We start from the raw sequence: 56,225 nt of genomic DNA on the forward strand, positions 1-56,225 counted from the left end.
AGCGCGGAGCGACGCACGGCGATCTCGAAGACATGCTCGCCGAACCACGAGTCGTTCATGGTCCAGAAGCCCTTGTCGGCCTTCTGCTCACCCCAGCTGTTCTCCACCCGCCAGCGGCGCGGGCTCCCGTCCACCACGTCGACGCCGGTGAACAGCATCGCGTGGGTCATCTGCGTGTCGTGGTGCAGCAGCCGGTCGGCCTTGTCCAGGGTGAACGGGGCGTCGTAGACGGCCGCGTAGTCGAAGAGCGCGGCGTCCCAGACGCCGACGTCCGCGCGCATCATCTTGGCCACGTCACAGCCGAACCACACCGGCTCGCCCCCGACGATCGCCTCCATGGCCAGCCGCTTCAGCAGCTCGATCGGCGCGTTGAGATAGACCACCGGCGGGGCGTCCACGACATTGCCCAGGTACTCGACGGTGAACGTGCGGCCGACCGGGCTCGACTCCCGCGGATCGTGCACCAGGCAGACGTACTCGTCCAGCGGGAGCTCGACATAGGCGGCGGCGAACTCCGCCGGGGTGAGCCAGCCGTCGCGGTGGAACTCCTTGTTGCTGTCCTCCCACTGCCACAGGAACCGCCGCGGAGGCGTGCCGAGATGGATGCTGAGCACCCGGTGCACGGCGGCCAGCACCTCCCGCTTGTGCGCCCGCTGGGCCTCGGCCCCCTCGGCGGCCGACCCGCGCAGATCGCGGGCGCCCTGGCGGAGCAGGGTCTCCAGGGCCCGGTTCATCTCCCGGGTCGAGGAGGAGCTGTCGGTCTCCGGCATGGCCGACTTGGGGACCAGGCCGTGCTTGTCGACCAGGGCGACGAACATGTTCCACTGGCCGCCGTCACCGATCGGATCCGCCAGCAGGTGCGCCACCGTGCGGTCGTCCACGTCACGGCCGGACGTCTCGATGACGGCCTCCAGGAAGTGGTTCGCCCGCTCGAACTTGTCCCACCACAGCAGGTAGTTCTGGGAGAACTCGAAGTCCTTCACGCCCAGTTTCCGTGCGGCGCCGACCCGCAGCAGGTTGAGCCCGGCGAACATCCAGCAACGCCCGCTCTGCTTCTGGTCGGTGGCCTTCCAGTCGTCCAGGTGGTGGGAGACCGAATGGTCGATGCCGGTGAGGATCCGCCGGTCGAGGGCCACATCGTCCACGGGCGTCTGGGTGACCGCGTTCTGCATCAGCCGGTTCACCGGGCGCGCGGCGAACTCCTTGTCGAACAACTCCAGCTGGTCCGGTGTCAGACCGCGCTCCATGGGCCGGCGGGAGTCATCGTTTCCGAAGGTCACAGCGGTCTGCCTCCAGTTCCCAGGGATGGTGAGGGGAGCGCGCCCTCACCGTCGCACGGCGGTTCGGCCGGAGTCAACGGAGTGTCGAAGCCCGGTCACCCGCGGCGCCGGCTTGTTCGGTGGGCGGATTTCCGTGCGGGTTTCTGAACGGGCGACGGATACAGGTCGGTTAATGCTTGCTCACGAGCTGGTTGCGGGCGGGTGAGCGCGCCATGATGGGCCCATGACGTTGGCCTCGCGCGCGCTCGCGCAACTGGCGACCTGGCCGGACCTGAGACGGTCCGTCCCGAGCTGCGGTCTGGGACAGGCCGTGAGGTCGGCCCAGGGGGAGATCGCGCACTTCCACTCCGAGCGCGATGTCGACCTGCGGCTCACCGACCGGGCGGTCCGGCGGTTCGCCAAGGACCTCAGGGGCTCGGACGCCATCAGGGTCGTACCCGGCTCGCAGTGGGTGACCCTGCGCCTGGACGCCGCGAGCGACGTCGACCTGCTGTTGACGCTGGTCAGCGTGGCGCTCCAGGCCCAGCAGACGTGGCCCGATCCGGCGGACCGGGCGGTCGCGGGCTGCAACGACCAGCGCGGCGCGGGGTTCGTGAAGGCCGACCTCGGCGGTCTCTGAGGCGGCGGCCGGAGCCGGCGGCCTCCCCCCGCCGGGGGGGCGTCTCACACCGTCAGCACCCGGACGCCCGCCTCCTCGAACCGCCGCACCGTCTCCCGCTCCGCCGCCGTGTCCGTCACCAGCGTGTCCACCAGCTCCGTCCCGCAGATCCGGGCGAACGCCCGGCGGCCCAGCTTGCTGGAGTCGGCGGCGACCACCACCCGCTCGGCGCGCTCGCACAGCAGCCGGTTGATCGCCGCCTCCTCCTCGTCGTGCGCCGCCGCCCCGTGCGTCACGTCGAAGCCCACGACACCGAGCACCGCCACGTCGAGCGTGATCCGGCCCAGCACCCCGTCCGCGAGCGGACCGACGAGCTCGTACGACTGCGCACGCGCCACCCCGCCCGTCACCACGATCTTGAACTGGGGGCGTACGGCGAGCTCGTTGGCGATGTTGAGCGCGTTGGTGACCACGGTCAGCGCCGGTGAGCCGGTGGCGAGATCACCGCGCACGGCCAGCGCCCGGGCCACTTCCGTGGTGGTCGTACCGCCGGTCAGTCCCACCGCTTCACCCGGAGCGAGGAGTTCGGCCACCGCCTTGGCGATGCGCTGCTTCTCCGAGGCGCGCCGGGCCGTCTTGTAGCGCAGCGGGAGTTCGTAGGACACCCCGTGCACCACGGCTCCGCCCCGGGTGCGGACCAGCATCTGCTGTTCGGCGAGCTGGTCGAAGTCCCGGCGGATCGTCGCCGCCGACACCGCCAGCTCCGCCGCCGCCTCCTCGACCTCCAGCCGGCCGCGCTCCACGAGCAGTTCCAGCAGCGCCTGCCAGCGGGCGTCCCGGGACATCCGACGCCTCCTTCCGTTCGATCTCCCGGCGACCCTAACGCACCCGGTCCGGCGTCCGAATGCTTGATTGTGTTCGAAAGCTCGCTATATCTTGCAAGAACGATCAGCCAGGGGAGGGTCTGGGCATGACGCATGCCGAGAACGAGCTGAACAGCCAGCCCGAGTGCTGGATACGGGCGGCCGAGCAGGCGGGGCGGCACCGCGGCGCACTGCCGGAGCCGGGCGAGCGGGTCGCCGTCGTCGGGTGCGGGACCTCGTACTTCATGGCCCAGGCCGTGGCCGCCCTGCGCGAGGGCGCCGGACAGGGCGAGACCGACGCGTTCCCCGCCTCGGAGTTCCCGCACGGGCGGCCGTACGACCGGGTCCTCGCCCTCACCCGGTCCGGCACCACCACCGAAGTACTGGAACTGCTGGACGAGTCGGCGGGGCGGACCCGCACCACCGCCGTGACCGCCGACCCGGACACCCCGGTCGCATCGGCCGCCGACGACCTCGTCGTGCTCGACTTCGCCGACGAACGCTCCGTCGTCCAGACCCGGTTCGCGACCACCGCGCTCACGCTCCTGCGCGCCCACCTCGGCCTGCACACCGACGCGGTCGTCGCGGACGCGCGCACCGCCCTCGCCGCTCCCTTGCCGGAAGGGCTCGTGGAGTGCACGCAGTTCACCTTCCTCGGGCGCGGCTGGACCGTCGGACTCGCCCACGAGGCCGGGCTGAAGATGCGCGAGGCCTCCCTCTCCTGGACCGAGTCCTACCCGGCGATGGAGTACCGGCACGGCCCGATCAGCGTCACCACCGAGGGGACGGCCACCTGGATGCTCGGCCCGGCGCCCGCCGGACTCGCCGAACAGGTCCGCGCCACCGGCGGCCGGTGGATCGAGGGCGGGCTCGACCCGCTCGCCGAACTCGTCAGGGTCCAGCGGCTCGCGGTCGCCGTCGCCGCCGCCCGGGGCCTCGACCCCGACCGGCCGCGACACCTGACCCGCTCGGTGATCCTCGCCCCCTGAACCCGCCGGCCCTCCCGGAAGGACACCTCACGTGCCCCTCGCGTCCACCGGCGAGCTGATCACCCGGGCCGCCGCCGCCCGCTCCGCCGTCGCCGCGTTCAACGTCATCACCCTGGAACACGTCGAGGCCGTCATCGCCGGCGCCGAGGCCGCCGGCGCACCCGTGGTCCTCCAGGTCAGCGAGAACGCCGTCAGGTTCCGCCACGGACGGCTGCTGCCGCTGGCCCGCGCCGCCGTCACCGCCGCCGAACGGGCCGCCGTACCCGTCGCCCTGCACCTGGACCACGTGCAGAGCGACGACCTGCTGCGCCAGGCGCCCGGCGCCGGGTTCAGCTCGGTGATGTACGACGCGGCCCGCCTCCCGTACACCGGCAATCTGGCCGCGACCCGGGCCGCCGTCGACTGGGCGCACGCCCAAGGCCTCTGGATCGAGGCCGAGTTGGGGCAGATCGGGGGCAAGGACGGCCGGCCACCGCTGGACGCGCACGCGCCCGGCGCCCGCACCGATCCCGGCCGGGCGCGGGACTTCGTCGCCGACACCGGCGTCGACGCCCTGGCCGTCGCCATCGGCAGCACGCACGCCATGACCACCCGCACCGCCGTCCTCGACCTCGGCCTGCTGGGGCGGCTGTCCGCCGCGCTGACCGTGCCGCTCGTCCTGCACGGCTCCTCCGGGGTTCCGGACGACGGTCTGGTCGCGGCAGTCGGCGGCGGCATCGCCAAGGTCAACGTCGGGACCGCGCTCAACGCGGCCATGACCGGGGCGATCAGGGAATTCCTCGCCGCCCGTCCCGAGGCCGTCGACTCACGCACCTACCTCGGTGCGGGGCGCGAGGCGATGGCCTGCGAGGTACGGCGGATCATCGGGATCCTCTCCCGGGCCGGAGGCTGACCAGCCCGGCTCCCGGCAGCGCGCCTAACCCCTCTTGACCGCCCTCAGCACCACGAACTTAGGGTCGGAGGCGACCAGTTCACTGTTGCCGAACAGCCGCCTCAACTTCACGTGGTACCCCAGGTGCCGGTTCCCGATCACCCACAGCTCACCCCCCGCCCGCAGCGAGCGCAGCGCCCCCGTGAACATCCGCCACGCCACCGCGTCCGTGGTCGCCTGGTGGGAGTGGAACGGCGGGTTGTTCAGGACCAGGTCCACACTGCCGGGCGCCACCCCGGCCAGCCCGTCCCCGACCCGGAACTCGGCGTGCCCCGGCACCCCGTTCGCCTTGTACGTCGCCTCCGCCGAGGCCACCGCCTGGTACGACTCGTCCACGAACAGCACCTCGGCCGCCGGATCGGCCAGCGCCACCGCCGTACCGACCACGCCGTTGCCGCAGCCGAGGTCCACCACGCGCCCGGCGCCGGGGCCGGGCAGATGCCGGAGGAAGAAGCGGGTGCCGATGTCCAGCCGCTCGGCGCAGAACACGCCCGCGTGGTTGACCACTGTGCGCCCCGACACCGCGCCGACGCCGTCCGGCAGGGCGTAGCTGTACGGCCACGGGTTCGCGGGCCGCTCCAGCGCCGGGTCCGGGGTGCAGAAGATCAGCCGGGCCTTCTGCCGGGCCAGGGAGGTCCGGGTCGGGCCGAGGATCCGCTCGAACAACCGGAGCGTCGAGCTGTGGATCTCCTTCACCATGCCGGTGCCGACCACGACCGTGTCCGCGTGCACGGCGGGCGCCAGCCGCAGCAGCTGGTCCTCCAGCAGCGCCAGACTCTTCGGCACCCGCACCAGCAGCACGTCCACCCGCTCCGGCGGCGGGTCCTGCGTGGTGAGCAGCCGCACGGCACCCGGCTCCACGCCCGCCCGTGCCAGGTTCGCCCGGGTCGCCTCCTGACCGAGGAACGAGTCGGTGATCTGCGTCGGCCGGTGCTCCGCCAGCGCGGTCACCAGCGCGCCCCAGCGGTCCCCGACCACCACGACCGTGCCCGTGAGCGGCACCTTCTCCTCCGCCAGGTGGCGCAGCAGGTACGCGTCGGAGGCGTCCCAGGCGCGCAGCCGGTCGCGGGGGTCCTCGGGGAAGCGGGTCAGCTCGACCTCGCCCCACGGTGTCGTCATACGGTCGCTCATCGTGCGTCCAGGCTAGCGGAGCCGCAGATCAGAGGGCGTGGGGCAGGATGGGGGCATGGAGGACGAGCTGTTCCCCCGGGAGCGTGCGGAGGTCGCGCCGGGCGCCGTGCACGTCGTGGACTGGCTGGACGCCGAGCGGCAGCGCGCCCTGCTCGCCGCCTGCCGGGACTGGGCCCGGCCACCCGCCGGGCTGCGCACGGTCCGCACGCCGGGTGGCGGGACGATGACCGCGCGCCAGGTCTGCCTGGGCTGGCACTGGTACCCGTACGCCTACGCCCGCACCGTCGTCGACGGCGACGGCAGCCCCGTGAAGCTCTTCCCGGACTGGCTCGACGCGCTGGGCCGCCGCGCGGTGGCCGACGCGCTCGGCCCGGACGCCGTACCGGCCGTTCCGTACGACATCGCGCTGATCAACTTCTACGACGGGGACGCCCGCATGGGCATGCACCGCGACGGCGACGAGAAGACCGACGCGCCGGTGGTCTCGCTGAGCCTCGGGGACACCTGCGTGTTCCGCTTCGGCAACACCGTGACGCGCGCGAGGCCCTACACCGACGTGGAACTGCGCAGCGGCGACCTGTTCGTCTTCGGCGGCCCGTCGCGGTTCGCCCACCACGGAGTGCCGCGCGTCCGCCCGGGCACGGCCCCGGCCTGGCTGGGTCTCGCGGGACGCCTGAACATCACCCTGCGGGTGAGCGGCCTGTAGCCGGCGGCGCAGGCCACCCGGGGTGCGGATCATGGGAGACTCGCCCTCATGAGCGGCAAGGCGGATCCCCGGGCAGCGGGGGAGAGGACCACGTCAAGGGCGCGGCTGGACCGCGGGCGCGGGGCGCTCGGACCGGCGCTGGAGCTGGTGCACACCGGACGGGCGCCCACCCGTGCCGTGCTCACCGCCGAACTCGGCGTCACCCGGGCGACGGCCGGCGCGGTCGCCGCCGAGCTGGAGGCGCTGGGCCTGATCCGCGTGGACGCCCGGCCCGGTTCGGCGGCCGGCTCCCAGGGGCGCCCCTCGCACCGGCTGGAGGTCGCCGAGGACGGGCCGGTCGCCCTCGCGGCGCAGATCCACGCCGACGGCTTCCGGGCCGCGCTGGTCGGCCTCGGCGGACGGATCGTGGCGACCGCCCCCGGCTGCGAGACCGTCGACGCCGACCCGGCGAAGGTGCTCGGCTCCGTGGTGGAGGCGGGCGCGGAGCTGCTGCGCAGCACCGGGCGGCGCTGTGTCGGCGCAGGGCTCGCGGTGCCGTCCGCCGTCGCCGAACCCGCCGGTCTGGCCCTCAACCCGCTGCACCTGGCCTGGCCCGCGGGCGCCCCCGTCCGGGAGATCTTCGCGGAGCGCGTGCGCGCCGCGGGCATCGGCGGACCCGCGTTCGCGGGCAACGACGTCAACCTGGCCGCACTCGCCGAACACCGGCACGGCGCCGGCCGGGGCGCGCGGGACCTGCTGTGCGTGGCCACCGGACACCGGGGCGTCGGTGGCGCGCTCGTCCTGGACGGCCGTCTGCACACGGGCAGTTCGGGGCTCGCGCTGGAGGTCGGCCACCTCACCGTCAACCCCGAGGGCCGCCCCTGCCACTGCGGCAGCCGGGGCTGCCTGGACGTCGAGGCGGACCCGCTGGCCCTGCTCATGGAGGCGGGCCGGGAGCCCGGCCCCGAGGTGTCGCTGGTCCAGCAGGCAGGCGACCTGCTGCGCACCCAGTACGACGACCCGGCCGTCCGCAGGGCCGCCGAGGTCCTCATCGACCGTCTCGGCCTCGGCCTGGCCGGCCTGGTCAACATCCTCAACCCGGACCGCATCATCCTCGGCGGTCTGCACCGCACCCTGCTGGACGCGGACCCCGGCCGGCTGCGCGCGGTGGTCGCCGACCGCAGCCTGTGGGGCCAGAGCGGGGGAGTCCCCATCCTGCCGTGCACCCTGGACCACAACAGTCTGGTCGGCGCGGCGGAACTGGCCTGGCAGCCGGTCCTGGACGATCCACTGGAGGCACTGGCCGGGACCGACTAGTCCGCGGTGACACCCCAGTACGCGATCCCCACCGGGCCGTTCTCGCCGTACAGCACCGTGCAGTTGCCGCAGGCGCGGTCGGGGAAGGGCAGCCGGTCCGAGTCCAGCGCGTCGAGCCATGCGGCGTGCGTCGGCCGGCCGTCCGGTGCCCAGACTCTGACCTCGGCGTCGGTCAACGGCCGCATGAAGGGCCCGCCTTCGGTGTCCGTGGGCTCCACCATGATCGCCTGGTCGAGGACCGAGGCCGTACCACCGGTGTAGATGTACTCCATCCACTCCGTGTCCGCCCACAGCTCCTCGACGGTACGGCCCGGGAAGCCGTGGTCGTCCCGCGCCAGCTCCGCCTCCTGCTCCTGCCGGAACGCCGCCGTCAGATCGGGCTGATACCGCCCCACGTGACACCATGCGTTGCCACCCATCACACGCCTCCCGCCCCACGTTCACCGATCATGGGCAGCGTAGGACACGGCACTGACAACGGGCCCCGCCCCCGGCTGCGCCGGCGCGACGGCCACCGGGGTGGGGTGCGGTCGGCGGAGCCGTGCGGGTGCGTGCCGTCGTCCGGCGCGTGTCCGACCCCCTTGAGGAGACCGCGGAGGTCATGGGTGGTCGGCGTGTCCGTCAGCGCGCTCACCGGCACCGTCGCCCAGGCCGTGCACGAGGGCCCGGCCGGTCTCGCCCACCCCGATGACACCGGCGCGTGCCACGGTGGCCGTGTCCGCGGGCGCGCGGCGCGGCCTCGGCACGAGTTCGCCCCCGCAGTTGGGGCAGACCTGCCCCAGGGCCGCTCCGCACGCCTCGCAGAACGTGCACTCGTACGAGCAGATACGGGCCGGACCGTCCGGTGGCAGCGCGGTGGTCTCGCAGCGCTCGCAGCGGGCGCGCATCTCCAGGCCCATGCTCTCCCGTCCCTTCGGACAGCCGTCGGTGATCGGTATCGGTGATAGGGGATCGTGAACTCTCGTGCTCCGTCGGCTCCCATCCTCCCGGCCACGGCCGGCGGCGAAACCGTCCGGAGGGACAGGGATCCACCGGATCGGGCCACGGCCCGCTCAGGCCCAGTCGGCCCCGAACGCTCGCCCCGGGTGCTCCGCGAGGACGCGGTCCACCAACTCCGCCCCCACCGCCTGCACCAGCCGCTGCCGCACCCGGCGCAGCAGGTACGGCATCCCCGGCCCGCCGTCGACCGAGCGGGCCCCGGCGGTCACCGTGTCACCGCCGAGCAGCAGCCGGTCCCCGAACCCGGCCTCCGCCAGGGCCCGTACGGCCTCCGGCATCCGCCAGTCGGTGGCGTGGTGGGCGCGGGACGGGCCGTCGAAGGCCAGCCAGCAGCCCGACGCGGCGGCCTGGCGGTGCGTCACCGGGTCGGGCGAGCGGTTCAGGCGCCCCAGGATCACCCGCTCACCCGGCACATTCAACTCCCCGCAGAGCAGGTCCAGTACGTCCAGGGCGCCGGTGCCCAGCTCCAGGTGTACGGCGATGGTGGCGCCGGTGGCGTGGTGCGCCTCGGCCGCCGCCGCCATGGTCCGGCGGGCATGCGCGTCGAGCCCGTGGAAACCGCCCGCCACCTTGATGAAACCGGCCCGCACACCGGTCGTGCCGATCCCCTCGGTCAGCTCGGAGACGAACAGGTCGGCGAGCCGGCCGCCGCGCAGCCGGGCGAGCGACTCGGGGTCGTAGTGCGCCGCTTGGTGCAGGCCGGTGGCGCAGACGATCCGCACCCCGGTCGCGCGGGACAGCTCTGGCAGGTCCGCCGCCCGCCGTCCCATGCCGTACGGCGTCCACTGCGCGACGGCCGCCCCGCCCGCCGCGCGGAAGGCCGTCAGCTCCGACCGCGCGGCGCAGAGGTCGTCCAGCTCCTGACCCGGCAACCGCGGGCTGCGCAGGAAGAGATGGTCGTGCGCGTCGCACACGCCCAGCTCCTCGGGCGGGATGTCACCGAGGACCGTACGGACGTGGGTCACCACTGCCGTCCGCGGGGAAGCCGGTCCCGGCCGGGTGCGGACAGGTGCAGCACCTCGAAGACGTCCCCCTCGGCCTTGGGCGCCTCGTGCTCCCAGAGGGAGAAGTGCACCAGCTCCCAGGCACGGGTGTCCACGGCCGCCGCCGCGAGCACCGCGCCGTCCCGCGCCGCCAGTCTCCCGGTCTCGGCCGCCGCGTCCGCCATGAAGGACGCCAACCGCACGCCGTCCGGGACCGGTTGGCGCCGGCGCACGGCGAACGCCGGCGCGGCGGCTGCGGTTCCCTCCTCGAAGGCCAGACCGGTCCACTGCCGGACCGCGGGCCGCCCGAAGTCGTCGACGGGCCCCTGGAAGGCTCCGCCCCACAGGAAGCTGTTCATGCCCTCCAGGGTGTTCCAGAGGTAGAACGGGCCGTACTGGTTCACCGGCGAGCCGTTCACACCGCGTTCGCGCATCACGTACGTCTTGACGCCGAGACCGTCCCAGTCGTCCAGCAGATGGCCGACGCGGGCGACCCGGGAGCGGATGATCCCCATGTCGTAGTCGGCGGGCAGGGTGAACTCGTACTGCATGGCGTGCATCTCGGAATTCCCTTCTCAGGCGGGGTGGTCGGCCGCTGCTCAGGCGGGGTGGTCGGTCACGTGCGCGTGCCACTCGGTCGTCGTGCCGTCCCCGGCGGCCTCCACCACCGCCAGGTGGGTCATGAAGGTGCGGGGCCCGGCACCGAGCCCCGCGCCCTCCAAGTAATGCCGGTGAAGTTCTCCGCCGGGCCCCGCCGGGTGTCGGGACGCCGTCCGGTGAAGTGCACGTGACTCAGTTCCCCGGTCCGGGAGGCGGAGGTGCCAGCAGGGAGAGCAGACCGCGTACGCCCGCGTCGAAGGCGGCCGGCGAGCCGGACGCGCGGGCGAGGACATAGCCGCCCTGCACGGTCGCGAGGACGGCCGCGGCGATCTCCTCGCCGTCCAGGCCGGGCGCGAACTGCCCCTGCCGTTTGCCCTCTTCGACGATCCCGGCGATCCGCTGCCGGATGGCGGTGATCGTCGCGTCGACCGGCGCGCGCAGCTCCTCGCTCGCGATCACGTCCGGGTCCATGGTCAGCCGGCCGACCGGACAGCCCCGCAGCACATCACGCTCGCGCAGCAGATACGCCTCGATGCGCTCGTACGGCGTGCCCGGCCCGCCCAGCACGGCCTCCGCGGTGGCCCGCAGTTCGTCGGCGGTGCGGCGGATGGCCGCCAGGGCGAGGTCCGGCTTGCCCTTGAAGTGGTGGTACATGCTGCCCTGTCCGGCCCCGGCGCGCTCCAGGATCGCCTTCGGGCTGGTGCCCACGTACCCGCGCTCCCACAGCAGCTCGCGGGTGGACTCGATCAGTCGTTCCGAGGTGCTCACGCGCTCACTGTACATACTAGTAGTTACAGTCCGCCACCCGCCCCGGGAGCAGCACGGAGTCACGGCCGTACTCCCCGCGAGGTACGCGCACTGCCGCCGACCGCACGACGACCCCGACCCCCTGCCGGAGGGAGCCTTCGGACACCACCCGAAGACCCGACCGACGAGGGAGAGACCCGAGATGCAGACCCTGGCGCACTGGGACGGCGGCGGACCCGGCCCGTGGATCCTGTTCGTCCCGCTGATCTGGGCGGCCGTCGTGACCGGCGCCGTCACCGTGCTGCGCCGCACCGCCCGGCGCGGGCGCGGCGGCCCCTGGCGGCCGGTGGACGCGGGACGCCCGGCGGGCGACTCACCGCTCGCGGTCCTCGGCCGCCGCTTCGCCTCCGGCGAGATCGACGAGGACGAGTACTGGCGCCGTCTGTCCGTCCTGGAGGAGCAGTTCGGCGGCACCGGAAAGAGTGGCGCGGTCTGAGCACGGCCACCGCGGCGCGTGCCGTCGCCCGCCTCGCCGACGCGGTGAGGGCGTACGGCTCCGGCGACACCGCCGTACGAGCCCTGGACGGCGGCGACGCCACCTTCCCCGCCGAGGCCCCGGCTCCCCGTTCCTTGTCGAGACTCGCTGCCGGGGCCGAGGCGCCGCGCTGCGCTCGGGTGCCCGCCCGGTCCGTCCGGCCGTAGCGCGGGGGGAGGGCACCGCGGTCGCGGGGGCACCGAGGCGGGCCGCCCCTGGAGAGGCGGCCCGCACTGCTGCCGCGTTCCCGAGGGGTGGGGCGGCGGGCTCGTGACGGTCCGGTGCTCCCGGCCGGCCGGAGGTGTGGTGGGCCGGGAGGTACCCGTGGGCTGGGCGACGCAGTGGCCGGCCGGGAACCTCGGCGGGTCAGGAAGGCACGGCTGACCGAGCGGGCGGGGCCGTCTCGGCCGGGGTGGGGGCGGACCCCGCGGCGGGTGGGGGCGCCCCGACCGGCGCCGTGGCCGTGGCGGCGACGGGCGCCGTGCTGCCGGCGGGTGCGGTACGGCGGACGGGCGGGCGCGCGGGACTTGCGAGGGGCGCGGGACTTGTCAGGGGCGCGGCACTCGCCGGTACCGGGGCTGCCGGAGCCACGCACGGCCCCGAACCGGTCGGTCCCGCCGGGAGAACCGCCCCCGCCGGGACAGGCGCCCCAGTCGGGAGAACCGCCTCCGCCGGGAGAACCGCCTCCGCCGGGACAACCGCCTGCGTCGGTGCGGCCACCCTCGTGGGGACGGCCGGCGTCGGCGTGCCCCGTACCGCCCTCCGGGGCGACCCCGACGGATGGCTGCGGGCCGTTGCCGGGGCCGGGAGGGTGAACCAGACGACCTTGCCGTCCTCGCCGTCCGGCCGGGCGCCCCAGCTCTCGCTGACCGCGGCCACCATGGCCAGGCCCCGCCCACAGGTGGCCAGCGGAGTGGCGCCCGTCGCCTCCGTGGCGTCGGCCGGCACCGGAAGACGCGGATCGTGGTCGCGCACCGAGACCGTGAGCCGGTCCGGCAGCAGTTCCAGCTCGACGGTGCACGACTTGTCGGGCCGGGCGTGCCGGTGGACGTTGCTCAGCAACTCCGTCACACCGAGCGCGGCCCGGTCTATCAACGGGTCCATATGCCAGTAGCGCAACTGCGCAGATACGATTCTGCGGACCTGGCCGATCCGCGACGGCAGGGCTTGGAGCTCCACCGTGCAGTGCCTGCTTGGGTGACTGATCACGGCTGCGACTCCCCGATGTGAGGTCCGGAGGAACCGGAAGAACACGGAGAACAACGGATCCAGCAGGGTGCTTGCGTCCAAACGTCCGCCTGCTGTCGTGGCCGGCGGGCTGGTTCGCAGCGTTATCGCCGGTAAACCCAGAGTGACGTGAGACCAGCGTGGCGCAGCGGATGCGCTCCCGCAACTCGCCGCGACCGACCGGTGCTCGGCGTGTGTGACCGACCGCCGTTCAGCACGCGTGACCGACCGCCGGCCGGCATGTGCGGCTGACCGCCCCGGCCGTGTGCGGCCGCGCGCTCCTCAGCCGCCGCGCCCCGCCGCACGGCGGACCGCCTCGACGAACCGCCGTGCCGCGGGCGGCCCCGGCCGGCCCGGAGCGGGATCGCGCGCGCCCATCGTCAGCAGGTACCGCGTGCCGTTGACGTCGGCGAGCGCCCGGTCGTCCGGTACGAACCACGGCTTGGAGGCGCGCACCGCCTGCACCGGCGCGCTGTCTATCTCGCTGCCGTAACTGGTGAGCAACTGCAGTCTGCCGTCGCTGATCCGGACCTGTCCGGCCCGGGTGAGCGAACGCAGGCGTTTGCCGATGCGCACGCCTGTGGCCGTGAACTCCGGTTCCGCCATGTCTGGCCGCCCCCTCGCGGTGTTCCCGTGGTTCCCTGGTGCGCCCCCGTCCGGGACGGTCGTCCCGTCGCGTGCAGTCTGCCCCGGCTCGGCGTGGAGCACCAGTGCGCGCGGGGGCGTGTGCGGCAGTCGCCCGGAGCACTCGCGCCCATGCGCCCCCCATCGGCTCGCACATCCGTGCCCCAGCGTGCCTTTGGGTGGCTCAAAGATGCGTTTATGCAGGTGGGAAGCGGTGTGAAAGGTGCCTATGCTCGATCTGCCGGCCAGCGCGAGGCGCCGTCGGCGAGCAGCGTAAGGAGCCCCGCCGTGAGCACCCCTCCCCAGATCAGCACCGGCGCCACCCTCGACGTCGACCGCAGTGATCCCGCCTACCGTGGCTGGCTGAAAGAGGCCGTCCGCAAGGTTCAGGCCGACGCGAACCGATCGGCGGACACGCACCTGCTGCGCTTCCCGCTGCCCGAGCGGTGGGGTATCGACCTCTACCTCAAGGACGAATCCACCCATCCCACCGGCAGTCTCAAGCACCGGCTCGCCCGTTCCCTGTTCCTCTACGGCCTCTGCAACGGCTGGATCCGCCCGGACCGCCCGGTGATCGAGGCGTCGAGCGGCTCGACCGCGGTCTCCGAGGCCTACTTCGCGAAGCTGATCGGCGTGCCCTTCATCGCGGTCATGCCGCGCACGACGAGCGCGGAGAAGATCCGCCTGATCGAGTTCCACGGCGGACGGTGCCACTTCGTGGACGACTCCCGGAAGATGTACGAGGAGTCGGCCCGCCTCGCGGTGGAGACCGGCGGCCACTACATGGACCAGTTCACCTACGCCGAACGCGCGACGGACTGGCGCGGCAACAACAACATCGCCGAGTCGATCTTCCGGCAGTTGCAGTTGGAGCGGTTCCCGGAGCCCGCCTGGATCGTCGCCACGGCGGGCACCGGCGGCACCTCCGCGACCCTCGCGCGCTACGTCCACTACATGCAGTACGACACCCGTATCTGCGTCGCCGACCCGGACAACTCCTGCTTCTTCGAGGGCTGGACGACCGGCGACCCGGAGGTCACCTGCGACTGCGGCTCCCGGATCGAGGGCATCGGCCGGCCGCGCATGGAGCCGAGCTTCGTGCCCGGCGCGATCGACCGGATGATGAAGGTCCCGGACGCGGCCAGTGTCGCCGCCGTACGGGCCCTGGAGGCGGCCATCGGCCGGAAGGCGGGCGGCTCCACGGGCACCGGTCTGTGGAGTGCGCTGAAGATCGTCGCCGAGATGGTGTCGGAGGGGCGTACGGGCAGCGTCGTCACGCTGTTGTGCGACCCGGGCGACCGGTACCTGGACAAGTACTACTCGGACGCGTGGCTCGCGCAGCAGGGTCTGGACATCACGCCGTACACGGCCGCGGTCGACACGTTCCTGGCCACCGGCGTGTGGCCGGACTGAGCCGCCCCCCTCCCCGGGCGGCTCCCGCGCGACAGGCGGGTTGCGGGGTTGTGTGGGTTTGGTGACGTCTCAATTGAGGCCCTCGGCAAGCCGGTTGCGCCTAAGCGACTGATAAGATCATCCCACTTTTCAGTGGACTGACGGCGTGTCATGAACGCGTCTGGGGGACAGTCTCGAAGGCACCGTCGCGCTGTTCACGTTCCCGGCGCGATGCGACTTGAAGAGAGTCTCATGACGTCATTGACTCAGGATCCACTGTTGTGGATCTTGCTGGTGGTGCTCATCGCTGCGGTCGTCGCAGTGATGCGGGCCCGGAGAACCAACATGGCGCTCCGAAGAACGAAGAAGGAACTGGAAGCGGGACTCGGCGAGGCCCGCGGCGATGTCGGAGAGCTCCACGCGCACATCGCCACGCTGACCGCCCAGCACCAGCGCGACCTCGCGGACGTCCGGGCGGACGCGGAGGCGGGGACCAAGGCGGTGCTCAAGTCCGCGATGGGAACGCTCCAGTCGCTCGCCGAGGAGCAGCAGGTACTCCTCGACGGCCTGCTCAAGAAGTACGGCGACACCACCGAGGTCCTGGCCGACCTGATGACGGTCGACCACACCGGCAGCCAGTTCGGACGCCGCGCCAAGGGCATCTCCGTGCTGTGCGGCGGCTGGCTGGGCCGGCGGGAGGGCGCCGCCACGGTCTACGACGTCGCGCGCAGCGCCCAGGGCCGGATCAGGGACTTCAACCGGGTCAGCGTCCACTCGCAGGTGAACGTCTCCCTCGTCGGCAAGGCGGTCGAGCCGGTGGCCGTCGTCTTGGCCGAGCTGCTGGACAACGCGACGAACTACAGCGCGCCCGGCACTCCGGTCGAGGTCAACATCCAGACCGTGCCGACCGGTGTGTGCTTCATCGTCGACGACGCCGGACTCGGCATGGACCAGGAGACCAAGGACCGGGCGGCGGCCCTGCTGTCGGTCGACGGTCCGGTCGACATCACCGGTCTCGGCGATCCGCCGCGGTTCGGCTTCGCCGTGTGCGGCATGCTCGCCGCCCGCTACGGCTTCGCCGTCTCCGTCGGTTCCGTGTCCCCCTACGGCGGAGTGCGTGCAGTGATTCGTGTGCCCGAAAGTCTCCTCGCGGCCGACGCGCCCGCCCCCGCGGCCGACGCCCAGGACGCCACGGGCCCGGAGACGGCCCCCCAGCGACTGGCGCCGGTCCCGGTCGTGGGCCCCACCCACGTGGTGGGGACGACCTCGGGAGGTCTGCCCAAACGCCGGCGACGCAGCGGCCCCGTCACGGTGGTCCCGGCACTCGACGCCACCGACGGTCAGGAGGGCGCGCCCGAACCCGCCAGCGAGGTGACGGCGTCACGGCTCGGGGCGTTCGCGCGCGGAACACAGCTCGGGCGCACCACGAACACCACGGAAGGACCTGACAACAAGTGAACATCGACCTGTCCTGGGTGCTGAACGACGTGCTTGAGGTACGCGGAGCCCGGCACGCGATCCTCGTCTCGGGCGACGGCCTGCTGCTGCAGCGCTCGGACGACATCGGGCGGGACGACGCCGAGACGAACGCCGCCGCGATGAGCTCCATGCAGTCGCTGAGCCGGGCCGTCGCGGGGTTCGTGGGAGCGGGACACGGGATCTGGAAGCAGACGCTGCTGGAGTACGACGGCGGCTGGATCTTCCTGATCGCCGCAGGCCAGGGCTCCTACCTCGCCGTCTCCGCCGCGCTGGACGTCGACATGGAGGCCATGTCGTTCCGCATGCAGAAGACGGTCACGGGCCTGAGCAAGGCGATGAGTGTGGCGCCCCGCTCGGACAACGGTGCCGGCGCATGACGACCCCCGACGAGGAAGCCTCCGTCACCAGCGACTTCGTCCGCTCCTACGTCATCACCGGCGGCCGGACGCTGCCGGACTCGGACGACCTGGCGCTGCACACCCTGGTCACCCTGGCTCCCGACCGGACACCCCCGCTGGGAGCCGGTCCCGAGGTGATGGCGATCTGGAAGCTGTGCGCGGGCGGCTACCTGTCGGTCGCCGAGGTGGCCGGCCACCTGGGACTGCCGGTGGGGGTGGCCCGGCTGCTGCTGACCGATTTATTCGAGCAGGGACACCTCCTGCGCCGCGCCGAGCCGCCCCGGGCTCAGAACGTTGACAGAGCGACCCTGGAAAAGGTTCTGAATGGACTCCAATCCCTCATCGGCTGAGACCGCCCCCGGCTCCATCTACGTCTCCAGCGCGGTGACCAACGCTGCCAAGATCCTGGTCGTCGGGCATTTCGCCGTGGGCAAGACGACCTTCATCGGCTCCCTGTCGGAGATCACCCCGCTGCGCACCGAGGAGAAGATGACGCAGGCGTCGCTCCACGTGGACGACCTCAGGGGCGTGTCCGACAAGACCACCACCACCGTGGCCCTGGACTTCGGCCGGCTCACGCTCAGCGACGACCTCGTGCTGTACCTGTTCGGCACCCCCGGACAGCAGCGCTTCATGCAGCTGTGGGAGGACATGGCCCGCGGCGCGCTGGGGGCGCTGCTCCTGGTCGACCCCGCCCGGCTGGAGGAGACGTTCCCCGTCATCGACCTCGTCGAGCGGTACGGCCTGGAGTACGCCATCGCGGTCAACAGCTTCGAGACGGGCACGGTGTACGAGGAGGCGGAGGTGCGCGAGGCCCTGGACCTGCTCCCCGACACCCCCGTCGTCTACTGCGACGCGCGCGACCGGCAGTCCTCCGCCCACGCGCTGATCGCGCTCGTGCGTCACCTGCTCGCCCGAGCCGCCTGACCCTTCCATCCCCCCGACCCCGGCCCGGACCCCCGCCCGGGCCCCGGGCCCGGACCCTGCGCCGGACCCCGGCCCGGCACCATCCCCCGGCGCCCGGCCCGGACCCCCCCGGCCCGGAACCATCCGCCCGGACCTTCGGCCCGGAGCCAGCAGAAGGAACCTCATGGACCGCCAGTCAGCCCCCGCCCCCGTCGGCGCCAGATGCCCCATGCACGACGCCGCGTTCGCCGCCGACCCGCACCAGGTCTACGACCGGCTGCGCGCCCACGCTCCGGCCGGACCGGTCGAACTCGCCCCCGGCGTCGACGCGACCCTGGTCGTCGGCCACGAGATGGCGCTGCGCGTGCTGCAGAACTCCACGCTCTTCGCCCGGGACGCCCGCCGGTGGAAGGCCCTCAACGAAGGGCGCATCGGGCTGGACAGCCCGGTGCTGCCGATGATGGCGTACCGGCCCAACTGCCTGTTCACCGACGGTGCCGTGCACCTGCGGCTGCGCAAGGCCGTCACGGACAGCCTGGCCCGGCTCAACATCACCCGCATCCGCCGTGACGTCGAGCCCATCGCCGACTACCTCATCGACCAGTTCAGCGAGCGGGGCCGGGCCGACCTCCTCAACGACTACGCCAAACTGCTGCCGCTGCTGCTGTTCAACAAGCTCTTCGGCTGCCCGGCGGACATCGGTGACACCCTCACCAGCGCCATGTCGGCGATCTTCGACGGCAAGGACGCCCTGCGCGCCAACGAGGAACTCACCGCCTGCCTGATGGAGCTGATCGCCCTCAAGCGCCGCCGGCCCGGCGACGACGTCACCTCCTGGCTGATCCAGCACCCCGCCGGGCTCACCGACGAGGAACTCAAGGACCAGCTCGTCATGCTGATGGGCGCCGGCGTGGAACCCGAGCGCAACCTCATCGGCAACGCCCTGCTCCTGCTGCTGTCGCCCGACACGAGCGGGCGCGACTCCGGGCTGCTGGTGGAGGAGGCGATCGACGACGTGCTGTGGAACCAGACGCCCATCGCCAACTACGCCACCCACTACCCGGTGCAGGACGTGGACCTCGGGGGAGTGGTGGCCGAGGCCAACACTCCGGTCGTCATCAGCTTCGCCGCCGCCAACAGCGATCCGGCGCTCGCCGAGGCCCGCCACAAGCACAGCAAGGGCGCCCACCTGGCCTGGGGAGCCGGTCCGCACGCGTGCCCGGCCAAGGACCCGGCGCAGGTCATCGCCGTCACCGCGATCGAGAAGATCCTCAACGCCCTGCCCGACCTCACGCTGGCCGTTCCCGAGAAGGAGCTGGAATGGCGCCCGGGGCCGTTCCACCGGGCCCTGGTCGCGCTGCCCGTGGCCTTCAGCCCGACCCCGGCCACCCGCATGGTCTCCGCCCTCCAGAACCGGACCGGCCCCGCCGCGGCGGAGCAGCCGCTGCCGACGGTTCCGGCCTCCGCCGCTTCCGCCGGCCGTCAGGAGCCGGCCAGGAAGAAGGGATTCTGGAGCAGTTTCCTGGACATTTTCCGGGTCTGATGTGCGGCATGTGACAGGAGCAACACTGTCAGGCGCATGACGGAGGAGAGGGGAAGGGTAGGTTCCGGCGGTAACGGTAGCGCCCAGCCACAGAGGAGCTTTGCGTGACCGCCGTTGGCGTCATACGCGGTACCACCCCCGACCGCCGAGTCGTCATCCCTCTCCTTCGCCGCCTGAGGGCCGGCGAGGGACTGGCCGACCCCCTCCCCGTCTGGGAAGAACTGCGCGCACTGGGCGATGTGGTGCCCGCGCCCTGGGGCGGGTACTTCGTGACCGGATTCGATGCGTGCAGCCAGGTCCTGCGCGGCCGGAACTGGCTCGTCCCCGACTTCGACTGGCAGGAGCGCCAGCCCGACCCGACGCGCTGGCGCGAGCCGGCGACGCGGGAGATGACGCGGACCCTCTCCCGCCTCAACCCGCCCGTGCACACCTTCCAGCGGCGCGCCCTGGGCAACCTCTTCGACCGCGGCACCCTGGAGACCATGCGGCCCCGGATCGCGGGCCACGTCACCCGGCTCCTGGACCGCCTCGACTTACAGCTGCGCACCCACGGCGAGGCCGACTTCGTCGACACGGTCGGCGACCGGCTCCCGATCCACACCGTCGGCCAGTGGCTCGCCATCCCGGCCGAGCACTACCCGCGGATCCTGGACTTCACCCACCGCCAGGTCCACGCCCAGGAACTCCTGCCCACCAAGAGCGAACTGGCCGTCTCCGCCCAGGCCACCCTGGAGATGAGGGACTTCTTCACCCGCCTGATCGCCCACCGCCGCCGCCGCCTTGGCAACGATGTCCTCTCCGACTGGATCCGCTACTGGGACGCCCAGTACCCCGACGACCGCGCGGCGGCGGACCAGACGCTCTACGACCTGACGATGTTCATCACCATCGCCTCGCTGGAGACCACCGCCACCCTGCTGACCAACGCCGTGTGGTTCCTCACCCGGGACCCGGCCCGGGCCGACTGGCTGCGCCGGCACCCCGAGCGCCTCGACGACGCGATCGACGAGGTGCTGCGCTACGACCCGCCCATCCACCTCAACTCCCGGTACGCCGCCGACGACACCGTTCTCGCAGGCGTACCCATCGCCAAGGACACCACCGTCCACGTGCTCTACGGCGCCGCCAACCACGACCCGCGCCGCAACGAGAACCCGCACGTGTTCGACGTCCGCCGCAAGGGCGCCCACCTCACCTTCGGCGGTGGGGCCCACTACTGCCTCGGCATGGCCCTGGCCCGCCTGGAGGCCCGCCTGCTGCTCAGCGAACTGCTGGAACGATTCCCCACCCTGCGGCCGACCGCGGGCCCGACGTACGCGAGCCGGATGGTCTTCCGGCGCGTCACCTCCCTCACGGTGACGGCGTGACCCCCTGGAGGCGGCCTGTCCGCACCTGACAAGACGACCTGCCCAACAGCGACGACATGACTGCCCCCAAAGCGACGACATGACTCCCCCGAAAGCGACGACATGACCGCCCTCCCCCTCACGGCTCTCCCGGCCGGCCCCGTACGGCAGACCCTGCGGACCCACCGGGAGGGCCCGGTCCTCACCATCGAGCTGAACACCCCCGAGCACGGCAACACCGTCACCGACGCCCTGCTGGACGACCTCCTGGCCGTTCTCCAGGACCAGGACCCGGCGGTCCGCGTGCTCGTCCTCACCGGGAGCGGCGCCGACTTCAGCCTCGGCGGGGACCGGGGCGAGTTCGCCCGGCACCTCGCCGCCGACCCCACCGCCGGCGGCATCCGCGTGTCGGGAACCAAGGCGCGGCGCGTCTGCGACGCCCTGACCGGCAACCCGGCCGTCACCATCGCGCGCGTCCACGGCAAGGCCATCGGGGCGGGCATGGCCCTGGCGCTCGCCTGCGACCTGCGGGTCGGCTCCGAGGACGCGACCTTCCGGCTGCCCGAACTCGCCCTCGGACTCCCCACCGCCTGGGGCGGCCTGCTGCCCCGCCTGATCAACGAGGTCGGCGCCGCCCGCGTCCGCGAACTCGTCCTCACCGGCCGGGCTTTCACCGCGGCGGAAGCCCACTCCCTGTCCATCCTGCAGAAGGTGGTGCCGGCTCACGAACTGGACGCGGCCGTCGACGCCTGGGCCCGGCCCGTCGTGCGCCGCCCCCCGGCCGCGCTGCGCGTCACCAAGACCCTGCTCAACTCCCTTTCGGCCGCCTCCCGTCTGGCCGACGTATCGGCGCTGGACGCGGAACTGATGGCAGCGGTCGTGTCCGAGGCACACCACGCCCACGGCGGCTGATCACCGCCGGGACACGTACCCGTCCAGGGACGTCACCGCGTCACGGAAGGCGCGCCCCAGGCCCGCGCGGGCCAGCATGAGAACGAACCGGAACGGCGCCGTCCCATCGGCGGCGAAGGTCCACTGCACACGCGTCCCGCTGCCCCGGGGCGTGAGGCGCCACTCCTCGGCCAGGGCGCGGGCCCCGGGCGCGTTGGTGCTGTCCACACGGTAGACGTACACCTCGGGCGCCTTCGCGACGAGCACCGTCTCCGCGAACCTCCCCCCGCCCCTGAGCCGGATCTCGCGCCCGGAGCCGCCGTCGGTGACCCGGGCGAGCGTCACCGCGGAGAACCACTCGGCCCAGCCGGGCACGTCCTCGGCGAGCGCGCGGTAGACCCGCTCGGGCGAGGCGGAGATGTTCCGTGCGAAGACCAGGCGTACGGGCGCGGTCCCGATGAAGCCGGGATCCACCGGGCGCAGACGACGAGCCATGGACGAAACCCCCTCGTGACACTCCCGCAGCCGGTTGGACGCACGTCGTCAACCGGGCATCGTCACCTTAGCTGACGGGCTCTCAGATGTCAGTGCCGTCCTCGTCACCGGGCTCGCCCGCCACCAGCACCCGCAGATGCTCGGAGATCTCCGCGCGCGCCTCGGCGGGCAGACCTGCGTCGGTCACCAGCGTGTCCACCTGCTCCAGCGCGGCGAACGAACTCAAGCCCACCACACCCCACTTGGTGTGGTCGGCGACCACCACGACCCGGCGCGCGGAATGCACCAGCCGCCGGTTGGTCTCGGCCTCCGCGAGGTTCGGCGTGGACAGGCCGGCCTCCACCGATATGCCGTGCACCCCGAGGAAGAGCAGATCGAAGTGGAGCGCGGCGATCGCCTGGTCGGCCACCGGCCCCACCAGCGAGTCCGACGGGGTGCGCACCCCGCCGGTCAGCACCACCGTCGCCGCCCCCTGCCGCTGCCCCGAGGTGCGCTGTGCCGAGTGGAAGACGTCCGCGACCCGCACCGAGTTCGTCACCACGGTCAGGTCGGGCACCTCCAGAAGATGCTGCGCGAGCGCGTACGTCGTCGTACCACCGGACAGCGCGATCGCCGCCCCCGGGCTGACCAGGCGGGCCGCGGCGCGCGCGATGTCCTCCTTGGCGGTCAGCTCCAGCCCCGACTTCGCCTCGAACCCCGGCTCGTGCGTGCTCGCCTCGACCACCGGCACCGCGCCGCCGTGCACCTTCTCCAGCACGCCCTGGCGGGCGAGCGCGTCCAGGTCGCGACGCACGGTCATGTCCGAGACACCGAGCTTGCGGGTCAGTTCGTTGACCCGTACCCCGCCCCGGCGCCGGACCTCGTCCACGATCAGGGCGCGGCGCTGCTCCGCGAGGAGGTTCTGATTCTCGCTCACGTACGCTCCGGTCCTTTCGCCGCCATCCGTCCGACACGCCCGGTGCACCGGCTCCGACCAGGAAGTTCCCTCTGTCCGGCAGTGCGCGGGCGTCCCATCTTTTCACGGGTCGGCACCGGTTGCGCCACCGCGTCGTGACCCGTCCGCCGCCACACGGTTCGGGGAGATTCCGTGACGAGAGGTGTACGCGGCCGCCGGACCGGAGATCCTGAAGCGCGCACGACACAGGCGTCAGGCGTCACGGGGGAAGTGTCAGAACAGTGGAACGCGCGCAGGAGCGCCGGGCGGGGCAGCGGGAGCAGTGTCCCGGCGGAACGTACGTGGACCGGCCCGGGGAGCCGCCGGAGACCGAGCTGGAACTGCTGGTGCACGGGGTCGGCGGGACCACGCCGGAGAAGATGCTCGGCGACCCCCGCACGGTCCGGGTCACCGGCGACGACACGGCCGCCGTCTTCCGGCGCGCCGAGGACACCGAGGCCGCCCCGGACGGCACAGGCGCCGGGGAAGGGGCGGGGGGAGAGCGCGGGCGGGAGCCCCGGAGCGGACCGGTCCGGGAGGCGTACGTCTGGTGCAACCTCACCTCCGGCGACGGCAGCCGCGCCCTGTGGCTGTTGCTGCTGCCGTTCATGGTGGTGAACCTCGCCCACTGGATGCGCCCCGCCGCACCCGGCCGACCACGCGTCGTCCGGCTCTACGGCCTCCTGGTGCGTCTGTCGGCCCTCACCCTGACCGTGCTGCTGGTGGCCGCCGCCTGCGAAGTGGCGCTCGACCTGGTCGCCTGGCAGTGCGCGGGCGTCCAGTCCTGCGTCGGCCGCCACTCCTGGCTGGGCTTCCTGTCACCCGCCGCCGGCGGGTGGTGGAGCGCCCCCGGCCGCCGACTGGCCCTCGCCGCGACACTGCCGGTCACGCTGACCGGCCTGCTGTGGTACCTCTCCCACCGCACCTGGCGCGCCTACGAGTCCCACCGACCACTGTCCTCCACCCCGGACCCGACCGGTGACGACCAGGAGCCGTCCGGCGGCGGTCCTCGGCCGGCCGGCGAGGGACACGCCTTGGCCAGCGGTGGACCGGGACCGGGGAGCGGTGGTGCGGAGTCCGGCAGCGGTGGGTCGGGTTCGGCCAGTGGGGGGTCGGAGCCGGGTGGGGGCGGACGGGAGCCGGCCGGCAGTGGGGCGGAGTCGGGCAGCGGTGGACCCGTTCCGGGGAGGGACCGGTCGAAGTCGGACAGTGACGGCGTCGGGCCCGGCGCCCACGGCAGTGCGCTGGCCCGGCCCGGGTTCTGGTACGGGCGGCGTCTGGTCGCCCGGCTGCGCGCGGCGCACACCGCGGCCGGTCTGCTCACGGTGGCCGCCGCCGTCACCACCCCGGCGGCCCGCTTCGACCGCCGGCCCGGCGGCCCCGCGGTCCTGGACGTCCTCGGCCTGGGGCTGGCGGCCGCGCTGGTCGTCTGCGGGGCGGCGGTGGTCGTGGTGGTCTGCCGCCGGGGCCGCAGCGAGAGACGGCTCGACCAGCGGCTCGACCGGCACCTCGTACGCTGCCTGCCGCTCGCCGCGCTCGCCCTGCTGCTGCTCGGTCTGGTGTACGCCGGCTGGACCCGGCCCGACTGGCGGTCCATCGGCCGGCTGCCCGGTGACCCCTCCTTCGGCGCCCTCATGCTGGCCCAGGGCCTGCTCGTCGTCGCCCTCGCCGCCGTGGCCGGGTACCTGCACCGGCGCCGCCCCGACCCGCGCGCCGCGATGCGCGGTCTCGGCGGTCCCGCCGTCGCCCTGCTCGCCTGCGCGCTGGGCGGAGTGATCTCCGGCGGGGTCGCCCAGCGCGTCGCCGACTGGCTGGACGGCACCCGTGCCCTGCTCACCGGCCCGCCCGTCCTGCTGACCTGGCAGGCGTCCGTCATCCCGCCGCTCCTCGCGGTCCTGCTGCTCCTGGTCGCCGGGCTCGCCCTGCACACCGCCCGGCTCGCCCGAGCCGAACGGGACCGGGTCCGCCGCGAGCACCCCGGCGAGCCCGAGGACCCGGCCCGCACCCGCGCCATCGCCCACGCGCGGGCCATGGCCACCCTCACCGACCGGGCGCCGCTCGTCGTCGCCGTACTCACCGCCACCACCCTGGTCCTGGGCTCCGTGGCGCTGGCCGGGGCCCTCGCCACGAGGAAGACGCCCGACGGAGCGGCCCACCGCACGCACCACCTCGTCCAGGCCGTGGCCGAGACCTCGCAGGCGCTGGGCTCCTGGCTGGTCGGCCTCGGCTTCCTGCTGTTCGTGACCTGGGGCAGGCGGGCCTACAAGGACGCCTCGGCCCGGCGCACCATCGGCATCCTCTGGGACGTCGGCACCTTCTGGCCGCGCGCCGCCCACCCCTTCGCACCGCCCTGCTACGCCGAGCGCGCGGTGCCCGACCTGACCTGGCGCATGGCCACCTGGACCCGGCGCACCGGAGGCCGGCTGGTGCTGTCCGGCCACTCCCAGGGCAGCGTCCTCGCCGCCGCGGCGGCCTGGCAGTTACCGCCGTCCGTACGCGGGCGGGTCGCCCTGCTCACCTACGGCTCACCGCTGGAGCGCCTGTACGGCCGCTGGTTCCCGGCCCACTTCGGCCCGTCGGCCCTGGCCGCCCTGCACCACGACATCGACTGCTGGCGCAACCTCTACCGGCGCACCGACCCCATCGGCGGCCCCGTCCGCGTCCCCGACGACCCCTCCCCCGACGTGGACCACGAGCCCCTGCGGGACCCCCTCGCCTACGGCCGCACTCCGGACCACCCGCTGCCGGCCCCGATCCTCGGCCACTCCGACTACCAGACGGACCCCGCCTTCACCCGCGAACGGGCCCGCCTGCTCACCCGTCTGCACCCGGAGCTGCCGGGCCAGCGCCCGGAGCCGGGGCCTCGGGCCGGGACCACCGGACCCTCGGCGTGACGTGGTCGACGGGCCTGCCCCGGCCCGCCCACGGGACGGCTCAGGGCAGCTCCGGCAGGTCCTCCGCGTAGAGCAGGGTCAGGTCGTCGGTGGTCGGGTCGGGCAGCTGGGCGACGCGGCTCGCGTGGCGCTCCACCATCGCCTCGAAGGTCTGCCGGGCGGTGCGGCCGTTGCCGAACGCCGGGCCCTTCGGGATCGCCGTGAAGTACTTCAGCAGCGCCTCGGACGCGCCCGGCGCCAGCCGGTACTCGTGCTCGTCCGCCTGCTGTTCCACGATCCGCAGCAGTTCCTCGGGACCGTAGTCGCCGAAGGTGATGGTGCGGGAGAAGCGGGAGGCCACGCCCGGGTTGACGGACAGGAAGCGCTCCATCTCGGCGGTGTACCCGGCGACGATCACCACCACCGCGTCCCGGTGGTCCTCCATCAGCTTCACCAGCGTGTCGATGGCCTCCTTGCCGAAGTCCCGCCCGGCGTCCTCCGGGGACAGCGCGTACGCCTCGTCGATGAACAGCACACCACCGCGCGCCCGCTCGAAGGCCTCCTGGGTGCGGATCGCCGTGGAGCCGATGTGCTCACCGACCAGGTCGACCCGGGACACCTCCACCAGATGACCCTTCTCCAGCACGTCCAGCGAGGCGAGGATCTCGCCGTAGAGCCGGGCGACCGTGGTCTTGCCGGTGCCGGGGGAGCCGGTGAAGACCAGATGCCGCTTGACGGAGGCTGCCTTCAGCCCCGCCCGCTGCCGGCGCCGGCCCACCTCGATCATGTCGGTCAGCGCCCGGACCTCGCGCTTGACGCTCTCCAGGCCGACCAGCGCGTCGAGTTCCCCGAGCACGTCCTTCGACGTGCGCTGGGGCTTCTCCGGCTCCGCCAGGGAGACGGGCGAAGCCTGCTCCGCGGCCCGCTGCCCGGGGAGCGCGCCGAGCAGGCCGGCGGACTGCGTCGCCGTCTCCACGGCCGCCTCCCGGACCGCGGGCGCCCGGACACCGCCGCTCTCGTCGCTGGTGCAGTCCTCCACGACCGGTCCGGTCCCGGGCCCCGCGTCGGCGAACTCGTAGCCGCCGCGCGCGCACCGCTCCGTCCGGCACCTGCGCAGCGTCGTACGGCAGCCGTCGATCACATGGAAGCCGTAGCCGCCGCTGCCGGTGACCCGGCAGTTCAGGAAGCTGCCCCGGCCGCCCGCGGAGACGTAGAAGCCGGCCTCCGAGGGGGAGTCGACCGTGCACCGCTCGATGGTCGGGTCGGCGCCCTTGGTGACGATCACACCGGTCTGGGTGCCGTCCAGGCCGCAGTTGTTGAGCGTGCCGCCGCTGCCGTGGTCGCGGAACCAGGCACCGGTGGCCGCGTCCCTGATCCGGCAGTCGTCCAGCTGCGCGGTCGCCCCGTCGCTCACCGACACGGCCGTGTTGCGCACCTGCGACAGATCGCTGTCGACGACGTCCGCGCGGGAGCCGCGGTCCAGTACGAACAGCGCGTCCGGCACGTCGTGCACCCGGCAGGATTCCAGTACGGCCGTGGCCCCGTCGCTCACCCACACCGCCGGGTAGTCGCCGGTGCTGTCGAAGATCTCGCACTGGTTGGCGTCCACCCGGGTCCCCGGGTCCCACACCGACAGGCCGTTGCGCCCGAACCGGCGGACCGTCGTACGGGTCAGGGTGAGGACCGAGCGGGAGCGCAGGTCGACCGCGTTCTCCGGGATGTCGTGGAGGTGGCAGTCGGCGAGCGTGAGCACCGCGTCGGTGTCCAGGGTGATGCCGTCGGCGGTGGTGCGGTGCACCTCGCAGTCGGTCAGGTGCGCGGTGGCCCGCTGGGTGACCTGCACCCCGGAGCCGCGCACCTCGTAGATCTCGCAGCCCACCGCCTCCAGCGAGGTGTTCTCGCCGGTCGCGGTCAGCCCGGTGCCGGAGGCGTGGTGCACGCGGCAGCGCTCCAGCCGGGGACGGGCCCCGCCGCGCACCGCCACGCCCGCCTGCCCGGCCGCGACGACCTCGCACTCCTCGAACACCCCGCCCCCGCCGTCGAGTACGGAGATGCCGATGCCGGCCGGGTTGTCGACGGTGCACCGGCGCACGGTCGGGCGGGCGTCGCCGCGCACCTCGATGCCGGCGGCGGACCGCGTGACGATCCGCACGTCCATCAGCTCGGGTGTGCCCTCCTCGACCAGCAGCGCGGGCGCCGCCGCGTCCTGCCCCTCGATGTGCAGGTCCTGCACGACGGCCGAGGCCCGCACGGTGAGCGGAACGCCGTCCACCGGCGCGATCCGCACCGAGCCGGACGAGCCCTCGGGCCCGCGCAGTGTCACCGCCCGCTGGACGACGAGGTTCTCCCGGTAGGTGCCGGGGGCGATGGTGAGGACGTCGCCGTCGGCGGCGGCCTCCAGGGCGGCGGCGAGCGAAGCGTACTCACCCGTGCGGCGCCGCCACCGCGAAGTACCGGTGTGCGTCACCTGGACCGTGCCCTGTGCCATGGCGTTGCTGTGCCCCCACCTCGTCGTACTGATGGCTCGCGGCCCGCGGGGCGCTGCCGCCGGTGCCCGGACCGGGACCGTGCTCGGCCCTCGGGGCGTCAGTGCGTCCGCGCCCCTGGAGACCTGTGCGCCCCGGGGTTCACGCACCCGCGGGTTGTCGCCGAATGCGCTTCGGCCGGTCCACCGTAGCGCGTGCGTGGATGCCGAGTTGACCAGAGCCGGAAGGCCGTCAGCTCCCGGTGCCCGCCTTGCCCCAGTCCGGGCCCGCCCGGTCCCAGGCCTGGTCCCAGCGCGCGTACCGCCGGCGGACCAGGCGCCAGACGGTCAGCCGGTGCCCGCCCTCGACCAGGGCCGCGGCGAGCAGCGCCGCGCCGACTCCCGCGAGCACGGCGTGCGTCGTGGCCGTCGCGGAGTCCAGCGGGCGCGTCGTTATTCGGCCGTGCGGATCGGTCCACAGCCGGAAGTGGTCCCCACGGTGCGGGGACTTGAGGTCCGCCAGGACCGCGCCGTGCTGCGGGGTGCCGTCCGGCGCGGTCCAGTCGGCGAGCACCCGGCTGCCGGTCTCGCGCGCGGAAGTGGTGTCGGGGTCGGCCTCCGGCAGGGCCCCGCCCAGGTCCCGCACCACGGTGGCCTCGACCGGATGGCGCGTGTGCTGCTGCAGCCGGACGGACCGCTGGAGCGACTCCTGGGCGGCGGCGCCGACCAGGCAGCCGGTCACGGGTGCGGCCACGACGATGAGCAGCAGCGCCACCAGGGCCACCCACGCCTCGGCCAGATCGGTCGCGCGGCACAGCGGATTGCGCCGCCAGCGCCACAGCCCGCTGAGTGCTCGCATGTCCCCACCCCCTCCTGGTCCGCCGTGATCCCCGGCGTCCGCGCTCGTCCCCGGACCGGATCCGGTGCGAGCGATTCACGTCCGCCGCGGTACCTGGCGTACGCGGCCCTTCACGAATTTCTCACCCCTGCTCAACGCCCGGCACCCGCCCCCTGGTTCCCGGTCCGCCGGATCATCACCGACGGGCAGTGCGGGGGCCGGTCCCTACCCCAGCACCCGCACCGGGTCGCCGACCCTGATCGTGCCGGGGGAGAGGGGCACCAGGTTCTGGCCGAACAGCAGCCTGCCGCCGATCCTGCGGTGGCGCGCCAGGGTGCGCAGCGGTTCCCGGCCCCGTACGGCCGTGGCCTGGTCGGTGGTGGTCACCACGCACCGTCCGCTCGCCTTCGGGGCCCGGAAGACCACCTCGCCGACGGCGATCCGCGTCCAGTCGTCCTCGGCCCACGGCTCGGTGCCCGCGACGACGACGTTCGGCCGGAACCGGTTCATGGGCAGCGGGCCCTCGTGGGCGTTCGGCCCCTGCGCGATCAGGGAGTTGAGGGCGTCGAGCGAGGCCACCGTCGTGACCAGCAGGGGGTAGCCGTCGGCGAAGCTCACCGTCTCGCCGGGCAGGGCGTACTCGGGGTCGACCGGGCGGCGGGTGGCCGGGTCGTCCATGTGGACCAGGCGGACCTCGGCCCCCAGATAGGCGCTGCACCAGGCGTGTGCGGCCGGGCCGGCCGGGACCCCCTCCACCTTCGTGCCGAACACGTTCATCGGCACGGTCGCCGTCGGCTCCGGCACCTCGACCGTCAGCGGCGGCCGGCCGGGCGCGGACAGACGAAGGCCGCCGCCGGCCAGAGGCTCGGCGGCGGCCAGGGCGAGACGCGGCTGCTCGCGCTGCGTGACGACCTTCCCCCCGTGGTCGATCAGCGTCCAGCGCCGGTCGCCGGCCAGGCCCCAGGGCTCCACGACGGCCTCCCGGGGCGAGACGCCCCGGAACGCCTTGACCGGGTGGACGTGGATCGACTCCACTTCGGCGTGTCCCATGCCGTCCATCGTGCCAGGCGGCACGGACAGCCGGGGCGCGAGCGGTCAGTAACCGCGGTACTGCTGGTTGTTGTACGGGTCCTGGTAGGGAGCCGGCGCGGGCCGCGGCGCGGCCGGGCGCATGGCCTCGTACCCGTTGCCCGGTGCCATCGGCCGCTGCTGCTGCGGGGCCTGCGGACCGGGGTAGCCGCGCGGGGCGCTGGCCTGCTGCGGGATGTACGCCGTGGGCGCCTGCTGCAGCGGTGCGGGCTGCTGCGGCTGCGGGTAGCCGTAGGCGGGGGGCTGCTGCTGGGCCGGTGCCGCCGGGAGGGCGGGGAGGGCCGACGGCAGGGCGGGCAGGCTGCTGCCCGTGTCGTAGGCGGCGGGGACCCGGATCGGGGCGATCTGCGGGGTGCCCCGCTCGGCGACGAGCGAGTCGTAGATCGGGGTGTCCGGGAAGGAGGCGGAGTAGTAGCCGCCACCATAAGTGGAGCGGGGGGAGGTCATGGCACATAAGTTAAGCCCACGATGTGCTGGTTGGGGAGACCGATAAGAGGGTTGTTTTCCGTGTCGGCAGGAGCCTGGGATCCCCAATACGAGCGAACTTGGCAAAAAGGGACGCCGATCCACGTTTGGATCGTGTAAAGGCCGAGTTCGTCCCGGGTTACCGGCGGTTGACCGGCGATCTTCCTGTGCCGCTCATGGGCGGGCGACGCGCCCGGCAATAGGTTGTGCGGGTAGGGATGACACGGACGCGGGGCGAGACCCGGAAGCCGACACGTGATGGGGGCGGACATGTCAATGCCGAAAGGATCCAACACACCGGTGCCCACCACGGCACTGCGCGTCGAAGTGGGCTGGCGCTCCGGCCCCGGGATTCCGGACGCCGACGCCTCGGCGCTGCTGCTCGTCGCCGGAAAGGTGCGCTCCGACGGGGACTTCGTCTTCTACAACCAGCCCGCCCACTCCTCCGGCGCGGTGCGCCACGAGGGCAAGCGGACCACCGGCGGACGGGTCACCGACACCCTGTGGGCCGACCTCGCGCGCGTGGAGGGCGCCGTGGAACGGATCGTCCTCGCCGCCTCCGCCGACGGCGGAACCTTCGGGCAGGTCCCGGACCTCTCCATCGAGGTGACCGACGCCGCCTCGGGCCAGGTGGTCGCCCGCTTCGACAGCCCCGGCGCGACCGTCGAGACGGCCTTCGTGCTCGGCGAGTTCTACCGCCGCCAGGGCGGCTGGAAGTTCCGCGCCGTCGGCCAGGGCTACAGCAGCGGACTCGAAGGCCTGGCAACGGACTTCGGCATCACCGTCGACGAACCGCAGCGCGCCGCGCCGCCCGCCGCGCCGGCCCCGGTCACCACCCCGCCGCGCCCCGCCACGGCCCCCGCCCCGCCGCCCCCGGCCCAGCCCGTCCGCCTCTCCAAGGTCACCCTCACCAAGGCGGCCCCCTCCGTCTCGCTGGCCAAGCAGGGCGGCACCTCCGGGGCGATGCGGGTGAACCTCAACTGGCAGACACGCACACACTCCACGGGCTGGGGCCGCTGGGCGGGCGGCGGTGGCGACATCGACCTCGACCTGTGCGCGCTGTACGAACTCACCGACGGCCGCAAGGGAGTCGTACAGGCGCTCGGCAACGCCTTCGGCTCGCTCCACCGGCCGCCGTACATCCACCTCGACGGCGACGACCGCACCGGGGCCGTGGCGGCCGGCGAGAACCTCACCATCAACCTCGACCACAAGCAGGACTTCCGGCGCATCCTCGTCTTCGTCACCATCTACGAGGGCGCCCGTTCCTTCGCCGACCTGCACGCCACCGTCACCCTCCAGCCGCAGCACGGCGCACCCATCGAGTTCTCGCTGGACGAGTGCACCGTCGACTCCCCGGTGTGCGCGCTCGCTCTGATCACCAACACCGGCGGCGACCTGCTCGTCCAGCGCGAGGCGCGGTATCTGGTGCCGGAACGCGGATCGAGCCCGCAGCGGACCATGGACCGCGCCTACGGCTGGGGCATGAACTGGACGCCCGGCCGCAAGTGACCGGGCTCAGCCCTCGTCGGCCACGGCGTCCGGGCGGGCGTAGGTGCGGCCCTTCCACGCCGCCCCGCGCCCGCGGTAGTGCTGCACCGCCGAGTCGACCGTCATCAGCAGATAGAGGAACGCGGTGAACGGCAGCAGCGGGGCGAGCCACAGCGGCTGCCGGTAGTAGCGCAGCATCGGCACGTACGTCCCCGCCATCACCGCCCACGCCGCGGCCCCGGCGAGCGTGACCGCCCCGCTGCCGCCCGCCGCGCCCACGGCCACGGCGGCCGGCGGCACCAGGTACACCAGCGCGAGCCCGGCGACCGTACCGAGCAGCAGCGGGGGACTGTGCCGCAACTGCGCGTAGGCGCTGCGCGAGACCATCCGCCACAGGTCGCGCAACCGGGGATAGGGGCGCACGCTGTCCACCCGGTCGGCCAGCCCCAGCCAGACACGACCGCCCGAGCCCTTCACCGCGCGCGCGAGCGCCACGTCGTCGATGACGGCGTGCCGGATGGCCTCCGGGATGCGCGCCTTCTCGGCCATGTCCGCGCGCAGCAGGACGCAGCCGCCCGCCGCCGCGGCGGTGCGCGAGCCCGGCCGGCCGATCCACCGGAAGGGGTACAACTGCGCGAAGAAGTACACGAACGCCGGGACCACGAGCCGCTCCCACAGGCTCGCCACCCGCAGCCGCGCCATCTGTGACACGACGTCGAAACCGCCCGTCTCGGCCGCCGCCACCAGCTCGCGCAGGCTGTCCGGCGCGTGTGCGATGTCGGCGTCCGTCAGCAGCAGGTATTCGGGGTCACGCGCGCGTGCCAGCCCGATGCCGTACCGCACCGCCCACAGCTTGCCCGTCCAGCCCGCCGGCGGCTCCCCCGGCGATCCCACCGTGAGCGGCAGCCCGCCGTGCCGCCGGGACAGCTCGCGGGCCAGGTCCCCGGTGCCGTCCGTGCTGCCGTCGTCCACCAGGAAGACCTCCGCCCGCCCCGGATAGTCCTGCGTCAGCAGCGACGGCAGGCCGGCGGGCAGCACGGCGGCCTCGTCACGGGCCGGTACGACCACACAGACCGACGGCCACGCGTCCGGGTCCCGGCGCCCCGGCAGCCGGACGTCCGTGCGCCAGAAGAAGCCCTGGCCCAGCAACAGCCAGCACCAGGCGGCCAGTGATACGACGGTGATCCACAGGAAGGCGCTCACGGCCGCAGTCTGCCCCACCCGACCGGCTCATGAGCACGCATCGTCTATCGTGGCCGGGTGAAGATCGCGCTCATGGACTCCGGAATCGGCCTGCTGCCCGCCGCCGCCGCGGTACGTCGACTGCGACCCGACGCGGATCTCGTACTGTCGTGGGACCCGGACGGCATGCCCTGGGGACCGCGCACCCCGCAGGACATCACGGAACGGGCCATCGCCGTCGCCGCGGCCGCCGCCGCACACGACCCCGACGTCCTGATCGTCGCCTGCAACACGGCGTCGGTGCACTCCCTGCCGGCGATGCGGGCCCGCTTCGAGCCGGACCTGCCGATCATCGGTACCGTACCGGCGATCAAGCCGGCCGCCGCGGGCGGCGGGCCCGTCGCGATCTGGGCGACCCCGGCCACCACGGGAAGCGCCTACCAGCGCGGTCTGATCGAGGAGTTCGCCGCGGGCGTGGCCGTGACCGAGGTGGCCTGCCCCGGCCTCGCGGACGCCGTGCACCACGCGGACGACGCGGCGATCGACGCCGCCATCGCCTCGGCCGCCGCCCGCACCCCCGACGACGTCACCACGCTCGTCCTCGGCTGCACCAACTACGAGCTGGTCGCCGAGCGCATCCGGGCGGCCGTCCAGCGGCCCGGCCGTCCGCCGCTCATCCTGCACGGCACCGCCGGCGCGGTGGCCGCCCAGGCCCTGCGTCGGATCGGAGCGGAGTCGGTCCCGGCCGCCGTCGCCGACACCACGCTCACGGTGCTGCTGAGCGGCCGCGAGGCGACCCTCCCGGACACGGCGCTCTCCTACGACGAAGGCCGCTTCCTCCAGGCCGTCAGCCCCGTGCGCTGACCGGCGCGGAACCGGCCCGGCGGCGCGGTCCGCCGTGCCCCGGCCGGGCCAGTCACCCTGTGCCACTCCCTACCCGCGCTGCGAAACCTGAGTAACCTCGTAGACATGAGGGACCACCCCGACGCCGACGACACCCCGCGCCCGGACGTCTGGACGGGACGCGCCACCAACCGGGTCCAGTGGCTGCTCGCGCTGGTCGGTGCCGCCTGCATGGCGCTCGGCATCGAGCTGGCCGTCGACTCGGCCTGGAGCTCCGGCACCGCCCCGCTCGTGATGTCGGTCGTCGGCTGCATCGCGGCCGGCCTACTGGTTCTCTTCGGCACGCTCGCCTTCGTGCACGTCGACCTCAAGCTCGACAAGGAGTGCGTCGAAGTGCGCTGCGGGCACATGGGCCTGCCACGCCGCCGCATCCCGCTCTCCCACGTGGCCGGCGCCGACTTCACCGCTCTCGTCACCCCCCGGCACTGGGGCGGCTGGGGCTACCGCTGGCGCCCCGAGAAGGGGACCGCGGTCGTCGTACGCCGTGGTGAGGGCATCGTGCTGCGCCTGTGGGACGGCCACACGTTCACGATCACCGTGGACAACGCGGAAACGGCGGTACGGGTCATCCGGGACCGCCTGCGGACGATCAAACCGGGGACGGCGGCCTGACCCGTCGCGCCGGGACGCCCGCGCCGGCAGCCGGCACCCATGGCGCTCACCGGCCCCCGCTCAAAGCCCCGGCGCCGCCGTCCGGCCCGTCCACGGGCGGGCCGTGGCCCAGCCGGCCAGGAGGGCCGCGCCTGACGTCACCGTCGTGAAGCTCAGGGCGTTGCTCGCCGAGGAGAGGACGGCCAGCGCCGTCAGGGCCGCGGCGGCGGTGAGGGCGACGGGCGTGGGGCGCGGGGTGCGCCACAGCGCGTAGAGGACCCAGCAGAACACGGCGACCAGCAGGAACACCCCGACCAGGCCCTGCTCGGCCGCCAGTTGCAGGGGAGCCGAGTGCGGTCTGCCGTCGGACAGCAGGGTCCGCGGTGCCCCGGGGCTCAGGTCGCCGAACCGGCCGGGGCCGATCCCGAGACCGCTGTTGCGGCCCGCGAGCTCCAGGGCGTCCCGCCACAGCCGAACCCGGTGCGCGCTGAACCGCCCTTCGATCACCCCGGTCAGGTGGCCGGGCAGCGCTTCCCCCGCGACCGCCCAGATGGTCGCCGCCACCAGGCCCGCAGCCCCGGCCGTCCCCGCCAGCCACGCGCCCCGGCTGCGCGCCGAGCCGGCGGCGAGCGAGCACAGCAGGACCACGGCGCTGGCCACACAGCCCGCCGTCGACCCCAGTACCGCCCCGGCCGCCACGACGGCGCAGGCGAGCGCCCGCAGCGCCAGCCGGAGGACCGGTACGGCCGTCGCCCAGGCGGCACAACACGCGGCCCCGGTCGCCAGCGTCAGCAGGGCGGCCGTGGCACCGGCGTGCCCGAGCGGAGCGGCGTACCAGGGACCGGGGGAGAGCGAGGGCAGCGTCACGGCGAGGGCGAGTCCCGCGCCGGCCCCGGCGCAGGGCGCGGCGACCGGCAACAGCGCGCCGGAGACCCGGCCCGCGGCATACCCGGCGGCCACGGCGAGCACCGCGAGCAGCATGCCCTCGGGCCGCCCGTCGTGGGCCGCCGCGGTGATCAGCGACCACCCGGCGCAGGCGCCCAACAGGATCATGCCCGTCCCGTCGGAAACGTTTCTTCGCGTGCTGTGGGCATCCGCACCGTACGCACCGGTCGCGGACCCCGTCCCCGTCGACCCCACCCGCCGCCCCTCGTACCCGGTCCCCCGACCTGTGGCAGGCCACGGCCGCGCGCCGGGTCCGGCCGCGCCGCCGAAGCTGGGCACACCGTAACGGCTCATGACCGGTTTGGGGACGTGTGCGGAGCAACACGGCGATCCCGCGGCGTCGCGAGGACCATCCCGCCACCCCGGGAACAGGCGCCGACCAGCGGCGAACGCCGGTGTACGGGGGCCCGACCGCGCTGTCGGCGGTGACGTCACCCGCCGTACACTCACCCGGGTGACCGTCACCGCTACTTCCGTGGACCAGTCGGACCAGCTCCAGCCGCGCCGCACCTCCGGCGCGCGCGGTGGCCGGTTGCTGCGCCTGGTCCCGGCCGCCGCCTCCGTGCTCTGCGGAGTGCTGCTCTACGTCAGCTTCCCGCCACGCGCCCTGTGGTGGCTGGCCCTGCCCGCCTTCGCCGGATTCGGCTGGGTGCTGCGCGGCCGGAGCTGGAAGGCCGCCCTGGGCCTCGGCTACCTCTTCGGGCTGGGCTTCCTGCTGCCGCTGCTGGTGTGGACCAGCGTGGAGGTCGGCCCCCTGCCCTGGCTGGCGCTCGTCGCCATCGAGGCGGTCTTCATCGCGCTGGTCGGCGTGGGCGTCGCCGCCGTCTCCCGGCTGCCCGCCTGGCCGGTGTGGGCCGCGGCCGTGTGGACGGCGGGCGAGGCGGCACGCGCGCGCGTGCCCTTCCAGGGCTTCCCGTGGGGCAAGGTCGCGTTCGGCCAGGCGGACGGCGTCTTCCTGCCGCTCGCCGCGCTGGGCGGCACCCCGGTGCTCGGCTTCGCGGTAGTCCTGTGCGGCTTCGGCCTGTACGAGGCCGGCCGGCTGATCGCCGAGCGGCGCCGGAACCGGGTCGTGCGCCGCGCCGCCGCGACCGCCGCGCTGCTCAGCGTGGCGGTACCGGTGGTGGGCGCGGTCGCCGCGCGTACGCTGGTGAGCGACTCCGCGGAGGACGGCACCGCGACCGTGGCGCTCATCCAGGGCAACGTGCCGCGCGCCGGGCTGGAGTTCAACGCCCAGCGGCGCGCCGTGCTCGACTACCACGCGCGCGAGACGCACAAGCTCGCCGCCGACATCAGGACGGGCAAGGCCGCCAAGCCGGACTACGTCCTCTGGCCGGAGAACTCCTCCGACATCGACCCCTTCGCATACCCGGACGCCGCCGCCGTCATCGACCAGGCGGCCAAGGACATCGGCGTGCCCATCTCCGTCGGCAGCGTGGTCGAGCGGGACGGGAAGCTGCTCAACGAACAGATCCTGTGGGACCCGGTCAAGGGACCGACACTGACCTACGACAAGCGGCAGATCCAGCCCTTCGGCGAGTACCTTCCGCTGCGCTCGCTGGTCGGCGCGATCAACAAGAGCTGGACCGAGATGGTCCACCAGGACTTCAGCCGGGGCGCGAAGCCTGGCGTGTTCGACATCGACGGCGCCAAGGTGGGCCTGGCCACCTGCTACGAGGCCGCGTTCGACTGGGCCGTGCGGGACACGGTGACGCACGGCGCGGAGATGATCTCCGTGCCGAGCAACAACGCCACCTTCGACCGCAGCGAGATGACCTACCAGCAGCTCGCCATGTCCCGCATCCGCGCCGTCGAGCACAGCCGCACCGTGACCGTGCCGGTGACCAGCGGGGTCAGCGCGGTCATCATGCCGGACGGGCGGATCACCCAGAAGACCGGCATGTTCGTGCCCGCCTATCTCGTCCAGAAGGTGCCGCTGCGCACGTCCACGACCCCCGCCACCGAGCTGGGCATCCTCCCGGAGATCGCCCTGGTGCTGGTGGCCGCGGGCGGGATCGGCTGGGCGATCGGGTCCGGACTGCGCGCCCGGCGCGCCGGTGACGCGTAGCCGTACGCAGGTCGTACGCGTGCCGTACGACCGCCGTATGACCGTCATACGACCCCTGAACCGGCCCTGACGTGGTGCACCGGCCCGCTAGGGTCGGGATCATGGCTACTCCCGATTTCATCCGCACGCTCAGGGCAACCGCCGGTCAACAGCTGCTGTGGCTCCCCGGGGTCACCGCGATCGTCTTCGACGACGAGGGCAGGGTGTTGCTCGGCCGGCGGTCCGACACGCGCAAGTGGTCGGTGATCGGCGGTATCCCGGAGCCGGGCGAGCAGCCCGCTGCCTGTGCGGTGCGGGAGGTCTTCGAGGAGACGGCGGTGCACTGCGTCGCCGAGCGGGTCGTCCTGGTGCAGGCGCTGGACCCGGTGACCTATCCCAACGGCGACACATGCCAGTACATGGACATCACCATCCGCTGCCGGGCTGTGGGCGGCGAGGCCCGGGTCAACGACGACGAGTCGCTGGAGGTCGGCTGGTTCACGGTCGACGCGCTGCCCGAACTGAATGAGTTCGGGCTCTTCCGGATCAAGCAAGCCATGTCGGATGCACCCACATGGTTTGACCCTATGACTGTCGGCTGAAGTATGGGTGGTCACCATATGTGGTGACCGTGGGGCTCCGCTTAGGGTCGGCACATGACCTCGCCCACCCCCCTTCCAGGGCCCGGCCCCCGACCCCAGCCCCTCAGCCTCGACCTCGGCGGGCGCACCGCACTCGTCACCGGTGCCGCCAGCGGCATCGGCCGCGCCTGCGCGCTGCGGCTCGCCGCCGCCGGGGCCGAGGTGCGCGCCGTCGACCGGGACGCGGCCGGCCTGGCCGAGCTGGCCCAGCAGGCGGAGCGGACCGGCGACCTCGCGGGCACCGTCGTACCCGTGGCCGTGGACCTCACCGACCTGGACGCCGCCGAACGCGCCGCCGCCGGCACCGATGTGCTGGTCAACAACGCCGGCCTGCAACTCGTGCGGCCCATCGAGGAGTTCCCGCCCGAGGTGTTCCACACGGTGCTCACCGTGATGCTGGAGGCGCCCTTCCGCCTCATCCGCGGCGCCCTCCCGCACATGTACGCGCAGGGCTGGGGCCGGATCGTCAATGTGTCCTCCGTCCATGGTCTGCGTGCCTCGGCCTATAAGTCCGCTTATGTGGCCGCCAAACATGGCCTCGAAGGACTGTCCAAGACGGCCGCCCTGGAAGGCGCCGCCCATGGAGTGACCTCAAACTGTGTGAACCCGGCCTATGTGCGCACCCCACTGGTCGAGAAGCAGATCGCCGACCAGGCACAGGCGCACGGCATCCCCGAGGACCGCGTGCTCTCGGAGGTCCTGCTGAAGGACAGCGCCGTGCGGCGGCTCATCGAACCCGAGGAGGTCGCCGAGGCCGTGGCCTACCTGTGCAGCCCGCAGGCGTCCTTCGTCACCGGCACCTCGCTCGTCCTGGACGGCGGGTGGACGGCCCACTGACCGGCCCGGCGGCACCGGCTCCGGGAGTTTTCCACAGGGCTGCCGGGCCGGGTGGCCCATACGGAATCCTGTGACCATGTCCCGCGATCACCTGCAGTCGGCACCCAGCGGCAGCGCCGAGGCACCGTACCTCGACCTGCTGGCCCGCGACGCCTCCGTCGAGGCCTACGAGCAGCCCGTGCTGCGCGCCCGAGTCGAGGGCGAGCCGGCCGACCGCGTCGCCGCGCTGGAAGAGGCCAGACTGCTCGCTCTGCGCGTACGCGCGGAGCTGGAGGGCCGCCGACGGCGCGAGGCGGAGCTGTCGGCGCTCTTCGAGACCGCCCACGACCTGGCCGGACTGCGTGATCTGGACGCAGTGCTCCAGGCGATCGTGCAGCGCGCCCGCTCCCTGCTGGGCACGGACGTCGCCTACCTCAGCCTCAACGACCCGGCCCGCGGTGACACCTACATGCGGGTCACGGAGGGCTCCGTCTCCGCCCGCTTCCAGCAACTGCGCCTCGGCATGGGAGAGGGGCTCGGCGGACTCGTCGCCCAGACCGCGCGGCCGTACGTCACCGACGACTACTTCCAGGACGCCCGCTTCCAGCACACCCTCACCATCGACGCCGGCGTCCGCGACGAGGGGCTGGTCGCCATCCTCGGCGTCCCCCTGATGCTCGGCCCGCACGTGATCGGCGTCCTGTTCGCGGCGGACCGGCGCGCGAGGGTCTTCGAACGCGGGCAGATCGCCCTGCTCGGCTCCTTCGCGGCGCTCGCCGCGGCGGCCATCGACACCGCCAACCTGCTCACCGAGACCCGCGCCGCCCTGGCCGGCCTGGAGCACGCCAACGAGATCATCCGCGACCGCAGCGCCGTCATCGAGCGCGCGTCCGACGTCCACGACCGGCTCGCCGAACTCGTCCTGCGCGGCGGCGGAGTCCACGACGTGGCCGCCGCCGTCTCCCAGGTCCTCGCCGGAACCGTCGAGTTCACCGAGGCCGCGTCCGCACCGCCCGAGGCGCTGGAGGCGTCCCGCGCCGAGGGACACGCGGTACGGCACGGCAGCGACTGGATCGCCGCGGTCGCCGCCGGCGGCGAACTCCTCGGCGCGCTGGTCCTGCGCGGCCACCCCGGCCTCGACCCGGTCGACCAGCGCACCCTGGAGCGCGCGGCGATGGTCACCTCCCTGCTGCTGCTCGCCCGCCGCTCCGCCGCCGAGGCCGAACAGCGCGTGCGCGGCGAGCTGCTGGACGACCTGCTGGACGCGCGCGACCGGGACCCCCGGCTGCTGCGCGAGCGCGCCAGCCGCCTCCAGGCGGACCTGGACGCCACCCACGTCGTCCTCGCCGCCCGCCTCGACGGCCCGGCGGCCGACGCCGACGAGGAGGCCGCGGCCCGCCGCCGGCTCTGGTCCGCCGCGTCCCACCTCGCGGCCACCCGGCAGGGCCTTGCCGCGGCCCGCGACGGCGGCACGGTCCTGCTGCTGCCGCTCGGCGCCGGCGACACCGCCACGGACGTGGCCCGCCGCACCGCCCGCCATCTGGGCACGGCCGTCCACCAGCCGGTCACGGTCGGCGCCTCCGCACCCGTCACCGACCTCGCCGCGCACCCCGAGACCGTGGCGGCCGCCTACGCCGAGGGCCGCCGCTGCCTGGACGCGCTGCACCTGCTGGGCCGGGCCGGGGACGGCGCGGCGGCCGAGGACTTCGGCTTCCTCGGCCTGCTCCTCGCGGGCGAACGGGACATCGCCGGGTTCGTCGAGCGGACCATCGGCCCGGTGGTGTCGTACGACGAGCGGCGCGGCACGGAACTGCTGCGGACCCTGGACGCCTACTTCCAGGGCGGGATGAGCCCGGCACGCACCAAGGACGCGTTGCACGTCCATGTGAACACGGTGGCGCAGCGGCTGGAGCGCGTGGGCCGCCTGCTGGGCGAGGACTGGCAGACGCCCGCGAGGGCCCTGGAGATCCAGCTGGCCCTGCGACTGCACCGGCTGGCGACCCCGGGACGCCACTGACCGGCCCCGCGCGGGGGCCGGTCAGAACGTCGGTGCGGTGCCGGCGAGGGCCGGTCGGCACGGACGCGGGCGACGGCGCCGCTCAGACGGTGCGCGCCTCGGTGGCCGGACTCGCCGCGGACGGCTCCCCGCCCTCACCCTCGATCCGGGCCAGGTCGCGGTGGCGCGTCTCCCGCCCGAGACCCACCGCGATCAGGGTCAGCACGGCGGCGGCGATCACGTACAGCGCGATCGGGGTGGAGCTGTCGTAGTCCGCGAGCAGCGCGGTGGCGATGAGCGGGGCGGGCGCGCCGGCCGCCACGGAGGCGAACTGCGCGCCGATGGACGCGCCCGAGTACCGCATCCGCGTCGCGAACATCTCGGCGAAGAAGGCTGCCTGGGGCGCGTACATGGCGCCGTGCAGCACGAGTCCGACGGTGACGGCGAGGATCAGGTACCCGAACGAGCCGGTGTCCACGAGCGCGAAGAAGGGGAACATCCACAGCCCGATTCCGGCCGCGCCGAGCAGGTACACGGGGCGCCGGCCGACCCGGTCGGACAGCGCGCCCCAGGCCGGGATGACGGCGAAGTGCACGGCCGAGCCGATGAGTACGGCGTTGAGGGCGGTCTGCTTGGAGACGCCGGCCGCGGTGGTGGCGTAGACGAGGATGAAGGCGGTGATGACGTAGTAGCTGATGTTCTCCGCCATGCGGGCGCCCATCGCCACGAGGACGTCCCGCCAGTGGTGCCGCAGCACGGAGACGAGCGGCAGCTTCTCCTGCGCGCCGTCCCGCCGGGCCTCGGCCCGCTCCAGCGCCTCCTTGAAGACGGGCGATTCATCGACAGACAGACGAATCCACAAACCGACGAGCACGAGCAGACCGGAGAGCAGGAAGGGGATCCGCCATCCCCACGTGCCGAAGGCGTCGTCGGACAGTACGGCGGTGAGCAGCGACAGCACACCGGTCGCGAGCAGCTGCCCGGCCGGCGCGCCGGTCTGTGGCCAGGAGGCCCAGAAGCCGCGGCGCCGCGCGTCCCCGTGCTCGGACACCAGCAGGACGGCGCCGCCCCACTCGCCGCCGAGCGCGAAGCCCTGCACCAGCCGCAGCACGGTGAGCAGCACGGGCGCGGCGGTGCCGACGGTGGCGTGCGTGGGCAGCAGACCGATGGCGAACGTGGCCCCGCCCATCAGCAGCAGGCTGAGCACCAGCAGCTTCTTCCGTCCCAGCCGGTCACCGTAGTGCCCGAAGACGAGCGCGCCCAGCGGGCGGGCCGCGAAGCCCACGGCGTACGTCAGGAACGACAGCAGCGTGCCGACGAGCGGGTCGGAGCCCGGGAAGAACAGCTTGTTGAACACCAGCGCGGCGGCGGAGCCGTAGAGGAAGAAGTCGTACCACTCGATGGTGGTCCCGATGAGGCTCGCGGCGACGATTCTGGGGAGGCTGGCGGGGGGTGGGGGAGCGGTGGTTCCGGAGGCCATGTGCGCCACTTCCTCGTGTGCGGTGGGGACGGGTACGTGTCGGCACACGGTAAGAAGACGCAGGTCAGCGGCACATGTGGCGGGGCACCATAGTTCTGGGGCCGGCTATGCGTCCAACCACCATGACGGCTCACGGAAGGGCGGCTGGGAAGGACCGCAGCCGTTTCCACCGGGTACCCGAGAGATCACCGCGCTCGCCCCGCACGCCCAGGAAGCGGCATTTTCGTGCAGGTGGCCTGGAGAGGGGAGTGCGCGGGCCGACAACGGTACCTAGGGTGGGGAGTGCGGTAACACAGCCTTGAACGAGTGACGCAGCAGGAAGACGCGCGACGCGGGGCCCGGTCGGCCGCAGGCCCGGCCGCGACGGGCGGCGGACCACGGACGGCGGACGGCGCGCATGGCGCGCATGCCGTCGAGTGTCGGGGATGGACCAGGGTGGTTCTGAACCATGAGCGATGTACATCGGCTTGAGCGCGGCTCGGCGCACCTGGACGGCGGCACCGTGCTCGCGGCGTGGGAACGGTTCGTGCAGGGCAAGGACGAGGTCCCGGATGTCCGGCCCCTGGTGGCGATCTCCTGGCATCGCTGCCGAGAGCAGTACAGGGTCGATCCTCACCTCACCGAGGCTCCGGTGGCCGTCGCGGAGCTCGACCATACGCCGGAGCGCGATGTCGTCTTCGCTGAGCTGGGGTTCCGTGCGGCCTCCCTCGCACACGAAGTGGGCAACCTCGGTGGCGTCGTCACCGTCACCGATGCCACCGGCCGGATCCTGGCCGAGTGGGGTGACCAAGCCACGCTCGCCAGGGCCGGCGACCCGAATCTGGCGCCCTGGTTCTGCTGGTCGGAGTGCGCGGTCGGCACGAACGGCATGGGCACGGCGCTGGAGGCGCACGGCCCGGTGACGATCAGGGGTGCGGAGCACTGGTGCCAGGTGCTCCACGACTGGGTCGGCGCGGGCATCGCGGTGCGCGACGTGGTGACCAGAGAACCGATCGCGGTCCTGAACGTCTGCCGCTGGCGCAGCCGGCTTCCCGCGTCGACGGAGAGCTGGCTGGCGAACGCGGCTGCCATGACTCAGTGCCCCCTGAAGAGGCGCGCCCGGGACAGCGGTGCCGAGCTGGTCGCGGCCTACACCCGGGCCAGAGCACAGTCCGGTACGGCACTCGCCGCGGTCGACACCGCGGGCAAGGTGGTGATCGCCGACGACATGGCAAGCGTGCTCCTGGGCGTCCCGGCATGCACTCCGGCGGTCGATCCCACGCTGCGATGGAACCCCGGGGTGCCCGAACTGATCACTGCCGCCCGGTATGCCGCCGGGCAGGCGGTCCACAATCCTGAGTGGGTCGGCTCGACGCAGATCTTCGCCCACCTCGCCGACGAACCGACATCGATCAGCATCCGACCCGTCTTCTCCTCCGGACGCCTGATCGGGAACCTGGTCTCCTTCGGTGCCACCGACGGAGTGCAGTTGCCCCAGGCGGAGCGGGTCGTGCACCTTCCGACGCAGCCGCGCCGACTGGTCGCGGTGCGGGACAACCGGATGGTGCTGCTGCGGCTGCCGGAAGTGGCCTTCGCCGAATCGCAGGGGAACGACGTCTGGCTCTCCACCGACCAGGGGCGACTGCGAGTCACCTCACTGAGTCTGGACAAACTCGAAGACGAGCTGGCGGATGTCGGCTTCCTGCGGGTTCACCGCCGGTATGTGGTCAACCTCAGCCGCGTCAGCGAGATCGAGCGCGGGCTCAAGGGCGAGTTGTCCTTGGTCATGGACGACCGGGCGAACGCCATGGTGCCGGTTTCCCGGCGGCACGCGCCGGTCCTGCGTCGTGCACTGGGCATCTGAGTGTCCCCGTACAACCTCTGTTCCCGGAAGGAAGAGTCCCGTGTCTGACAGTCCGGATGCCGTTGACGGCGGGATGAACGCCGGGGGCGGGGGCGGCCTCGGCCTCTCCGCCCCTGCGGGGCACCGCAGTCACGCGGTGGGGGGCCCGAGCAACCGCGCCTGGTGGCCGGACCGGCTCAACCTGGCGGTTCTCCGGAAGCACCCCGCCATGGCCGATCCCATGGGCGAGGACTTCGACTACGCCGCGGAGTTCCGGACGCTCGACCTCGACGCTCTGGCGCGGGACGTCGACGAGGTGCTCACGACGTCGCAGGAGTGGTGGCCGGCCGACTTCGGCCACTACGGGCCGCTCGTGATCCGGATGGTCTGGCACAGCGCAGGTACGTACCGCACCCGTGACGGCCGTGGTGGCGCCGGCGCCGGCCTGCAGCGTTTCGCGCCGCTGAACAGCTGGCCGGACAATCGCAATCTCGACAAGGCGCGCCGGCTGCTCTGGCCGGTGAAGAAGAAGTACGGCCGCACGATCTCCTGGGCCGATCTGATGATCTTCGCGGGCAACCGCGCCCTGGAGACGATGGGCCTCACGACCTTCGGCTTCGCCGGCGGCCGTGCGGACGTCTTCGCGCCCGACGAGGACGTCTACTGGGGTCCCGAGCACGCCTGGCTCGGCGACGAACGTCACGACGGCGTCCGGGAGCTGGAGCGCCCTCTGGCCGCCGACCAGATGGGCCTCATCTACGTCAACCCGGAGGGCCCGAACACCGTCCCGGACCCGGTCACCGCGGCCCGGGACATTCGCCAGACGTTCCGGCGCATGGGCATGAACGACGAGGAGACCGTCGCGCTCATCGCGGGCGGTCACACGTTCGGCAAGACCCACGGCGCGGCCGACCCGGTCGCCTGCCTGGGCCCCGAACCCGAGGGCGCTCCCCTTGAGGAGCAGGGATTGGGGTGGAAGAGCAGCTACGGCACCGGGAAGGGCAGGGACGCCGTCTCCAGCGGGCTTGAGGGTACGTGGACACCCACCCCGACGAGATGGGACAACAGTTTCTTCGAGACCCTGTTCGGCTATGAGTGGGACCTGGAGCTGAGCCCCGCTGGTCTGTGGCAGTGGATCCCGAGGGACGGCGGCGGGGCCGGCACCGTGCCGGACGCCCACGATCCGTCGACGACACACGCCCCGACGATCCTGACGACGGACCTGGCGCTTCGGTCGGACCCCGTCTACGAGTCGATCTCGCGACGCTTCCTGGAGAACCCGGACCAGCTCGCGGACGCGTTCGCCCGGGTCTGGTTCAAGCTGACCCACATCGACATGGGCCCGGTCCAGCGCTACCTCGGACCGCTGGTTCCCCGGGAGACGCTGCTCTGGCAGGACCCGGTCCCGGCCGTGGACCACGTGCTCGTCGGGGATGCGGACGTCGCCGCGCTCAAGAGCCGGGTCCTCGCCTCCGGGCTGTCCGTCTCCCAGCTCGTCTCGACCGCGTGGGCGTCGGCCTCGACGTTCCGCGTCAGCGACAAGCGGGGTGGAGCCAACGGCGCGCGCATCCGCCTTGAGCCGCAGCGGGGCTGGGAGGTCAACGACCCCGAAACGCTGGCACGAGTGCTGCGCACACTGGAGGAGATCCAGGAGTCCTTCAACAGTCTTCAGACCGGGAACAAGAGGATCTCGCTGGCCGACCTTATCGTGCTCGGCGGAGCCGCCGCCGTCGAGCAGGCCGCCAGGACCGCCGGCCACGACGTCCGGGTCCCCTTCAGTCCGGGACGCACGGACGCGACGCGGGAGTGGACCGATGTGGAGTCCTTCGCCGCGCTCGAACCGACCGCGGACGGGTTCCGCAACTACCGTGGCAAGGGCAGCCGGCTGTCGTCGGAGCACCTGCTGGTCGACCGCGCGAACCTGCTGGACCTGAGCGTGCCCGAGATGACCGTCCTCGTGGGTGGCCTGCGGGTGCTGGGCGCCAACCACCGGCAGTCGCCGCTGGGTGTCCTCACCTCGGCGCCCGGGTCGCTGACCAACGACTTCTTCGTGAACCTGCTCGACACGGGCACGGAATGGACGCCGGCATCCGCGGATGCGGAAACCTTCGAGGGGCGCGACCGCGTCACCGGCGAGGTCAAGTGGACCGGTAGCCGCGTCGACCTCGTCTTCGGCTCGAACTCCGAGCTGCGTGCCGTCGCGGAGGTCTACGCCGGCGACGACGCACGGGAGAAGTTCGTGCGGGACTTCGTCGCCGCATGGACCAAGGTCATGAACCTCGATCGGTACGACCTCGCTTGATCGACGCGTCGCAGTGCGGCCCGGCTGCTCCGAGCGGTGGCACATCGGTGACGAACGGCAGATGGTCGCGGACGAACGGCATGAGTCGGCCCGAACCAGGACGCACCTTGTCGGTGTGATCCGTCCGGCGTAGCGTCTTTCCTGAGTACAGACTTCACATCCTTTCCGCTGTTATTCATTCAGCGTGGCGCGCTTCCTGAGTGCCGATTGCAGCCGGGCAGCTCGCGACGCGAAGAGAAAATGCAGGGAATCGGGTGAGGGGAGAGAAGCCCCCATGACGACGACCGCGCACGAGCGAGCCGACCTGCTGGACAAGCTGGGGTTGGCCACACAGAACAAAGCAGCGCTGGGTCAAGTGCTGGGAACCGGGAACATCGGGCAGGCCACTGAGGAACCGGACGGCCGCATGAAGGCCACAATTCGCATCCACCCGGACGAGCTGAGCTGGGATCCTTCTATTCTTGTCATGCCCCACGGAGGCGATATCGAGCTGGAGCTCGTCAATGACGACAAGAACACGCACTGCGCACTTCTGCCGAGCAACGGCGACAGGAAGTTCATCTGGCTGGTGAACCATTCGCACGGGCATGCGCACCTCAACCTCGACGGTCCGGGCTACTACTGGTTCGGCTCTCCCACGGGCAACGACGAGGGCCGGGGGCTGACCGGATCCATAGTGGTCCTGGGAGACGCTCCACCGGAGGCTCGCCTCGACCGTCCCGAACAGCCGCGGCCGTAGGCAGAAGCAGGAGGTGGAGGAAATGACCGTCGACTACGCCGACTACGTCGACGCGGGTGAGGCCGTCGACCAGGGAACCCTGAACTACAAGACCCCCGGTGGAGACGTCGCGCCGCCGGTAGTGGCCGGTGTCGACTACGAGCGCATACTCAATGCCCGCCAGGAGCCCCACAACTGGCTCACCTACTACGGCGCCTACAACGGGCAACGCTACAGCCCGCTGGACCAGATCAACACGGACAACGTCAAGCGCATGGTCCCCGCCTGGGTCTTCCAGGCCGGCACGACCGGACTGATCGCGGGCGCGTCGACCTACTCGTTCGAGGCCGCCCCGATCGTCGTCGACGGGGTCATGTTCCTCTCCGGCTGGGACGGCTGGGTCTGGGCCCTCGACGCCAAGACGGGTGTGGAGATCTGGCGGTACAAGCACGCGGTCCCCTTCGACGTGTCCTTGTGCTGCGGGAACGTGAACCGCGGGGTCGCCGTGGCCCAGGGGAAGGTCTTCTTCGTCACGGCGAACGCCCGTGTGCTCGCGCTCGACGCCACCACCGGCAAGCAGGTCTGGGACAAGACCTACGGGGACGTCCGGGCCGGCGAGAGCGCCACGCTCGCCCCTCTGGTCGTGAAGAACATGGTCATCGTCGGAAGTTCCGGCGGCGAGTTCGGCGTACGCGGCCACCTCGACGCGTTCGCTCTCGAAACCGGCGAGCACCAGTGGCGCTGCTACACGGTGCCCAAGCCCGGGGAGCCCGGCTCGGAGACCTGGCCCGCCGACGGCGAGGCCTGGGCACGGGGCGGGGCGAACTGCTGGATCACCGGCACCTTCGACCCGGAGACGAACCTGCTGTACGTGGGCACCGGCAACCCGGCGCCCGACTTCGACGGCGAGGTCCGCGAGGGCGACAACCTGTTCACCGACAGCATCATCGCCGTGGACGTGGACAGCGGCCAGATCCGCTGGCACTACCAGTGCACCCCGCACGACGTGTGGGACTACGACAGCATCGGCGAGTGCATCCTGTTCGAGCAGGACGGACGCAAACTGCTGGGGCACTTCGACAAGAACGGCTACTTCTTCGTCCTCGACCGCACGAACGGCGAGAGGGTCGGGATCACTCCCTTCGTCGACCGCATCACCTGGGGGGCGATCACGAGGGACGGCCAGGTGACGGCCAAGGTGTACCCGGACAAGGAAGGAGAACCGGTCCACTTCTACCCGGGTCCGGCCGGTGCCAAGGAATGGACCCACGCGTCCTACAGTCCGAGGACCGGGCTCTTCTACGTCCCGGTCCAGGACACCGGCGCCACGGCCACCCGGCGGCGGCGGGAGTTCAAGGAGAGCATCCCGTACTGGGGTGCGGGCGTGCAGGTGGACATCGGGGACATGGCGGGGTCCATCAGCGCGTTCGACAGCGCCGGCGAGGAGAAGTGGCGCTGGCGCAACGACCTCCCGATGTGCGCCTCGACCCTGGCCACCGGCGGTGACCTGGTGTTCGCCGGTGAGCCCTCCGGGGAGTTCAACGCACTCGACGCCCGCACCGGGGAGTTGCTGTGGCAGTTCCAGTGCGGAAGCGGCCATCACAGCAGCCCGACCACCTACATGGTCGACGGCAGGCAGTACGTCGCTGTGCCGGTCGGATGGGGCGGATGGGCCGAGGGATTCCTCCCCGGCATGCTCGGCGCGGGGCACGGAAGCGCCCTGATCGTGTTCGCCCTTCCGGAGCCGTCGTAGCACGGAACCGGAGCCTGCCGTCCGGCGGAGAGGAGGTGAATCCATGGAGTCTCAGCTCGCTGTGTGGGAGACGCCCGACTTCGACGAGATCACAGTCGCGGCAGAGGTGACCATGTACCTCGCTCGGTTGGAGGACTAGCGGATGTGGGGCGGCGCCGGACAGGTCCGGCGCCGCCCGACGGCTCGTTCGCGGGGTGGCCGTGGACGGCCTGGAGGTCAGGGGGTGGAGGCGTGACGACGACAACCATCACAACCGGCGCCGACGGCTTCGTCGAGACGTTGCGGGCCCACTCGCGGCGATACCACGACCAGCACCCGTTCCACGTCCGGATGAACACAGGCCAACTGAGCCGCCGGCAGATCCAGGGCTGGGTGGCCAACCGCTTCTACTACCAGGAGAACATCCCCCGCAAGGACGCCGCGATCCTTTCCAACTGCCCCGACGTGGAGGTTCGCCGTCGCTGGATCCGGCGGATCGTCGAGCACGACGGCACTGCCGCGGGCGAGGGCGGCATCGAGGCGTGGCTGTGCCTCGCCGAGGCCGCCGGGCTGACCCGTGAGGAGGTCCGGGACCACCGGCACCTGGTACCGGGGGTGCGGTTCGCCGTCGACGCCTACGTGACCTTCGCCCGGACCCGCCCGTGGGTGGAGGCGGTGGCGTCCTCGCTCACCGAGCTGTTCGCGCCCGACCTGATGGCGGCGCGGCTCGCCGCGTTCGAGCGGTGGTACCCGTGGATCGCCCCCGAGGGCCTCGCCTACTTCCGCGCCCGCCTGGAGCAGGCCCCCCGCGACTGCGAGCACGCCCTGGAGGTGGTCACCGCGCACTGCCTCTCCGCCGAGGCCCAGGCGCGCGCCGTCGACGCGCTGTCGTTCAAGTGCGATGTCCTGTGGAGCCTCATGGACGCCATCGACCAGGCCTACGTGGAGTGAGCACCATGGACCCGACCCCTACCGGCACGACCCGGAGCAGCAGCACGACCCGGCCCGGCGCCGGGGTGTCCGGCTCGGACCGGCCCCGGTTGGCGGCCCACGTCCGGCTCAGCTTCTGCCGGACCAGGCAGCGCAAGGTCCTGCTGCACCCCGAGACGGTGGTGGTTCTGAACGGCAGCGGCGCGGCCATCCTCGAACTGTGCGACGGGCGGCACACCGTGGCCGAGATCGTCGGCGAACTGGGCGCGCGCTACGAATCCGTCCCCGACGACGACGTCAGGCAGTTCCTGGCCCGGCTCGTCGCCCGGCGCTGGGTGGAGCTCACCGATGGATAGCCCCCTCGGGCTGCTCGCCGAGCTGACCTACCGCTGCCCGCTGGCCTGCCCCTACTGCTCCAACCCGCTGAACCTGGCCGACTACCGGGACGAGCTGACCACCGACGAGTGGCTGCGGGTGCTGACCGAGGCCGAGGACCTGGGAGTCCTGCAGTGCCACCTGTCCGGCGGGGAGCCCCTGCTGCGGCGCGACCTGGTGCGGCTCGTCGCGCACGCCCATGCCCTGGGCCTCTACACCAACCTCATCACCAGCGCCCTCGGGTTCTCGCGTCCGAGGGCCGAGCAGTTGCGGGCCGCCGGTCTGGATCACGTACAGATCAGCATCCAGGCCGACGAACCGACCGTGTCCGACCGGATCGCCGGGGTCCCGTCCTTCCGGCGCAAGATCGAGGCGATGGGTGTGGTCAAGGAGCTGGGCTGGCCGCTCACGGTGAACGTGGTCCTGCACCGGCACAACATCGACCGCGTCGCCGACGTGCTCGCTCTGGCCGAGGAGGTGGGCGCGGACCGGGTGGAGCTCGCCAACACCCAGTACTACGGCTGGGCCTGGCGGAACCGTGCCGCGCTGCTGCCGAGCCGGGCCCAGCTCGAAGCGGCCGAGGCCGTCGTACGGGCCGCCGACGAGCGGTTGCGGGGTCGTATGGACATCATCTATGTCATCCCCGACTACTACAGCCGCTACCCGAAGCCCTGCATGGGCGGCTGGGCCTCCCGGCAGCTGACCGTGACGCCGAACGGCGACGTCCTGCCCTGCCCGGCCGCCCAGTCCCTGCCGTTGCCGCGGGCGAGTGTGCGGGAGGACACGCTGGAGCGGATCTGGGCCGAGGCCCCCGTGATGACCGCGTTCCGCGGGACCGACTGGATGCCGGAACCCTGCCGGAGCTGCCCCCGGCGTGAGGTGGACTTCGGCGGGTGTCGCTGCCAGGCGTTCCTGCTCACCGGCGACGCCGCCCGCACCGACCCGGTCTGTTACCTGTCGCCCGACCACGACCTGGTGGCCAGGGCGGTCGAGGCCGCCAACACCGACTCGCGGGACGACGCCCGTCCGCTGGTCCCCCGCCCGCACCGGCCGGGTCCGCCACCTGTCGCCCGGTGACGACCTGGTGGCCGGGCCGAGCGGGTCAGTCGTTGAACCACAACGGCAGTGTGCCGGCCGCGATGATCAAGGTGACCCCGCTCATCAGGTCCGAGCGGATGCGGATGAGGCGCGCCGCGGCCCGCCCGAGTTGCAGCCCGACCAGCGACAACACGGCCGTCATGCCGCCGAAGACGGCGGCCGAGAACCAGGGCGAGAGCCCGAGAACCCCCAGGCTCGCCCCGGCGAGCAGGTTGTCCAGGCTCAGTGTCAACGGGATGCCGAACAACGCCCACGGGTGGTCCAGCTCGTCCGGCTCGGGGTTCCGGAGGGACGAGATGACGAGGTAGAGACCGTACCCGCCGAGCGCCGCGGCGCCCACCACATCGGCGACGTCCCCGACGGACTCCCCGATCTGGTGACCGATCAACATCCCGACCAGGGGCATGATCGCGTCCCACAGCCCGAAGGTCAGCGCGACCTGCACCGCGCGCTTCAAACCGAATGGGAGCGTGCCGAGCGCGATCGATACTCGGAGATTGTCGAGACTGAGTACAAAACCCAGTACCACTATTTCCCAGATCATGGCGACACGGCTGCCCGATGACGACCGGCGTCGACGGAAACGAATCTGCCTCCATCAGCATGCACCACAATTCCAAAGAATATCTCAGGCGGTTCACGAAACAAACCTGGCGAACCGATTTCCGGAGAATCTTTGCGGGGGCGTTAGCTTGTTGAATCCATGCACCTCATTGTTGACGCAATGTCGTGGTGTCAGGCGGTCGGGCCGTCCGCGACCCACTGCTTCCACGGCATGTTCCAGTCGCTGAGGCCGTTGTCCGGGGCCAGGCTGGTCTTGTCCCCGGAGTTCTTGACGACCACGACGTCGCCGATCATCGACTGGTCGAAGAACCACGCGGCGGGCTGTGCGCCGTCGTCGCCGCCCCTGACGTCCTTCAGGCCCACGCAGCCGTGGCTGGTGTTCACCTTGCCGAAGATCGAGTCGGCGGCCCAGTAGTTGCCGTGGATGAACGTGCCCGAGTCGGTCAGGCGCATGGCGTGCGGTACGGCCTTGATGTCGTACGAGGGTTTGCCGTCCTTCTCCGTGAGGCCGACGCTCGCACCGTTCATGTGGACGTGCCCGAACTTCTCGGAGATCACCATCTGGCCGTTGTACGTCGGGTGCTCGGGGCTGCCGGACGAGATCGGGATGGTCTTGATCGTCTTGCCGTCCCGTACGACGGTCATCTGCTTGGTCCTGGCGTCGACGGTGCTGATCTGGCTCCGGCCGATCTTGAATCTGACCGTCTTCCGGACGCCGTCGCGGTTGAGCGTGACGGTGACGGTGGAGCCGGACTTCCAGTACTTCTCGGGGCGGAAGTCCAGGCGGTGGTCGTTCAGCCAGTGACCGACGACCTGCTGGCCGCTGCTGGAGCTGACCTGGATCTCCGACTCCACGGCGGCCCTGTCGCCGATCGCCTTGCCGAAGGTGAACGTCACCGGCATGCCCACGCCGACGGTCGAGCCGTCCTGGGGGGAGAGGTGCCCGACGAAGTCGTTCGGGGAGACGGTGGTGATCGTGGCGTTGCCGGTGGCGGAGCGGCCCTTGGCGTCCTCGGCCTCCGCGGCGATCTGGTACCTGGTGGCACGCTCCAGCCGGCCGTCCGGCTTCCAGGAAGTGCCGTCCGCGGACAGGGTGCCCGGGATCTCGGCACCGGTCGCGACGGCGGTCATGGTCACCTTGGTGAGCTTGCCGTTGCTGACGGTCACACCGACCGGGTCGTCGATCCCGACGCCGTAGGTGCCTTCCCCGGGCGTGATCTCTATTCGGGCGTCGGATGCTTCCTGGGTGGCCGCCTGGCTCGCCTGCGCCTGCGGTTTCGGCTGGTTCCCGGCGTCGTTGCCGCCGGTGGCGGCGTTGCTCGTACCGCCGAGGGCCGTGAGGGCGAGTACGCCGCCGAGTACGCCGGTCGTAGCCACCAGCCCGGTGCGACGTGTGAACAGCGTGATCAAGCGCTTCTCCATGCCACTGGTCTGTGCATTCCTCCGCTGATCGCCGAAGGAGCGCAACCAGCTATGCCACCACTTATAGGCACAGCCAGCTCCAAAATGGGCATTTTGTGGTGAAGGCCACGCATCTGCCGGAGTGGCGGTCCCCACACGGATCTTGGCGACGAGGCGGCACCGTGCCAGGTCAGCCCCCGTCCTGTACCGCCATCTCCGCGAGCAGGGACCAGTCCTCCTGCGGAACCGTCATGTTGACGATGCGCGGAGTCTCGGCGAGGTGCGGCGGCAGTGTCCGCTGCGCGTCGCGGAAGTGCTGGGACCGGACGTGCGCGGCGCCCGCCTCCTCGTCGCGGAACGCCTCGACGAGCACGTACTCGGTCGGATCGTCGACGCTGCGGGACCAGTCGAACCACAGGCACCCCGGTTCGGCGCGTGTCGCCTCGGTGAACGCGGCCGAGATCTCCGGCCATCGGTCGGCGTGCTCCGGCCGCACCCGGAATTTCGCGGTGATGAAGATCATGACAAGCTCCTCGGTCGACGGGCTCCCTGTCGCGTGCGTCCATGGTCGGTGCGGTCCGCCGCCGGCGCAGCCCCCGACGCGCCGAGTGATGTCCGGGGAGGGCGGCGCCCGGGGTCTCGCCTCGGCTCACAGGCCGGGGTCGTCGAACTGGTCGAGGTCGAACTGGTCGAGGAGGAAGTCGACCGGTGCGAGGCGCGGGGCGGCCGACGTGCCGTCGTGAAGAACCTGTTCCGCCCAGATGACCTTGCCGCGGGTGGTGTACCGCGTCCCCCATCGCTGAGCGAACTGTGCCACCAGGAACAGACCCCGCCCGCCCTCGTCCGTGGTGGCCGCCCGCCGCAGGCGCGGCGAGGTGCCGCTGCCGTCCGAGACCTCGCAGATCAGACAGCGTCCGTGCAGCAGCCGCACGCCCACCGGCGGTGAGCCGTACCGGATCGCGTTCGTGACCAGCTCGCTGACGATCAGCTCCGTGGCGAATCCGGTCTCCTCCAGCCCCCATGCGCGCAACGTCTCCCCGCAACGTGCCCGCACCGAGGGGACCAGCGCCGGATCCGACGGCACGTCCCACTCGGCCACGCGCGAGGGCGGGAACGTCCGGGTGCGTGCCGTGAGCAGCGCGATGTCGTCGGAGGAGTGCGACGGCTTCAGCGCGTCGATCACGCTCTGGCACGTCTCCTCCGGGGTGCGGCTCCCGGACCCGTCCAACGCCCGGCGCAGTCTCTCCAGCCCGACGTCGATGTCCTGGTCGCGGTCCTCCACCAGACCGTCGGTGTACAGCACCAGCTGTGAACCCTCCGGCAGGGACAGCTCGGTGGTCTCGAACGGGTAGCCGCCCAGACCGAGGGGCGCCGAGGCCGGCACCCCGGCACAGGTGACCGTCCCGTCCGGGCGCACGACCACCGGTTCCGGGTGTCCCGCGCGGGCCATGGTGCAGGCCCCCGCCACCGGGTCGTAGACCGCGTAGAGACAGGTCGCCCCGGTCACGCCCACGCCCTCGTGGTCTCCCGCGGCATCACCCGCGCGATCCTCGTCGTCCATGCGGACGACCAGGTCGTCCAGGTTCCCGAGCACCTCGTCCACGGGCAGGTCCAGGACGGCGAAGTTGTGCACCGCGGTACGCAGCCGGCCCATCGTCGCCGCCGCGTGCAGGCCGCGCCCGACGACGTCGCCCATCACCAGGGCCACCCGGGCGCCCGGGAGCGGGATGACGTCGAACCAGTCCCCGCCCACCCCCGCCTCCGCGGGCAGATACCGCCAGGCCACCTCCAGGGCGTCCTGGTCCGGCTGCCCGCGCGGCAGCAGACTGCGCTGGAGCGCCACCGCCGTCGCGTGCTCCCGGGTGAACCTCCGCGCGTTGTCGATGGCCACCGCCGCCCGTACGGCCAGTTCCTCCGCGAAGGCGAGATCTTCGGGCTCGAACGCCGGGGACCCCACCGTGCGGTAGAAGTTCACCACACCCAGCGCCACGTTCCGCGCCCGCAGCGGCACGGTCACCAGCGACCGCAGCCCGCACTCCAGGGCCCTTCGGGAGCGCTCCGGATCCTGTTCCCGCCAGCCGTGGGCCTGCCGCAGGTCCGCCTCCAGCACGCCCCGCCCCTCCTGGAGCGTCCGCATCTGCGGGCTCCGGGGCGAGAAGGTGATCACTTCGCCCAGCGGATACACCGGGACCATCCGCCGGGCGCCGCCGATCGCCGCCCGGCGCAGCTGCCGCCAGCCCTCGGCGGTCGGCTCCCACCCCCGCAGCACCGCGTCGAGCAGGTCCACCGTCACCAGGTCGGCGAACTGCGGCGCCGCCACCTCGGCCAGCTCCTGGGCCGTACGCTCCACGTCCAGCGTCGTGCCGATCCCCACGCCCGCCTCGTACAGCAGGTCCAGCCGCTCCCGGGCGACCTCCGCCCGCCCCGAGACCGCCGCCAGTTCCGTGGTGTCCCGCAGGGTCACCACGCTGCCTCCCCGGTCGGCCCGCGGGTACGCCGGCCGCTTGTTCACCGCCAGCAACCGGTTCCCCGCGCGATACACCTCATCGGTGACCGCCTCCGGCGACGACAG

General features: G+C 72.5%; 52 protein-coding genes and 2 pseudogenes (2 of these 54 cut by a window edge). 30 read left to right on the plus strand and 24 right to left on the minus strand.

All coding sequences use genetic code 11. The annotated features are described in order from the left end of the window. A protein-coding gene (locus tag ACH4LD_RS19925) for an aminopeptidase C (RefSeq protein WP_398056259.1) crosses the window boundary here: on the minus strand, positions 1 to 1,280 show its 5' portion. The gene continues 82 nt to the left of window position 1, outside the view; 1,280 of the gene's 1,362 nt are visible here — the first part of the coding sequence; the start codon lies at positions 1,278 to 1,280; the stop codon falls past the left edge of the window. A gap of 223 nt (positions 1,281 to 1,503) precedes the next feature. On the opposite strand from ACH4LD_RS19925, the gene ACH4LD_RS19930 reads away from it, so the two are divergent. Then, the gene (locus ACH4LD_RS19930) at positions 1,504 to 1,899 is read left to right on the plus strand and encodes a luciferase family protein (protein ID WP_398056258.1); all 396 of its coding nucleotides are present in this window, start codon (positions 1,504 to 1,506) and stop codon (positions 1,897 to 1,899) included. Between the two features lie 44 nt (positions 1,900 to 1,943). Here the strand turns inward: ACH4LD_RS19930 and ACH4LD_RS19935 are convergent, their stop codons facing one another. Further along, a complete protein-coding gene (locus tag ACH4LD_RS19935; protein WP_103816168.1) occupies positions 1,944 to 2,723 on the minus strand; it encodes a DeoR/GlpR family DNA-binding transcription regulator in 780 nt (259 codons plus the stop codon). 125 nt (positions 2,724 to 2,848) lie between these two features. Between ACH4LD_RS19935 and ACH4LD_RS19940 the strand changes: the two genes are divergently transcribed. Together ACH4LD_RS19940 and ACH4LD_RS19945 are read left to right on the plus strand one after the other, a co-directional pair. Then, positions 2,849 to 3,730: an SIS domain-containing protein gene (locus ACH4LD_RS19940; protein ID WP_398056257.1), complete on the plus strand. Its 882-nt coding sequence runs from the start codon at positions 2,849 to 2,851 to the stop codon at positions 3,728 to 3,730. Between the two features lie 31 nt (positions 3,731 to 3,761). Continuing rightward, entirely contained in the window at positions 3,762 to 4,622 is an 861-nt protein-coding gene (locus tag ACH4LD_RS19945) for a class II fructose-bisphosphate aldolase (RefSeq protein WP_398056256.1), read from the plus strand. Positions 4,623 to 4,646: 24 nt separating this feature from the next. Here the strand turns inward: ACH4LD_RS19945 and ACH4LD_RS19950 are convergent, their stop codons facing one another. Next, positions 4,647 to 5,780, minus strand: coding sequence for a methyltransferase (locus tag ACH4LD_RS19950; protein WP_398056429.1), 1,134 nt, complete (start codon positions 5,778 to 5,780; stop codon positions 4,647 to 4,649). A 67-nt stretch (positions 5,781 to 5,847) separates the two neighbouring features. Between ACH4LD_RS19950 and ACH4LD_RS19955 the strand changes: the two genes are divergently transcribed. After that, positions 5,848 to 6,498: an alpha-ketoglutarate-dependent dioxygenase AlkB family protein gene (locus ACH4LD_RS19955; RefSeq protein ID WP_398056255.1), complete on the plus strand. Its 651-nt coding sequence runs from the start codon at positions 5,848 to 5,850 to the stop codon at positions 6,496 to 6,498. A 48-nt stretch (positions 6,499 to 6,546) separates the two neighbouring features. After that, entirely contained in the window at positions 6,547 to 7,794 is a 1,248-nt protein-coding gene (locus ACH4LD_RS19960; RefSeq protein WP_398056254.1) for an ROK family protein, read from the plus strand. On the opposite strand, the gene ACH4LD_RS19965 is transcribed toward ACH4LD_RS19960, so the two are convergent. The 6 genes and pseudogenes from ACH4LD_RS19965 to ACH4LD_RS19990 form a co-directional block, all read right to left on the minus strand. Continuing rightward, positions 7,791 to 8,189 (minus strand): hypothetical protein, encoded by a 399-nt coding sequence (locus ACH4LD_RS19965; protein WP_398056253.1) that lies wholly within the window; start codon positions 8,187 to 8,189, stop codon positions 7,791 to 7,793. The genes ACH4LD_RS19960 and ACH4LD_RS19965 overlap by 4 nt on opposite strands. A gap of 330 nt (positions 8,190 to 8,519) precedes the next feature. Next, a pseudogene (locus ACH4LD_RS19970) lies at positions 8,520 to 8,693 on the minus strand (DUF1272 domain-containing protein); the annotation flags it as partial. A gap of 153 nt (positions 8,694 to 8,846) precedes the next feature. After that, a complete protein-coding gene (locus tag ACH4LD_RS19975) occupies positions 8,847 to 9,758 on the minus strand; it encodes a phosphotriesterase (RefSeq protein WP_398056252.1) in 912 nt (303 codons plus the stop codon). Continuing rightward, positions 9,755 to 10,336: a DUF4865 family protein gene (locus ACH4LD_RS19980; RefSeq protein WP_398056251.1), complete on the minus strand. Its 582-nt coding sequence runs from the start codon at positions 10,334 to 10,336 to the stop codon at positions 9,755 to 9,757. Before ACH4LD_RS19980 ends, ACH4LD_RS19975 begins: the two co-directional genes overlap by 4 nt. Positions 10,337 to 10,375: 39 nt before the next feature. Continuing rightward, entirely contained in the window at positions 10,376 to 10,498 is a 123-nt protein-coding gene (locus tag ACH4LD_RS19985) for a hypothetical protein (protein ID WP_398056433.1), read from the minus strand. Positions 10,499 to 10,568: 70 nt separating this feature from the next. Continuing rightward, complete coding sequence (locus ACH4LD_RS19990) at positions 10,569 to 11,159, minus strand: TetR/AcrR family transcriptional regulator (RefSeq protein WP_398056250.1); 591 nt, start codon at positions 11,157 to 11,159, stop codon at positions 10,569 to 10,571. Between the two features lie 166 nt (positions 11,160 to 11,325). On the opposite strand from ACH4LD_RS19990, the gene ACH4LD_RS19995 reads away from it, so the two are divergent. Next, positions 11,326 to 11,619, plus strand: a complete 294-nt coding sequence (locus ACH4LD_RS19995) for an SHOCT domain-containing protein (protein ID WP_398056249.1) — start codon at positions 11,326 to 11,328, stop codon at positions 11,617 to 11,619. Between the two features lie 825 nt (positions 11,620 to 12,444). Here the strand turns inward: ACH4LD_RS19995 and ACH4LD_RS20000 are convergent. Beyond that, a pseudogene (locus ACH4LD_RS20000) lies at positions 12,445 to 12,867 on the minus strand (ATP-binding protein); the annotation flags it as partial. Positions 12,868 to 13,167: 300 nt separating this feature from the next. Then, positions 13,168 to 13,491, minus strand: a complete 324-nt coding sequence (locus ACH4LD_RS20005; protein ID WP_103816157.1) for a hypothetical protein — start codon at positions 13,489 to 13,491, stop codon at positions 13,168 to 13,170. A gap of 306 nt (positions 13,492 to 13,797) precedes the next feature. On the opposite strand from ACH4LD_RS20005, the gene ACH4LD_RS20010 reads away from it, so the two are divergent. The 8 genes from ACH4LD_RS20010 to ACH4LD_RS20045 all read left to right on the plus strand — a co-directional run bounded on the left by ACH4LD_RS20010 (position 13,798) and on the right by ACH4LD_RS20045 (position 21,485). Further along, positions 13,798 to 14,922 carry a PLP-dependent cysteine synthase family protein gene (locus ACH4LD_RS20010; protein ID WP_398056248.1) on the plus strand — a complete coding sequence of 375 codons (1,125 nt, stop codon included), beginning with the start codon at positions 13,798 to 13,800 and terminating at the stop codon, positions 14,920 to 14,922. Between the two features lie 231 nt (positions 14,923 to 15,153). After that, entirely contained in the window at positions 15,154 to 16,359 is a 1,206-nt protein-coding gene (locus ACH4LD_RS20015) for an ATP-binding protein (protein WP_398056247.1), read from the plus strand. After that, on the plus strand, positions 16,356 to 16,757 hold the full coding sequence (locus ACH4LD_RS20020; RefSeq protein ID WP_014671109.1) for a roadblock/LC7 domain-containing protein: 402 nt from the start codon (positions 16,356 to 16,358) through the stop codon (positions 16,755 to 16,757). Before ACH4LD_RS20015 ends, ACH4LD_RS20020 begins: the two co-directional genes overlap by 4 nt. Beyond that, positions 16,754 to 17,128: a DUF742 domain-containing protein gene (locus tag ACH4LD_RS20025; RefSeq protein ID WP_030651941.1), complete on the plus strand. Its 375-nt coding sequence runs from the start codon at positions 16,754 to 16,756 to the stop codon at positions 17,126 to 17,128. The genes ACH4LD_RS20020 and ACH4LD_RS20025 overlap by 4 nt, the downstream gene beginning before the upstream one ends. Then, a complete protein-coding gene (locus ACH4LD_RS20030) occupies positions 17,103 to 17,705 on the plus strand; it encodes a GTP-binding protein (RefSeq protein ID WP_398056246.1) in 603 nt (200 codons plus the stop codon). The genes ACH4LD_RS20025 and ACH4LD_RS20030 overlap by 26 nt, the downstream gene beginning before the upstream one ends. A gap of 208 nt (positions 17,706 to 17,913) precedes the next feature. Next, positions 17,914 to 19,227 carry a cytochrome P450 gene (locus ACH4LD_RS20035; protein ID WP_398056428.1) on the plus strand — a complete coding sequence of 438 codons (1,314 nt, stop codon included), beginning with the start codon at positions 17,914 to 17,916 and terminating at the stop codon, positions 19,225 to 19,227. A 104-nt stretch (positions 19,228 to 19,331) separates the two neighbouring features. After that, entirely contained in the window at positions 19,332 to 20,594 is a 1,263-nt protein-coding gene (locus ACH4LD_RS20040; RefSeq protein WP_398056245.1) for a cytochrome P450, read from the plus strand. 102 nt (positions 20,595 to 20,696) lie between these two features. After that, positions 20,697 to 21,485: an enoyl-CoA hydratase/isomerase family protein gene (locus ACH4LD_RS20045; RefSeq protein WP_132790929.1), complete on the plus strand. Its 789-nt coding sequence runs from the start codon at positions 20,697 to 20,699 to the stop codon at positions 21,483 to 21,485. Here ACH4LD_RS20045 and ACH4LD_RS20050 read toward each other — a convergent pair whose 3' ends face one another. After that, entirely contained in the window at positions 21,486 to 21,959 is a 474-nt protein-coding gene (locus ACH4LD_RS20050) for an SRPBCC family protein (RefSeq protein WP_398056244.1), read from the minus strand. 82 nt (positions 21,960 to 22,041) lie between these two features. Beyond that, complete coding sequence (locus tag ACH4LD_RS20055; protein ID WP_103816152.1) at positions 22,042 to 22,875, minus strand: DeoR/GlpR family DNA-binding transcription regulator; 834 nt, start codon at positions 22,873 to 22,875, stop codon at positions 22,042 to 22,044. 260 nt (positions 22,876 to 23,135) lie between these two features. Between ACH4LD_RS20055 and ACH4LD_RS20060 the strand changes: the two genes are divergently transcribed. Next, on the plus strand, positions 23,136 to 25,787 hold the full coding sequence (locus tag ACH4LD_RS20060; protein WP_398056243.1) for a hypothetical protein: 2,652 nt from the start codon (positions 23,136 to 23,138) through the stop codon (positions 25,785 to 25,787). 40 nt (positions 25,788 to 25,827) lie between these two features. Here ACH4LD_RS20060 and ACH4LD_RS20065 read toward each other — a convergent pair whose 3' ends face one another. The 4 genes from ACH4LD_RS20065 to ACH4LD_RS20080 form a co-directional block, all read right to left on the minus strand. Further along, positions 25,828 to 28,254, minus strand: a complete 2,427-nt coding sequence (locus tag ACH4LD_RS20065) for a right-handed parallel beta-helix repeat-containing protein (protein WP_398056242.1) — start codon at positions 28,252 to 28,254, stop codon at positions 25,828 to 25,830. A 229-nt stretch (positions 28,255 to 28,483) separates the two neighbouring features. Further along, complete coding sequence (locus ACH4LD_RS20070; RefSeq protein WP_398056241.1) at positions 28,484 to 29,089, minus strand: hypothetical protein; 606 nt, start codon at positions 29,087 to 29,089, stop codon at positions 28,484 to 28,486. A 204-nt stretch (positions 29,090 to 29,293) separates the two neighbouring features. After that, the gene (locus ACH4LD_RS20075) at positions 29,294 to 30,118 is read right to left on the minus strand and encodes an MOSC domain-containing protein (protein WP_398056240.1); all 825 of its coding nucleotides are present in this window, start codon (positions 30,116 to 30,118) and stop codon (positions 29,294 to 29,296) included. A gap of 45 nt (positions 30,119 to 30,163) precedes the next feature. Then, complete coding sequence (locus tag ACH4LD_RS20080) at positions 30,164 to 30,604, minus strand: DUF6643 family protein (RefSeq protein ID WP_132790939.1); 441 nt, start codon at positions 30,602 to 30,604, stop codon at positions 30,164 to 30,166. A gap of 276 nt (positions 30,605 to 30,880) precedes the next feature. Between ACH4LD_RS20080 and ACH4LD_RS20085 the strand changes: the two genes are divergently transcribed. After that, positions 30,881 to 32,134, plus strand: a complete 1,254-nt coding sequence (locus tag ACH4LD_RS20085; protein ID WP_398056239.1) for a TerD family protein — start codon at positions 30,881 to 30,883, stop codon at positions 32,132 to 32,134. A gap of 6 nt (positions 32,135 to 32,140) precedes the next feature. Here the strand turns inward: ACH4LD_RS20085 and ACH4LD_RS20090 are convergent, their stop codons facing one another. Then, entirely contained in the window at positions 32,141 to 33,334 is a 1,194-nt protein-coding gene (locus ACH4LD_RS20090; RefSeq protein ID WP_398056238.1) for a glycosyltransferase, read from the minus strand. Between the two features lie 39 nt (positions 33,335 to 33,373). Here ACH4LD_RS20090 and ACH4LD_RS20095 point away from each other — a divergent pair, with 39 nt between their 5' ends. Both ACH4LD_RS20095 and ACH4LD_RS20100 read left to right on the plus strand, forming a co-directional pair. Continuing rightward, positions 33,374 to 34,159 (plus strand): glutamate racemase, encoded by a 786-nt coding sequence (locus tag ACH4LD_RS20095; protein WP_398056237.1) that lies wholly within the window; start codon positions 33,374 to 33,376, stop codon positions 34,157 to 34,159. A 105-nt stretch (positions 34,160 to 34,264) separates the two neighbouring features. Next, a complete protein-coding gene (locus ACH4LD_RS20100) occupies positions 34,265 to 34,810 on the plus strand; it encodes a hypothetical protein (protein ID WP_132790947.1) in 546 nt (181 codons plus the stop codon). Positions 34,811 to 34,870: 60 nt separating this feature from the next. Here ACH4LD_RS20100 and ACH4LD_RS20105 read toward each other — a convergent pair whose 3' ends face one another. Then, a complete protein-coding gene (locus tag ACH4LD_RS20105; RefSeq protein ID WP_398056236.1) occupies positions 34,871 to 35,842 on the minus strand; it encodes an O-antigen ligase family protein in 972 nt (323 codons plus the stop codon). Positions 35,843 to 36,188: 346 nt separating this feature from the next. Here ACH4LD_RS20105 and lnt point away from each other — a divergent pair, with 346 nt between their 5' ends. The 4 genes from lnt (at position 36,189) to ACH4LD_RS20125 (ending at position 41,252) form a co-directional block, all read left to right on the plus strand. Further along, a complete protein-coding gene (gene lnt / locus ACH4LD_RS20110) occupies positions 36,189 to 37,799 on the plus strand; it encodes an apolipoprotein N-acyltransferase (RefSeq protein WP_398056235.1) in 1,611 nt (536 codons plus the stop codon). A 101-nt stretch (positions 37,800 to 37,900) separates the two neighbouring features. Then, positions 37,901 to 38,380, plus strand: coding sequence for an NUDIX domain-containing protein (locus tag ACH4LD_RS20115; protein ID WP_132790953.1), 480 nt, complete (start codon positions 37,901 to 37,903; stop codon positions 38,378 to 38,380). 54 nt (positions 38,381 to 38,434) lie between these two features. Continuing rightward, on the plus strand, positions 38,435 to 39,256 hold the full coding sequence (locus ACH4LD_RS20120; RefSeq protein WP_398056234.1) for a 3-hydroxybutyrate dehydrogenase: 822 nt from the start codon (positions 38,435 to 38,437) through the stop codon (positions 39,254 to 39,256). 76 nt (positions 39,257 to 39,332) lie between these two features. Next, positions 39,333 to 41,252, plus strand: coding sequence for a helix-turn-helix domain-containing protein (locus tag ACH4LD_RS20125; RefSeq protein ID WP_398056233.1), 1,920 nt, complete (start codon positions 39,333 to 39,335; stop codon positions 41,250 to 41,252). A gap of 82 nt (positions 41,253 to 41,334) precedes the next feature. On the opposite strand, the gene ACH4LD_RS20130 is transcribed toward ACH4LD_RS20125, so the two are convergent. Continuing rightward, the gene (locus ACH4LD_RS20130; protein WP_398056232.1) at positions 41,335 to 42,711 is read right to left on the minus strand and encodes an MFS transporter; all 1,377 of its coding nucleotides are present in this window, start codon (positions 42,709 to 42,711) and stop codon (positions 41,335 to 41,337) included. 448 nt (positions 42,712 to 43,159) lie between these two features. Between ACH4LD_RS20130 and ACH4LD_RS20135 the strand changes: the two genes are divergently transcribed. From ACH4LD_RS20135 to pqqE, 8 genes are all read left to right on the plus strand, one after another. Further along, positions 43,160 to 44,554, plus strand: coding sequence for a LytTR family transcriptional regulator DNA-binding domain-containing protein (locus tag ACH4LD_RS20135; protein ID WP_398056231.1), 1,395 nt, complete (start codon positions 43,160 to 43,162; stop codon positions 44,552 to 44,554). 40 nt (positions 44,555 to 44,594) lie between these two features. Beyond that, positions 44,595 to 46,835 carry a catalase/peroxidase HPI gene (katG, locus tag ACH4LD_RS20140; protein ID WP_398056230.1) on the plus strand — a complete coding sequence of 747 codons (2,241 nt, stop codon included), beginning with the start codon at positions 44,595 to 44,597 and terminating at the stop codon, positions 46,833 to 46,835. A gap of 274 nt (positions 46,836 to 47,109) precedes the next feature. Continuing rightward, positions 47,110 to 47,574 carry an MSMEG_3727 family PQQ-associated protein gene (locus ACH4LD_RS20145; protein ID WP_132790963.1) on the plus strand — a complete coding sequence of 155 codons (465 nt, stop codon included), beginning with the start codon at positions 47,110 to 47,112 and terminating at the stop codon, positions 47,572 to 47,574. Positions 47,575 to 47,596: 22 nt separating this feature from the next. Continuing rightward, a complete protein-coding gene (locus ACH4LD_RS20150) occupies positions 47,597 to 49,306 on the plus strand; it encodes a PQQ-dependent dehydrogenase, methanol/ethanol family (RefSeq protein WP_132790965.1) in 1,710 nt (569 codons plus the stop codon). A gap of 43 nt (positions 49,307 to 49,349) precedes the next feature. Next, the gene (gene pqqA, locus ACH4LD_RS20155; RefSeq protein ID WP_103816136.1) at positions 49,350 to 49,445 is read left to right on the plus strand and encodes a pyrroloquinoline quinone precursor peptide PqqA; all 96 of its coding nucleotides are present in this window, start codon (positions 49,350 to 49,352) and stop codon (positions 49,443 to 49,445) included. 92 nt (positions 49,446 to 49,537) lie between these two features. Further along, positions 49,538 to 50,236: a pyrroloquinoline-quinone synthase PqqC gene (pqqC, locus tag ACH4LD_RS20160; RefSeq protein WP_398056229.1), complete on the plus strand. Its 699-nt coding sequence runs from the start codon at positions 49,538 to 49,540 to the stop codon at positions 50,234 to 50,236. Between the two features lie 5 nt (positions 50,237 to 50,241). Further along, positions 50,242 to 50,571 carry a pyrroloquinoline quinone biosynthesis peptide chaperone PqqD gene (gene pqqD / locus ACH4LD_RS20165; protein WP_132790969.1) on the plus strand — a complete coding sequence of 110 codons (330 nt, stop codon included), beginning with the start codon at positions 50,242 to 50,244 and terminating at the stop codon, positions 50,569 to 50,571. Continuing rightward, positions 50,564 to 51,667 carry a pyrroloquinoline quinone biosynthesis protein PqqE gene (pqqE, locus tag ACH4LD_RS20170; RefSeq protein ID WP_398056228.1) on the plus strand — a complete coding sequence of 368 codons (1,104 nt, stop codon included), beginning with the start codon at positions 50,564 to 50,566 and terminating at the stop codon, positions 51,665 to 51,667. The genes pqqD and pqqE overlap by 8 nt, the downstream gene beginning before the upstream one ends. 25 nt (positions 51,668 to 51,692) lie before the next feature. On the opposite strand, the gene ACH4LD_RS20175 is transcribed toward pqqE, so the two are convergent. The 4 genes from ACH4LD_RS20175 to ACH4LD_RS20190 form a co-directional block, all read right to left on the minus strand. Next, entirely contained in the window at positions 51,693 to 52,232 is a 540-nt protein-coding gene (locus ACH4LD_RS20175; protein ID WP_398056227.1) for a manganese efflux pump MntP family protein, read from the minus strand. 191 nt (positions 52,233 to 52,423) lie between these two features. After that, on the minus strand, positions 52,424 to 53,674 hold the full coding sequence (locus tag ACH4LD_RS20180) for an Ig-like domain-containing protein (RefSeq protein ID WP_398056226.1): 1,251 nt from the start codon (positions 53,672 to 53,674) through the stop codon (positions 52,424 to 52,426). A gap of 169 nt (positions 53,675 to 53,843) precedes the next feature. Further along, positions 53,844 to 54,176: a putative quinol monooxygenase gene (locus tag ACH4LD_RS20185; RefSeq protein ID WP_398056225.1), complete on the minus strand. Its 333-nt coding sequence runs from the start codon at positions 54,174 to 54,176 to the stop codon at positions 53,844 to 53,846. 126 nt (positions 54,177 to 54,302) lie between these two features. After that, positions 54,303 to 56,225, minus strand: partial view of a SpoIIE family protein phosphatase gene (locus tag ACH4LD_RS20190; protein ID WP_398056224.1) — the 3' portion only. It continues 846 nt past the right edge of the window; 1,923 of the gene's 2,769 nt are visible here — the last part of the coding sequence; its start codon lies beyond the right edge, outside the window; it ends in the stop codon at positions 54,303 to 54,305.

The sequence above is a fragment of the Streptomyces sp. NPDC017676 genome, from assembly GCF_044329325.1.
Taxonomy (GTDB): Bacteria; Actinomycetota; Actinomycetes; order Streptomycetales; family Streptomycetaceae; genus Streptomyces.

Excerpts from the sequence above, each read along its gene's own strand:
- ACH4LD_RS19930 (WP_398056258.1), top strand. The coding sequence starts at position 1,504 with ATGACGTTGGCCTCGCGCGCGCTCGCGCAACTGGCGACCTGGCCGGAC.
- ACH4LD_RS19935 (WP_103816168.1), bottom strand. The coding sequence starts at position 2,723 with ATGTCCCGGGACGCCCGCTGGCAGGCGCTGCTGGAACTGCTCGTGGAG.
- ACH4LD_RS19940 (WP_398056257.1), top strand. The coding sequence starts at position 2,849 with ATGACGCATGCCGAGAACGAGCTGAACAGCCAGCCCGAGTGCTGGATA.
- ACH4LD_RS19950 (WP_398056429.1), bottom strand. The coding sequence starts at position 5,780 with ATGACGACACCGTGGGGCGAGGTCGAGCTGACCCGCTTCCCCGAGGAC.
- ACH4LD_RS19955 (WP_398056255.1), top strand. The coding sequence starts at position 5,848 with ATGGAGGACGAGCTGTTCCCCCGGGAGCGTGCGGAGGTCGCGCCGGGC.
- ACH4LD_RS19960 (WP_398056254.1), top strand. The coding sequence starts at position 6,547 with ATGAGCGGCAAGGCGGATCCCCGGGCAGCGGGGGAGAGGACCACGTCA.
- ACH4LD_RS19980 (WP_398056251.1), bottom strand. The coding sequence starts at position 10,336 with ATGCACGCCATGCAGTACGAGTTCACCCTGCCCGCCGACTACGACATG.
- ACH4LD_RS19990 (WP_398056250.1), bottom strand. The coding sequence starts at position 11,159 with ATGTACAGTGAGCGCGTGAGCACCTCGGAACGACTGATCGAGTCCACC.
- ACH4LD_RS19995 (WP_398056249.1), top strand. The coding sequence starts at position 11,326 with ATGCAGACCCTGGCGCACTGGGACGGCGGCGGACCCGGCCCGTGGATC.
- ACH4LD_RS20005 (WP_103816157.1), bottom strand. The coding sequence starts at position 13,491 with ATGGCGGAACCGGAGTTCACGGCCACAGGCGTGCGCATCGGCAAACGC.
- ACH4LD_RS20015 (WP_398056247.1), top strand. The coding sequence starts at position 15,154 with ATGACGTCATTGACTCAGGATCCACTGTTGTGGATCTTGCTGGTGGTG.
- ACH4LD_RS20025 (WP_030651941.1), top strand. The coding sequence starts at position 16,754 with ATGACGACCCCCGACGAGGAAGCCTCCGTCACCAGCGACTTCGTCCGC.
- ACH4LD_RS20030 (WP_398056246.1), top strand. The coding sequence starts at position 17,103 with ATGGACTCCAATCCCTCATCGGCTGAGACCGCCCCCGGCTCCATCTAC.
- ACH4LD_RS20035 (WP_398056428.1), top strand. The coding sequence starts at position 17,914 with ATGCACGACGCCGCGTTCGCCGCCGACCCGCACCAGGTCTACGACCGG.
- ACH4LD_RS20045 (WP_132790929.1), top strand. The coding sequence starts at position 20,697 with ATGACCGCCCTCCCCCTCACGGCTCTCCCGGCCGGCCCCGTACGGCAG.
- ACH4LD_RS20050 (WP_398056244.1), bottom strand. The coding sequence starts at position 21,959 with ATGGCTCGTCGTCTGCGCCCGGTGGATCCCGGCTTCATCGGGACCGCG.
- ACH4LD_RS20065 (WP_398056242.1), bottom strand. The coding sequence starts at position 28,254 with ATGGCACAGGGCACGGTCCAGGTGACGCACACCGGTACTTCGCGGTGG.
- ACH4LD_RS20070 (WP_398056241.1), bottom strand. The coding sequence starts at position 29,089 with ATGCGAGCACTCAGCGGGCTGTGGCGCTGGCGGCGCAATCCGCTGTGC.
- ACH4LD_RS20075 (WP_398056240.1), bottom strand. The coding sequence starts at position 30,118 with ATGGGACACGCCGAAGTGGAGTCGATCCACGTCCACCCGGTCAAGGCG.
- ACH4LD_RS20080 (WP_132790939.1), bottom strand. The coding sequence starts at position 30,604 with ATGACCTCCCCCCGCTCCACTTATGGTGGCGGCTACTACTCCGCCTCC.
- ACH4LD_RS20085 (WP_398056239.1), top strand. The coding sequence starts at position 30,881 with ATGGGGGCGGACATGTCAATGCCGAAAGGATCCAACACACCGGTGCCC.
- ACH4LD_RS20100 (WP_132790947.1), top strand. The coding sequence starts at position 34,265 with ATGAGGGACCACCCCGACGCCGACGACACCCCGCGCCCGGACGTCTGG.
- ACH4LD_RS20105 (WP_398056236.1), bottom strand. The coding sequence starts at position 35,842 with ATGATCCTGTTGGGCGCCTGCGCCGGGTGGTCGCTGATCACCGCGGCG.
- ACH4LD_RS20115 (WP_132790953.1), top strand. The coding sequence starts at position 37,901 with ATGGCTACTCCCGATTTCATCCGCACGCTCAGGGCAACCGCCGGTCAA.
- ACH4LD_RS20120 (WP_398056234.1), top strand. The coding sequence starts at position 38,435 with ATGACCTCGCCCACCCCCCTTCCAGGGCCCGGCCCCCGACCCCAGCCC.
- ACH4LD_RS20125 (WP_398056233.1), top strand. The coding sequence starts at position 39,333 with ATGTCCCGCGATCACCTGCAGTCGGCACCCAGCGGCAGCGCCGAGGCA.
- ACH4LD_RS20130 (WP_398056232.1), bottom strand. The coding sequence starts at position 42,711 with ATGGCCTCCGGAACCACCGCTCCCCCACCCCCCGCCAGCCTCCCCAGA.
- ACH4LD_RS20135 (WP_398056231.1), top strand. The coding sequence starts at position 43,160 with ATGAGCGATGTACATCGGCTTGAGCGCGGCTCGGCGCACCTGGACGGC.
- ACH4LD_RS20145 (WP_132790963.1), top strand. The coding sequence starts at position 47,110 with ATGACGACGACCGCGCACGAGCGAGCCGACCTGCTGGACAAGCTGGGG.
- ACH4LD_RS20150 (WP_132790965.1), top strand. The coding sequence starts at position 47,597 with ATGACCGTCGACTACGCCGACTACGTCGACGCGGGTGAGGCCGTCGAC.
- pqqA (WP_103816136.1), top strand. The coding sequence starts at position 49,350 with ATGGAGTCTCAGCTCGCTGTGTGGGAGACGCCCGACTTCGACGAGATC.
- pqqD (WP_132790969.1), top strand. The coding sequence starts at position 50,242 with ATGGACCCGACCCCTACCGGCACGACCCGGAGCAGCAGCACGACCCGG.
- pqqE (WP_398056228.1), top strand. The coding sequence starts at position 50,564 with ATGGATAGCCCCCTCGGGCTGCTCGCCGAGCTGACCTACCGCTGCCCG.
- ACH4LD_RS20175 (WP_398056227.1), bottom strand. The coding sequence starts at position 52,232 with ATGATCTGGGAAATAGTGGTACTGGGTTTTGTACTCAGTCTCGACAAT.
- ACH4LD_RS20180 (WP_398056226.1), bottom strand. The coding sequence starts at position 53,674 with ATGGAGAAGCGCTTGATCACGCTGTTCACACGTCGCACCGGGCTGGTG.
- ACH4LD_RS20185 (WP_398056225.1), bottom strand. The coding sequence starts at position 54,176 with ATGATCTTCATCACCGCGAAATTCCGGGTGCGGCCGGAGCACGCCGAC.